Annotated in this window: 52 protein-coding genes and 1 tRNA gene (2 of these 53 cut by a window edge); 34 read left to right on the top strand and 19 right to left on the bottom strand. The window is 63.9% G+C overall.

The window, feature by feature from the left end:
* Positions 1–131: the 5' end (the start) of an ABC transporter substrate-binding protein gene (locus ARADN35_RS0120845; protein ID WP_010465649.1), read on the bottom strand. 1,057 nt of this gene lie to the left of the window's left edge; 131 of the gene's 1,188 nt are visible here — the first part of the coding sequence; the start codon lies at positions 129–131; its stop codon lies beyond the left edge, outside the window.
* Between the two features lie 513 nt (positions 132–644).
* Here ARADN35_RS0120845 and ARADN35_RS26660 point away from each other — a divergent pair.
* From ARADN35_RS26660 to ARADN35_RS0120825, 4 genes are all read left to right on the top strand, one after another.
* Positions 645–1,883 carry an HPP family protein gene (locus ARADN35_RS26660; RefSeq protein ID WP_081474687.1) on the top strand — a complete coding sequence of 413 codons (1,239 nt, stop codon included), beginning with the start codon at positions 645–647 and terminating at the stop codon, positions 1,881–1,883.
* A gap of 228 nt (positions 1,884–2,111) precedes the next feature.
* Positions 2,112–2,363 (top strand): translation initiation factor IF-1, encoded by a 252-nt coding sequence (infA, locus tag ARADN35_RS0120835; RefSeq protein WP_010465645.1) that lies wholly within the window; start codon positions 2,112–2,114, stop codon positions 2,361–2,363.
* 208 nt (positions 2,364–2,571) lie between these two features.
* Positions 2,572–2,648: transfer RNA gene (locus ARADN35_RS0120830), tRNA-Pro, on the top strand.
* A 175-nt stretch (positions 2,649–2,823) separates the two neighbouring features.
* Entirely contained in the window at positions 2,824–3,618 is a 795-nt protein-coding gene (locus tag ARADN35_RS0120825) for a heparan-alpha-glucosaminide N-acetyltransferase (protein WP_050812564.1), read from the top strand.
* A gap of 145 nt (positions 3,619–3,763) precedes the next feature.
* On the opposite strand, the gene ARADN35_RS0120820 is transcribed toward ARADN35_RS0120825, so the two are convergent.
* From ARADN35_RS0120820 to ARADN35_RS26655, 6 genes are all read right to left on the bottom strand, one after another.
* Complete coding sequence (locus ARADN35_RS0120820) at positions 3,764–4,549, bottom strand: peptidylprolyl isomerase (RefSeq protein ID WP_029414250.1); 786 nt, start codon at positions 4,547–4,549, stop codon at positions 3,764–3,766.
* A 67-nt stretch (positions 4,550–4,616) separates the two neighbouring features.
* Positions 4,617–4,877: a BolA family protein gene (locus ARADN35_RS0120815; protein ID WP_010465638.1), complete on the bottom strand. Its 261-nt coding sequence runs from the start codon at positions 4,875–4,877 to the stop codon at positions 4,617–4,619.
* A gap of 13 nt (positions 4,878–4,890) precedes the next feature.
* On the bottom strand, positions 4,891–5,439 hold the full coding sequence (locus ARADN35_RS0120810; protein ID WP_010465636.1) for a septation protein A: 549 nt from the start codon (positions 5,437–5,439) through the stop codon (positions 4,891–4,893).
* A gap of 24 nt (positions 5,440–5,463) precedes the next feature.
* Positions 5,464–5,877 (bottom strand): peptide-methionine (R)-S-oxide reductase MsrB, encoded by a 414-nt coding sequence (msrB, locus tag ARADN35_RS0120805; RefSeq protein WP_010465633.1) that lies wholly within the window; start codon positions 5,875–5,877, stop codon positions 5,464–5,466.
* Positions 5,874–7,358 (bottom strand): protein adenylyltransferase SelO, encoded by a 1,485-nt coding sequence (locus ARADN35_RS0120800; RefSeq protein ID WP_010465631.1) that lies wholly within the window; start codon positions 7,356–7,358, stop codon positions 5,874–5,876. Before ARADN35_RS0120800 ends, msrB begins: the two co-directional genes overlap by 4 nt.
* 62 nt (positions 7,359–7,420) lie before the next feature.
* Positions 7,421–8,470: an AraC family transcriptional regulator gene (locus ARADN35_RS26655; protein ID WP_035198361.1), complete on the bottom strand. Its 1,050-nt coding sequence runs from the start codon at positions 8,468–8,470 to the stop codon at positions 7,421–7,423.
* A gap of 183 nt (positions 8,471–8,653) precedes the next feature.
* Here ARADN35_RS26655 and ARADN35_RS0120790 point away from each other — a divergent pair, with 183 nt between their 5' ends.
* A complete protein-coding gene (locus tag ARADN35_RS0120790; protein ID WP_010465627.1) occupies positions 8,654–10,360 on the top strand; it encodes a carboxylesterase/lipase family protein in 1,707 nt (568 codons plus the stop codon).
* 40 nt (positions 10,361–10,400) lie between these two features.
* On the opposite strand, the gene ARADN35_RS0120785 is transcribed toward ARADN35_RS0120790, so the two are convergent.
* Positions 10,401–11,087, bottom strand: a complete 687-nt coding sequence (locus ARADN35_RS0120785; protein WP_010465625.1) for a Crp/Fnr family transcriptional regulator — start codon at positions 11,085–11,087, stop codon at positions 10,401–10,403.
* Positions 11,088–11,309: 222 nt separating this feature from the next.
* On the opposite strand from ARADN35_RS0120785, the gene ARADN35_RS0120780 reads away from it, so the two are divergent.
* From ARADN35_RS0120780 to ARADN35_RS0120685, 20 genes are all read left to right on the top strand, one after another.
* Positions 11,310–12,953, top strand: coding sequence for a 3-(methylthio)propionyl-CoA ligase (locus ARADN35_RS0120780; RefSeq protein WP_010465623.1), 1,644 nt, complete (start codon positions 11,310–11,312; stop codon positions 12,951–12,953).
* A 267-nt stretch (positions 12,954–13,220) separates the two neighbouring features.
* Complete coding sequence (locus ARADN35_RS0120775) at positions 13,221–14,453, top strand: branched-chain amino acid ABC transporter substrate-binding protein (protein ID WP_010465621.1); 1,233 nt, start codon at positions 13,221–13,223, stop codon at positions 14,451–14,453.
* Between the two features lie 74 nt (positions 14,454–14,527).
* Complete coding sequence (locus ARADN35_RS0120770; RefSeq protein ID WP_010465619.1) at positions 14,528–15,481, top strand: branched-chain amino acid ABC transporter permease; 954 nt, start codon at positions 14,528–14,530, stop codon at positions 15,479–15,481.
* Positions 15,482–15,485: 4 nt separating this feature from the next.
* Positions 15,486–16,814: a branched-chain amino acid ABC transporter permease gene (locus tag ARADN35_RS0120765; RefSeq protein ID WP_010465617.1), complete on the top strand. Its 1,329-nt coding sequence runs from the start codon at positions 15,486–15,488 to the stop codon at positions 16,812–16,814.
* A 2-nt stretch (positions 16,815–16,816) separates the two neighbouring features.
* A complete protein-coding gene (locus ARADN35_RS0120760; RefSeq protein ID WP_010465615.1) occupies positions 16,817–17,608 on the top strand; it encodes an ABC transporter ATP-binding protein in 792 nt (263 codons plus the stop codon).
* 1 nt (position 17,609) lies between these two features.
* Positions 17,610–18,305: an ABC transporter ATP-binding protein gene (locus tag ARADN35_RS0120755; protein ID WP_010465614.1), complete on the top strand. Its 696-nt coding sequence runs from the start codon at positions 17,610–17,612 to the stop codon at positions 18,303–18,305.
* A gap of 444 nt (positions 18,306–18,749) precedes the next feature.
* Positions 18,750–20,849 carry a 3-hydroxyacyl-CoA dehydrogenase NAD-binding domain-containing protein gene (locus tag ARADN35_RS0120750; RefSeq protein WP_010465612.1) on the top strand — a complete coding sequence of 700 codons (2,100 nt, stop codon included), beginning with the start codon at positions 18,750–18,752 and terminating at the stop codon, positions 20,847–20,849.
* Between the two features lie 77 nt (positions 20,850–20,926).
* Positions 20,927–22,102 (top strand): acetyl-CoA C-acyltransferase, encoded by a 1,176-nt coding sequence (locus ARADN35_RS0120745; protein WP_010465610.1) that lies wholly within the window; start codon positions 20,927–20,929, stop codon positions 22,100–22,102.
* Between the two features lie 27 nt (positions 22,103–22,129).
* Entirely contained in the window at positions 22,130–22,597 is a 468-nt protein-coding gene (locus ARADN35_RS0120740; protein ID WP_010465608.1) for a PaaI family thioesterase, read from the top strand.
* 184 nt (positions 22,598–22,781) lie between these two features.
* The gene (locus tag ARADN35_RS0120735; protein ID WP_010465606.1) at positions 22,782–23,264 is read left to right on the top strand and encodes a hypothetical protein; all 483 of its coding nucleotides are present in this window, start codon (positions 22,782–22,784) and stop codon (positions 23,262–23,264) included.
* A 55-nt stretch (positions 23,265–23,319) separates the two neighbouring features.
* On the top strand, positions 23,320–25,185 hold the full coding sequence (locus ARADN35_RS0120730; protein ID WP_010465604.1) for an acyl-CoA dehydrogenase: 1,866 nt from the start codon (positions 23,320–23,322) through the stop codon (positions 25,183–25,185).
* On the top strand, positions 25,185–25,394 hold the full coding sequence (locus tag ARADN35_RS0120725; protein WP_010465603.1) for a hypothetical protein: 210 nt from the start codon (positions 25,185–25,187) through the stop codon (positions 25,392–25,394). The genes ARADN35_RS0120730 and ARADN35_RS0120725 overlap by 1 nt, the downstream gene beginning before the upstream one ends.
* Positions 25,395–25,508: 114 nt before the next feature.
* Positions 25,509–26,300, top strand: a complete 792-nt coding sequence (locus tag ARADN35_RS0120720; protein WP_010465601.1) for an SDR family oxidoreductase — start codon at positions 25,509–25,511, stop codon at positions 26,298–26,300.
* Between the two features lie 153 nt (positions 26,301–26,453).
* Positions 26,454–26,885 (top strand): PaaI family thioesterase, encoded by a 432-nt coding sequence (locus tag ARADN35_RS0120715; protein WP_010465599.1) that lies wholly within the window; start codon positions 26,454–26,456, stop codon positions 26,883–26,885.
* A 95-nt stretch (positions 26,886–26,980) separates the two neighbouring features.
* Entirely contained in the window at positions 26,981–27,997 is a 1,017-nt protein-coding gene (locus tag ARADN35_RS0120710) for an NADP-dependent oxidoreductase (protein ID WP_010465598.1), read from the top strand.
* A gap of 268 nt (positions 27,998–28,265) precedes the next feature.
* Positions 28,266–28,712: a GNAT family N-acetyltransferase gene (locus ARADN35_RS0120705; protein ID WP_010465597.1), complete on the top strand. Its 447-nt coding sequence runs from the start codon at positions 28,266–28,268 to the stop codon at positions 28,710–28,712.
* Positions 28,709–30,400: an isovaleryl-CoA dehydrogenase gene (locus ARADN35_RS0120700; protein WP_010465596.1), complete on the top strand. Its 1,692-nt coding sequence runs from the start codon at positions 28,709–28,711 to the stop codon at positions 30,398–30,400. Before ARADN35_RS0120705 ends, ARADN35_RS0120700 begins: the two co-directional genes overlap by 4 nt.
* Positions 30,401–30,424: 24 nt before the next feature.
* Entirely contained in the window at positions 30,425–31,360 is a 936-nt protein-coding gene (locus ARADN35_RS0120695) for a glutathione S-transferase family protein (RefSeq protein ID WP_010465595.1), read from the top strand.
* Entirely contained in the window at positions 31,361–32,266 is a 906-nt protein-coding gene (locus tag ARADN35_RS0120690) for an SDR family oxidoreductase (RefSeq protein ID WP_010465594.1), read from the top strand.
* 50 nt (positions 32,267–32,316) lie between these two features.
* Complete coding sequence (locus ARADN35_RS0120685) at positions 32,317–32,907, top strand: methylated-DNA--[protein]-cysteine S-methyltransferase (protein ID WP_010465593.1); 591 nt, start codon at positions 32,317–32,319, stop codon at positions 32,905–32,907.
* Positions 32,908–32,912: 5 nt separating this feature from the next.
* Here the strand turns inward: ARADN35_RS0120685 and ARADN35_RS0120680 are convergent, their stop codons facing one another.
* A complete protein-coding gene (locus tag ARADN35_RS0120680) occupies positions 32,913–33,695 on the bottom strand; it encodes an IclR family transcriptional regulator (protein ID WP_010465592.1) in 783 nt (260 codons plus the stop codon).
* A 242-nt stretch (positions 33,696–33,937) separates the two neighbouring features.
* Between ARADN35_RS0120680 and ARADN35_RS0120670 the strand changes: the two genes are divergently transcribed.
* From ARADN35_RS0120670 to ARADN35_RS0120645, 6 genes are all read left to right on the top strand, one after another.
* Complete coding sequence (locus ARADN35_RS0120670) at positions 33,938–34,891, top strand: TRAP transporter substrate-binding protein (protein ID WP_050812563.1); 954 nt, start codon at positions 33,938–33,940, stop codon at positions 34,889–34,891.
* Positions 34,892–34,910: 19 nt separating this feature from the next.
* A complete protein-coding gene (locus ARADN35_RS0120665) occupies positions 34,911–35,360 on the top strand; it encodes a type II 3-dehydroquinate dehydratase (protein ID WP_010465590.1) in 450 nt (149 codons plus the stop codon).
* A 383-nt stretch (positions 35,361–35,743) separates the two neighbouring features.
* Positions 35,744–35,986: a hypothetical protein gene (locus ARADN35_RS0120660; protein WP_010465589.1), complete on the top strand. Its 243-nt coding sequence runs from the start codon at positions 35,744–35,746 to the stop codon at positions 35,984–35,986.
* A gap of 59 nt (positions 35,987–36,045) precedes the next feature.
* A complete protein-coding gene (locus ARADN35_RS0120655; RefSeq protein WP_010465588.1) occupies positions 36,046–44,730 on the top strand; it encodes a glycoside hydrolase family 94 protein in 8,685 nt (2,894 codons plus the stop codon).
* Between the two features lie 165 nt (positions 44,731–44,895).
* On the top strand, positions 44,896–45,570 hold the full coding sequence (locus ARADN35_RS0120650) for a Crp/Fnr family transcriptional regulator (protein WP_010465587.1): 675 nt from the start codon (positions 44,896–44,898) through the stop codon (positions 45,568–45,570).
* 172 nt (positions 45,571–45,742) lie between these two features.
* On the top strand, positions 45,743–46,444 hold the full coding sequence (locus ARADN35_RS0120645; protein WP_010465586.1) for a Crp/Fnr family transcriptional regulator: 702 nt from the start codon (positions 45,743–45,745) through the stop codon (positions 46,442–46,444).
* Positions 46,445–46,497: 53 nt separating this feature from the next.
* Here the strand turns inward: ARADN35_RS0120645 and ARADN35_RS0120640 are convergent, their stop codons facing one another.
* Both ARADN35_RS0120640 and ARADN35_RS0120635 read right to left on the bottom strand, forming a co-directional pair.
* A complete protein-coding gene (locus ARADN35_RS0120640; protein WP_035198365.1) occupies positions 46,498–47,115 on the bottom strand; it encodes a BON domain-containing protein in 618 nt (205 codons plus the stop codon).
* Between the two features lie 132 nt (positions 47,116–47,247).
* Positions 47,248–48,102, bottom strand: a complete 855-nt coding sequence (locus ARADN35_RS0120635; RefSeq protein WP_010465584.1) for a GGDEF domain-containing protein — start codon at positions 48,100–48,102, stop codon at positions 47,248–47,250.
* A 364-nt stretch (positions 48,103–48,466) separates the two neighbouring features.
* On the opposite strand from ARADN35_RS0120635, the gene ARADN35_RS0120630 reads away from it, so the two are divergent.
* Both ARADN35_RS0120630 and ARADN35_RS0120625 read left to right on the top strand, forming a co-directional pair.
* Positions 48,467–49,489 carry a GGDEF domain-containing protein gene (locus ARADN35_RS0120630; RefSeq protein WP_010465583.1) on the top strand — a complete coding sequence of 341 codons (1,023 nt, stop codon included), beginning with the start codon at positions 48,467–48,469 and terminating at the stop codon, positions 49,487–49,489.
* A 111-nt stretch (positions 49,490–49,600) separates the two neighbouring features.
* Positions 49,601–50,803 (top strand): multidrug effflux MFS transporter, encoded by a 1,203-nt coding sequence (locus tag ARADN35_RS0120625; protein ID WP_010465582.1) that lies wholly within the window; start codon positions 49,601–49,603, stop codon positions 50,801–50,803.
* A 67-nt stretch (positions 50,804–50,870) separates the two neighbouring features.
* Here ARADN35_RS0120625 and ARADN35_RS0120620 read toward each other — a convergent pair whose 3' ends face one another.
* From ARADN35_RS0120620 to ARADN35_RS0120600, 6 genes are all read right to left on the bottom strand, one after another.
* The gene (locus tag ARADN35_RS0120620; RefSeq protein ID WP_242421375.1) at positions 50,871–51,254 is read right to left on the bottom strand and encodes a sugar-binding protein; all 384 of its coding nucleotides are present in this window, start codon (positions 51,252–51,254) and stop codon (positions 50,871–50,873) included.
* 183 nt (positions 51,255–51,437) lie between these two features.
* A complete protein-coding gene (locus ARADN35_RS0120615) occupies positions 51,438–51,665 on the bottom strand; it encodes a hypothetical protein (RefSeq protein ID WP_029414247.1) in 228 nt (75 codons plus the stop codon).
* A 10-nt stretch (positions 51,666–51,675) separates the two neighbouring features.
* Positions 51,676–52,584: an RHS repeat domain-containing protein gene (locus tag ARADN35_RS27520; RefSeq protein ID WP_010465580.1), complete on the bottom strand. Its 909-nt coding sequence runs from the start codon at positions 52,582–52,584 to the stop codon at positions 51,676–51,678.
* 266 nt (positions 52,585–52,850) lie between these two features.
* A complete protein-coding gene (locus tag ARADN35_RS28075) occupies positions 52,851–53,267 on the bottom strand; it encodes a hypothetical protein (RefSeq protein ID WP_139019219.1) in 417 nt (138 codons plus the stop codon).
* Positions 53,264–54,157, bottom strand: coding sequence for an RHS repeat-associated core domain-containing protein (locus ARADN35_RS0120605; RefSeq protein ID WP_010465578.1), 894 nt, complete (start codon positions 54,155–54,157; stop codon positions 53,264–53,266). Before ARADN35_RS0120605 ends, ARADN35_RS28075 begins: the two co-directional genes overlap by 4 nt.
* The gene (locus ARADN35_RS0120600; RefSeq protein ID WP_010465577.1) at positions 54,154–54,528 is read right to left on the bottom strand and encodes a hypothetical protein; all 375 of its coding nucleotides are present in this window, start codon (positions 54,526–54,528) and stop codon (positions 54,154–54,156) included. The genes ARADN35_RS0120605 and ARADN35_RS0120600 overlap by 4 nt, the downstream gene beginning before the upstream one ends.
* Before the next feature lie 165 nt (positions 54,529–54,693).
* Here ARADN35_RS0120600 and ARADN35_RS27510 point away from each other — a divergent pair, with 165 nt between their 5' ends.
* On the top strand, positions 54,694–55,323 hold the full coding sequence (locus ARADN35_RS27510) for an RNA 2'-phosphotransferase (protein WP_010465574.1): 630 nt from the start codon (positions 54,694–54,696) through the stop codon (positions 55,321–55,323).
* Here the strand turns inward: ARADN35_RS27510 and ARADN35_RS28310 are convergent.
* Together ARADN35_RS28310 and ARADN35_RS28595 are read right to left on the bottom strand one after the other, a co-directional pair.
* A complete protein-coding gene (locus ARADN35_RS28310; protein WP_010465572.1) occupies positions 55,236–55,637 on the bottom strand; it encodes a hypothetical protein in 402 nt (133 codons plus the stop codon). The genes ARADN35_RS27510 and ARADN35_RS28310 overlap by 88 nt on opposite strands.
* Positions 55,637–56,357 carry the 3' portion of an RHS repeat domain-containing protein gene (locus ARADN35_RS28595; protein ID WP_010465571.1) on the bottom strand. It continues 203 nt past the right edge of the window, so the window shows 721 of its 924 coding nt (coding positions 204–924); its start codon lies beyond the right edge, outside the window; it ends in the stop codon at positions 55,637–55,639. Before ARADN35_RS28595 ends, ARADN35_RS28310 begins: the two co-directional genes overlap by 1 nt.

Genomic DNA, 56,357 nt, shown 5'->3' with positions numbered 1-56,357 from the left:
GTGTAGGGCAGCATGAAGCCCACGCGCACCTTGCCGCTTTGCGCACGCACGATGGAGGGCAGCAACAGCCCCGTGGATGCGGCGCCCACAAGGGCGGCGCTGCGGCTGATGACGAGGCGGCGGGTGGTCATTGGGCTTGTCTCCTTTGTTTAGGCTTAAAGTAATTTACTGCAAGCATTCGGTGGTGAATACCTATGGGTTACCCGTACCGCAAGGAACGGAGCCCCTGCGTTGAGCGCTGGTTCAAGGCTGCAACCGCGACCTCGTGCGCAGGCGGGTCTGCGAAGACCGGCTCAGACGCAACCGGGCGGGTGCGAAGCTTCGGCAGCGGGTTTTGCAAAAGCGTGTGCATGGATGAGTGTTTTATGAATTAAAGTGCATTTTTTTGTATTTTTGTGCAGTATAGGTCATGCATTTTTGGCTGTGGGAGGCTATTTAAGCCTTCGATATAAGTAGTTTCGAGCATAGACCGCACCTTGACGGGACAGCGAATGCCATCCGAGCAGAGGGTTTTATTGGGGGAATAGGAGATGTTGCTCCAGGAAAAATGGTGGCTTGGGTGACACTGGAGGCCTGTGGTGCCCCCGGGGAGTCTGCGTATCGCCCTGTTCCAGAGCTGGCGGGCCGCCATGGCCCGTTGCCTCATGCCTCTTTCATCGTCCTCTTCCTCATCGACTCCGTCGTCTTCCCCGTCCGTGCGCGTGCGCCTAGCCCGATGGTTGCGTCATTTTTGGCCGGCACCACTGGGTATTGATGGTCGCGAAAGGCTGCGTTTCATCGTAGGTGCGGTGACCGGTGTGTTGCTGACCGCATTGCTCAGCCGTTGGTGGGCTGGGGGGAGTGACTCGGGTCCCTGGATGGTGGCATCGCTGGGTGCCAGTGCGGTGCTGGTATTTGGCATGCCGTCCAGTCCACTGGCCCAGCCTTGGCCGGTGCTAGGGGGGAGTACCTTGTCGGCGCTGGTGGGCGCCGTCTGCTCCGCCATCATTCCTGATCCGGCGCTTGCAGGGGCGGTGGCTGTGGGGCTGGCCATTGCGCTGATGGTGCCCTTGCGCTGCCTGCATCCACCGGGAGGGGCAATGGCGCTGTATGTGGTGCTGACGGCGGGCGATGGCTGGCACCTTGCAGCGTTTCCCATCCTGTTCAATGTGGTCGTTCTTTTGGTCGCCGCCATGGTTTACAACGGCCTGACGGGGCGCCGGTACCCCCATCCACAACGTGTGGCCGCCAGAACCGACGTCGTCCAGGGAGCTTTTACCGCCTCGGACGTGGATGCAGCGCTCGCACACTACAACCAGGTGCTGGACGTGAGTCGTGCCGATCTGGAGGGGCTATTGCATCTCGCAGGTCGTGCCGCCTTTCAGAGGACGCTGGGGGACGTGCGCTGTTCGGACATCATGTCCAAGCCGCCGTTTGCGGTGGAGGCCGGGGTTTCTCTCAAAGATGCCTGGGCGCTCATGCGGGCCCAGCAGATCAAGGCACTGCCTGTGGTGGATGCTCAACGCTTGGTGGTGGGCATTGTGACGGTGGCGGATTTCATGCGGCTGGCCAACCTGGATATGCACGAAGGTCTGGGGCAGCGCCTGCGCACACTGGTCATGGGGCGCGCTGGCCAGCCCCAGGCGGTGGGTGAAATCATGTCGCATCCAGTCCAGGTGGCCCGCATGGCGCAGCACGCCATGGATCTCGTGCCGCTGTTTTCTCAAGGTGGACACCACCATATCCCCATCGTGGACGGCGAGGACCGTCTGGTGGGGGTGATCACACAGACAGACCTCGTGCGGACCTTGGCCGCAGCCGTTCAAGGGCGTGACGAGCACGATTCTGCGGGTGCTGCTTTGGTGCAAGGGCGCGCGCCGTCGGTCGCCGCCGCCATCCCATAGGCAAGACCGGGTACATCGCGGTACAATCGACAGGCTTTGCACAGTGCTTATGCCTGTCCATCGTGAAGCCGTCTCCCCCGGCCCTCTGCCTGATCTGCGCCCCGGGTGCAGCGACTCCCACCGCCCGCAATGCACCGTGTGTCGAGCACCGACCGCGCCGTAGCTGCCGTGGTGGATGCACAAGCGTCAGGCGCCGATCACAGAATATTTGTTTTGAAAAGATAGAACATGGCCAAAGAAGAACTCATTGAAATGCAAGGCTCCGTGACGGAAGTCTTGCCTGACTCACGCTTTCGCGTGACGCTGGACAACGGTCACCAACTGATCGCCTACACCGGCGGCAAGATGCGCAAGCATCACATCCGCATTCTGGCGGGTGACAAGGTGTCGCTGGAAATGTCGCCCTATGACTTGTCCAAAGGACGCATCACCTTCCGCCATCTGGCCGGTCGCGGCCCAGGCCCCTCGGGCAACCGCTGATCTTCGGGCCTGAGGGATTTCCGGGCTGGCGCGTGCTTGTTCCGGCTCTTGGGTCCAACTGTTTCTTGTGTTCTGTCATTCGCGCACTGTTTCCCCCTAAGGTGGTGCTTTCCTGGTTCTGGGCTTCGCAAATCGCTTTGTGAAAAAATCATAAAAAGCGTGTGTTGAGCCAAAAACAGGGAAATTGTCGGGTTAGAATACGAGCTGTCGGAGCGTAGCGCAGCCTGGTAGCGCATCTGCTTTGGGAGCAGAGGGTCGCGAGTTCGAATCCCGCCGCTCCGACCAATGTTTGAAGGCCTTGCAGCATATGCTGCAAGGCCTTTTTTCTTGCCTCTTCTTCTTCTTTCCCTCTGTGGGGATTTGAGGTTCGACCTGCGTGGCGAGACGGAGCTGGATTTCCGTACCATCGGGTCTGGATGGCGGGCCAATGCCCGCGCTGACACCTTCCGCTGGTATTGCCATGAACCGTGCGCTTCCCTTGCCGCCTGTACCGTTCGCCTCGCCCGCGCCACTGCCGCGCTATGACAGCGTGGATGCCCTGCGCGGCCTGGCGATGGTGTGGATGACAGTCTTTCACTTCTGCTTCGACCTCAGCCATCTGGGCTTCTGGCCGCAAAATTTCCGTGTGGATCCGTTCTGGACCTCGCAGCGCACGGTCATCGTGAGCCTGTTCCTGTTTTGCGCGGGACTGGGGCAGGCCATTGCACTGCACCAAGGGCAGGGGTGGCCACGGTTTGGTCGGCGGTGGTTGCAGATCGCTGGCTGCGCGTTGCTGGTGTCCGCGGGGTCGTTCGTGATGTTTCCCCACAGCTTTATCCATTTTGGCGTGCTGCATGGCATGGCCGTGATGCTGCTCATCGCCCGGTGTACGGCTGGCTGGGGGCGGTGGTTGTGGCTGGCAGGGCTGGTGGCGGTGGCGCTTCCACCGGTGGCGCACCAGCTTCTGGCGGGCGCCTGGGCGGAGGCTGCGCCCTGGTTCAACGGGCGCGCGCTCAACTGGCTGGGCCTGGTATCGCGCAAGCCTTTTACCGAAGACTACGTGCCCGTGCTGCCCTGGCTGGGCGTGTTGTGGTGGGGGCTGGCTGCCGGCCAATGGGCCATGGCTGCGGGGCGGGAGCGGTGGGTGCAATGGCCGCTTCCGCGCGGCCTGCGGCCTCTGGCTCTGCTGGGGCGATGGAGTCTGAGCTACTACATGCTCCATCAGCCGGTGATGATCGGGGTGCTCACGGCGGTGGCTTGGGTGTCGAAGGGTTAGTCAGATCGTTGTTGGGCCTGCGCCCGCTGATTTCGCTGCCAGGGTCAGCTGTTGTGGCGTGGGGCGCTTTGCTTCCGTCCATAAAAAAACGCGGCCTGGGCCGCGTTTTTTGGGTGCATCGCCGGGGCTGATGCGGGTTCGCTAGTTACTCGACCTTGGCCTTTGCACGCAGGTCTTCCTGGAACTTGGCCAGTTTTTGCTGTTGCAGCTGTTGGGCCACCTGGGGCTTCACTTCTTCCAGCTTGGGCAGTTCTGCCTGGCGCACATCGTCCAGGCGGATGACGTGCCAGCCGAACTGGCTCTTCACCGGAGCGTCAGTCATCTTGCCCTTCTCGAGCTTCACCAGGGCTGTCGTGAACTCGCTCACATAGCTGGAGGGGTTGGCCCAATCGAGATCGCCACCCTTGGCACCAGAACCTGGGTCCTTGGATTGCTTCTTGGCGATGTCTTCAAACTTGGCGCCCTTCTTGATGGAGGCGATGATGGCCTTGGCATCCGCTTCCTTTTCCACCAGGATGTGGCTGGCCTTGTATTCCTTGCCGCCGTTGGCTGCCACGAACTTGTCGTACTCGGCCTTGATCTCGGCGTCAGTCACGGGGTTGTTCTTCTGGTAGTCGGCGAACAGTTCGCGGATCAGGATGGTCTGGCGGGCCAGATCCATTTGCGCCTTGTAGTCTGCCGAGCCTTCCAGGCCGCGCTTTTGCGCTTCCTGCATGAAGATTTCGCGGGTGATGACTTCGTCCTTGATCTGGCCTTCGATGTCAGGCGTCACGGGGCGGCCCGAGCGTTCCACTTGCTGCTTGAGCGCTTCAACGCGCTCTTTTGGCACGGCCTTGCCGTTGACGATGGCAACGTTTTGGGCGGAAACGGGCAGGGCCAACGTGCCCAGCACGGCAGCGGCCACGAGGCCGGACAGGAGCTGTTTCTTCATGCGGAATCCAAAAAATGAGAGGTTGTTTGCCAGCTGAGTTCCGGCAACAAAGGACATGGGGGCCGGTTCAGAGAACTTCAATGGCGAGGGCGTGAACGCCTTGGTCAATAAATTCTTGCAGCGCATCATACACAAGGCGGTGCCGTGCGACGCGGGGCTTGCCTGTAAACAAAGGTGACGAAATGCGGACCCGGAAATGGGTGCCAAAACCGGTGCCGTTGGCCCCGGCATGCCCTGCATGGGCGGCGCTTTCGTCAAGCACTTCCAATGCCGTGGGCGTAAGCCGGTCCGCCAAGGTCTGGTGCATTTGCTGAGCGAGGGTGGTCATGGCAGGTGGTCCTTCAGGCGGCGGGCTCGTCGCCTTCGTCGCCCTTGATGTGGGGCGCCACATAGATGCCCTGGCCGACCAGGAAGACCAGCGGGAAGGCGTAGCCCCAGAGCTTGAAATCCACCCAGGCTTCGGTGCTGAAATTGACGACCACGTAGGCGTTGATGGCCGACATGAAAGCGCAGTACACGATCCAGGCGACGTTCAGGCGGTGCCACACTCCCTCCGGCAGGGTCAGCTGGCTGCCGAGCAGCATCTTGAGGAAGTTCTTCTTCATGCCCCACACCGCCACTGCGAGGGCGATGGACATGGCACCGTACAGCACCGTGGGCTTCCACTTGATGAAGCGATCGTCCTGCAGCACCAGCGTGAGCGTGCCGAACAGCAGGATCAGCACCAGGGTGACCTTGTGCATGGTCTGCAGGCGCCGGTCGATGGCGTAGATCAGCGCCATCTGCGCGACGGTGGCGCCCATGAGCACGGCCGTGCCGACATAGATGCCGTAGAACTTGTAGGCCCCGAAGAACAGCAGGATGGGGAAGAAGTCGATCAGAATTTTCATGGAGTCAAGGGCAGGTCTCGGGGCTCAGTCCTTGCCGGATTCGAAATCCAGCGAGGCCGAGTTCATGCAGTAGCGCAGGCCGGTGGGGGTGGGGCCATCTTCAAAGACGTGGCCCAGGTGGGCCCCGCATTGTGCACACACCGTCTCTGTGCGGACCATGCCATGGCTGCGGTCCACGATCTCGGTGATGGCGCCGGGGATCGCTTCTGCGAAGCTGGGCCAGCCACAGCCGGCGTCGAACTTGGTCACGGAATCGAACAATTTCGCACCACAGCAGATGCAGTGGTAGCTGCCATCGGCCCAGTGGGCTTCGTATTTGCCGGTAAAAGGGCGCTCGGTGGCGGCATGGCGCGTCACCTGCAGGGCGACGGGCTCCGCGCCCTTGTCCTTGAGGATGGCTTGCCATTCGGCATCGGATTTCTGGACGGGGTAGGTCATGATGAACAGCTGATCTCGATGGAAGAGGCCCAGTCGGGCGGGAAGGCTGCGTAGGCGTCGTGCCCGGGGTGCTCGTCGAAGGGGTGCTCCAGCAGCCGCTGCAGGGTTTGGAGTTCACTGAAGTCGCCAAGTTTCGCGGCACGTATGGCCTGCTCGCCCAAGTGGTTGCGCAAAACGAACTTGGGATTGGTTTTTAGCATCAAATTAGCCGCTAGCGCTTTATTATCAAGCGCCAATAGCTCTGAATATGATAGCAACCAGTTGTCAAAGGCGGTACGGTCGGCGAACAGGTCGCGCGCCGGCTCAAAATCGTCCTGTTGCACCGCATGCGACAAGCGGCGCCAGAAGATCGTGTAGTCCACCCCGTTCTGGGCCAGCAGCATCAAGATGCCGTCAATCAGCTCGCCATCGCCTTCGCGGGCGCTCGCAAGACCGAGTTTGGCGCGCATGCGGGCCATGAACGCTTCTGGGAACACGGTCTTGTAGGACTCCAGGGCCCCCTTCGCCAGTTCCTGGTCGCCGATCAGTGGCAGCAGGGCCTGCGCCAGGCAGAACAGGTTCCAGTACGCCACGTTGGGCTGGCGGTTGTAGGCATAGCGGCCCTGATTGTCGCTGTGGTTGCACACGTGGCCGGGCACGAAGGCATCGAGAAACTGGAAAGGGCCGTAGTCGATGGTCAGGCCCAGGATGCTCATGTTGTCGGTGTTCATCACCCCGTGGCAAAACCCCACGGCCTGCCACTGCGCCATCAGCCTGGCCGTGCGCTCGCTCACGGCCTGCAGCAGCGCGGCATACGGATTGCCTCCGAAGTCGTGGTTGTCCCGGCATTCAGGGTAGTAGCGGTCGATGACGTAGTCGGCCAGGGTCTTGAGCTGCGGTTGCAGATCGTTGGCCGCAAAGTGCTCGAAATGGCCAAAACGCACAAAGCTGGGGGCCACCCGCGTCACCACGGATGCTGTCTCGACCTCTTCGCGGCGCACGGGCGCGGGCGAACCGGTGATGCACAGCGCGCGCGAGGTGGGAATGCCCAGGCCATGCATCGCCTCGCTGCACAGGAATTCGCGGATGCTGGAGCGCAGCACGGCCCGCCCGTCACCCATGCGGGAGTAGGGGGTGCGACCGGCACCTTTGAGCTGGATTTCCAAACCCTCTGCCGTCTCTCCCAGCAAGATGGCGCGGCCGTCGCCCAGTTGGCCGGCCCACACGCCGAATTGGTGGCCGCTGTAGACGCTGGCCAGGGGCCGCGAGCCAGCGAGCAGCGTGTTGCCCGTGAAGGCTTGCAGGGCTTCATCGCGCTGCAGCCAGTCTGTGTCCAGGCCGATCAGCTGCGCGACGGCGGTGCTGGTGCCCACCCAGTGGGGGTCGGGCAGCGGGGTGGGGCGCAGTTCGGTGAAAAAGTCTGGCCCCAAGGCTGCGAATCCGTGGTTCCAGGCCAGGCCGAGGTCGGCGGTGGGGGTCTCGCTTTCGGCGGGCAGGTTCATGGGCCGATTGTCTCGCACCAGGGATGCCCCGGCGCTTGCAGGGCCTTGAAGCGTGGCGCGGCCTATGCGGCCTGGGTAGAGCCTTGGCCTTCGGCCTCCGGGTGCAATACCTGCGCGCGGTACTGGCCCGGTGGCAGGCCAAACCAGCGCTTGCAAGCCCGAAACAGATTGCTCTGGTCGGCAAAGCCCAGCAGGTCCGCCACCTCGGCCAGGCTGCGGCGCTCATCGCTGAGGTACTGGCGTGCCAGTTCGCAGCGGGTGTCGTCGAGCAACTGCTGGTAGCTCACGGATTCGGCCTGCAGGCGCCGCTGCAGCGTGCGGTCGGTCAGGTGCAGGCGCGCGGCCACGTCCTCGCGGCGGGGTTCGCCCCGATGCAGGATGCGGGCTACCTCGGTGCGCACACGGGTGCTGATCAGAGACTGGCCCAGTTGGTCCAGCTCGGTCTCTACCAGCCGCTCGTGCAGGGCCCACAGGCTGGGGTTGTGGGTGGGGATATCGGCGAGCAGGTCGGCCTCGGTCAGCAGAAACCGGTTGGCTGCCTGCCCGAAGCGGGGCAACATGCCAAACGCCACGTGGTAGGGCGCCTCGTTGGTGGTGGCGGGCTGCGGCGTGACCAGCTCCACCGCCAGAGGCCGGAGCTCGCGGCGCGTGAGCCAGCAGCACAGCGTGAACAGTGTGAGCAGGGCGTATTCGACACGCTGGCGCGGAATGGGGCGGGTGGCGCCGATATGGGCGATGGAGATCCAGTACCCGCGTGCATCGCGCTCCAGCGTGAAAGTGGTGCAGTCCGAGATCACCGCCATGTGGCGCGTGAGGTGCTGAAAACCGGTCAGCAGATTGGTGCCCGATGCCAGCGCATAGCCCACCACGTCCACATTGCCATAGCGGGCGGTGAGTTTCGGGCACAGCCCCAGCGCCACCTTGCCCGAGCGCGCTACCGCCAGCTCCCACAGCCGGCTTATCTTGTCTACGTCCACGCGGGTTTGCGGCAGCTGGAGCGCCGCCAGATCGATGCCCGCTTCAGCACACAACTCGGCAGCGGGCAAGCCTTCCGCAGCCATCATGTCGGTGATTCCGCGTACCCAGGCGGCAGAGCTTGTGCGGGGGGTCATGGGGTGGCCATTCGATTCAGGGTTTACGCGGGGTGGTGGTCTGAAGTCAGTGTTTTGGCAAGGTTGCGATAGTAGCCAAAGGCCACCCAGTTCACACAATCGCTTTCGAGGTTGAGCCCTGGCGGTAGTGTGACTCCAGACAGAGGTTCGACCCATTCCTGAAAACCCCCAAGGAGACAAGACATGGTCGATTCGCGCTGGCGTTTGCAATGGTTGGGAGCAGTGTTTTCCGTGGCGGCGATGGCGGGCTGCGGCGGTGGCGCGGGTTCGTCGCCCGAAGTGCGCGAGACCGCGTACGGCACCTTGCGCGGCGTGGACGACAGCGCGGTGACCGGCACCTACGCGTGGAAGGGAGTTCCGTTTGCCAAACCGCCTGTGGGGGAGCTGCGCTGGCAGCCGCCCGTGGCCCCTGCCGCCTGGTCCGGCCAGCGCGACGCCACGCGTTTTGGCAGTGCCTGCCTGCAAATGGGGCGCATCTACGGCCCCGGTGCCAACAACCGTTTTGACAACACCATCGGCGAGACCCTGGGCATGCCGGTGGGCAGCGAGGACTGCCTGACCCTCAACATCTGGCGCCCTGCCACAGCACAGGACAACCTTCCGGTACTCCTGTTTCTGCATGGCGGCAGTGCCATCTCGGGCTACACGGCCGACCCGGTCTACGACGGTGCAGCGTTGGCGCGCTCTGCCAACGCGGTGGTGGTGACGGCCAACTACCGGCTCGATGTCCTGGGCTACTTCCAGATGCCACCACTGCACACCGGCACGCAGCCCTACACCGGCAACTACGCGCTGCTCGACAACGTGCAGGCACTTCGCTTCATCCAGAACAACATCGCCAGCTTTGGCGGCAATGTGGGCAATGTCACGCTGATGGGGCAGTCCGCTGGCGCCATCAATGCGCTGGCGCTGCTGGTGGCGCCTCAGGCCGCAGGGCTGTTTCACAAGCTCTTGCCGGTGAGCGGCGGCATTTCGCTGGCGACCAACTTGCCGCCGGGTTCGATTCCCACGCTCAACCCGGCATCGCGGTATGCCACCCAGTCCGGCATGCTGCTGGCGCACCTGGCGCTGGCCGACGGCCTTGCGCCTGCCTTGCCCGCTGCCCAGGCATTGGTGGCGGGCTGGCCTGCCGCGCAGGCGGCCAGCTACCTGCGCGGCAAGGATGCACGGGTGGTTCTGCAGGCGGTGCTCAAAAACGGGCTCACGGGCTCCGGCCCCATCCCCGACGGTGTGGTGGTGCCCGCAGACCCGATTGCAGAAATCGGTGCGGGCCGCTATCACAAGGTACCCGTGCTGTCCGGATATACGGCCGAGGAGGGCAAGCTGTTTGCGCCGTTCCTGGCACTGCTGGGCGGAAAGCCGGGCATGAAAATCTCCGATGCCGAGCGCTTTGTGATGATGCAGAACTTCAACCCCGATGCGCCCACCACCCTCACGGCCGGCGACATTCTGGATGCCTCCTACCTGCCGGTCACGGCGCCCAGCACGGGCTACAACGCGCGCACCCGGTTGCTGGGCAGCGTGTTCATCGACCCGAGCCGCGACAGCCTGCTCAATACCCTGCGCAGCCAGCAATCCACGGTATGGAGCTACCAATTCAACTGGGCCCAGCAACCCGCACCCTGGAACGATGTGTACGGTGCAGCGCATGCGTTTGACCTGCCGTTCGTGTTTGGCAATTTCGGGCCTTCGGTCTTTGCCAAGGCCACCAACAGCACGGCCAATCAGCCCGGCCGCCTGGCGCTGTCGCGCGCCATGATGGACAGCGTGCGGGCCTTTGTGCACACGGGCAACCCGAACAACGCAACGGTCAACCAAAGCTGGACACCGTGGCCCAGCCGGCTTGTATTCGACGCAGACCAGAAGGCCGTGCGCCTGAGCGTGCAGTGAGGCGGGTGTTGGTGAACGTGCCTGTGCAATCTGCAGAGTGTCAGCGTGCCGCCGTGGCGGCGAGGTACGCGTTCAACGCCTCGTCGTCCACGATGGCCACACGCCCGAAGTCCAGCGAAACGATGCCCCTGTCTTCCAGCACGCGCAACACCTTGTTCACCGTCTGGCGCGACAGGCCCACCAATTGGCCCAGCTCGTCCTGCGTGAGATTCAACCGCCGTGTGCTGCGCCAGAACAGGCGGCTCAGGTACAGCGCCACACGGTGCTCGGGGGATTGTGTGCGCCCGGCCTCGATGATCGTCATGGCCTGGCCCAGGCGCATGTTGAGATGTAGCACCAGAAACTGGTTGAACGCCAAGTGCGTCTCGCGCAGCACATCAAACAGCGGCAGCGGCAGGCACAGCAAGGTGGTGGGCCGCAGCGCGACCACGTTGTACTTGCGCGGCTCGGGCTTCATGGCCGAGCCCTCGCCAAACCACTCGCCGTCGGGCACGCCGATGAAGGCCGACGACCGGCCCTTGCTGGCCGGGCTTTGCAGCATCACCAGGCCTGACAGCACGGCATGCCAGCCCTGCACGGGGCTGCCGGCGGGCATCATCACGGCGCCCTTGTCGCCCTGGGTGGAGAGCACCTCCCCCCGCAGCCGCTCCTGCAGGGCCGCGGGCACGCTGGCGAACCAGGGCTGGGCTTCGATGAATCGCTGGGCGGTGGGCGCAAAGCAGAGCATGCGCCGCATTGTCCTTGCTCCGCACGCCATGCAGGGTAATCCCTGTGCGTTTGTCAACGGGACGACAGGTGTTGGCAAGCCCGCGCCTGCGGCGCACACTGCCCTCGCACTGATGGAGCGCACGCCACAGGATGCGGGTTTTCACCACCGGCGTGACACCCCCGAAAGCCTGTGCCGCGCTACGATGATCTTTCCATTCACCACAACATCCAAGGAGCACCCATGCTGGGTCTGATGCAGAGCCAACCGCTCTTGATTTCGTCGCTGATCGAGTTCGCCGAGCGCCACCATGGCGACGCTGAAATCGTGTCGCGTCGGGTCGAGGGCGACATCCACCGCTACACCTACCGCGACCTGGGTACGCGGGCGCGCCGGCTGGCCAATGCACTGGATGAGCTCAAGCTCCAGTTCAGCGACCGCGTGGCCACGCTGGCCTGGAACGGCTACCGCCACATGGAGATGTACTTCGGCGTCTCCGGCTCGGGCCGAGTGCTGCACACCGTCAATCCGCGTCTGCACCCCGACCAGATCGCCTGGATCATGAACCACGCCGAAGACCAGGTGCTGTGTTTTGACCTGACCTTTCTGCCGTTGGTGCAGGCAGTGCATGCAAGGTGCCCCACGGTGAAGAAGTGGGTGGCGCTGTGCGACGCCGACAAGCTGCCTGCGGATTCCGGTATCCCTGGCCTCACCAGCTACGAAGCCTGGATTGGTGCGCAGTCGCCCGACTACGCCTGGCCCGAATTCGACGAGAACTCGGCGTCGAGCATGTGCTACACCAGTGGCACCACGGGCAACCCCAAGGCTGCGCTGTACAGCCACCGCTCCACCACGCTGCATGCCTATGCCGCGGCGCTGCCCGATGTGATGTGCCTGTCGGCGCGCGACTCGGTGCTGCCCGTGGTGCCCATGTTCCACGTCAACGCCTGGGGCATTCCGTACTCGGCGGCACTCACCGGCTGCAAGCTGGTGTTCCCCGGCCCGGCCATGGACGGCAAGTCGATCTACGAACTGATCGAGTCCGAGAATGTGACCTACGCCGCGGGCGTGCCCACCGTGTGGCAGATGATGCTGGGCCATATGAAACCTGCGGGCCTGAAGTTCTCGACACTCAGGCGCACCGTCATCGGCGGTTCGGCCTGCCCACCCGCCATGATCCATGCCTTCAAGGAAGACTACGGCGTCGAGGTGCTGCACGCCTGGGGCATGACCGAGATGAGTCCGCTGGGCACGCTGTGCACCCTGAAGAACAAGCACCTGGCGCTGAGCAAGGACGAGCAAATGAAGGTCCTGCAAAAGCAGGGCCGCGCGATCTACGGCGTGGACATGAAGATCGTGGGCGGCGACGGCGGCGAGCTGCCGTGGGATGGCAAGACCTACGGCGACCTGCTGGTCAAAGGCCCGTGGATCGTGGACAGCTACTTCAAGGGCGAGGGCGGTCACCCGCTCGTCAAGGACGCGCAGGGCCGGGGCTGGTTTCCCACGGGTGACGTGGCGACCATCGACGCCGATGGTTTCATGCAGATCACCGACCGCAGCAAGGACGTGATCAAGTCCGGCGGCGAGTGGATCAGTTCCATCGACATCGAGAACATCGCGATGGCGCACCCGGCGATCGCCATGGCCGCCTGCGTGGGCATGCCGCACCCCAAGTGGGACGAGCGCCCCATCGTGGCGGTGGTCAAGCGGCCCGGCACCGAGGTGACGCGCGAGGAGCTGCTGGCCTTCTACGAGGGTAAGACCGCCAAGTGGCAGATCCCCGATGACGTGGTGTTCGTCGATGCGATTCCGCTGGGGGCGACCGGCAAGATGCTCAAGACCAAACTGCGCGAGCAATTGAAGGATTACAAGCTTCCGGGCCTCTGAAAGCATGACGGCGGTGGCCTCAATGCATAGCCATCGTCGTGGCCGCCGAATCTGGCGCAGACCAGGCCAGTGCACCCGTGGAGTCGGCTTTGCCGGGCCACCGGGTGCGGTCCCCTCCCGCGCAGCGAGAGAGGGGAAGGCGCGCAGCGCCACAGGGGGTGACACCGAGTCCAGTCACGTGTGCGACGCTGGTAGGGGCAATCCCTGAGCATCGCTTTGTTGCAACGCGGTACGCTGCGTTGTGTTGATTTACAAGGAGACAAGACCATGAAATTTGCTATTAAGGCTGTAGCGGCATCGGTAATACTGGCAAGCGCTGGCGGGGCATTCGCTCAAAAGGGTGAGACTGTGAAGATCGCCTGGCTCGACCCGCTCTCCGGCCTGATGGCGGCAGTGGGAACGAACCAGCTCAAGAGCTTCCAGTTCATCTCCGAAGAGTTCAACAAGAAGAATGCGGCCGGCGTCAAATTCGAGATCATCGGCATCGACAACAAGCTGAGCCCGCAAGAGACCACCAGCGCGTTGCGCTCGGCCATGGACCAGGGAGCACGCTATGTGGTGCAGGGCAACGGCTCCGGCCCTGCCTTGGCCATCATGGATGCGCTGGAAAAGCACAACGCGCGCAACCCCGGCAAGGAAGTCCTGTTCCTGAACTACGCTGCCGTGGACCCGGATCTGACCAACAGCAAGTGCAGCTACTGGCACTTTCGTCTGGACGCCGACACCTCCATGAAGATGGAAGCGCTGACCACGTACATGAAGGACCTGCCCGAGGTCAAGAAGGTCTACCTGATCAACCAGAACTATTCGCACGGCCACCAGGTCTCGAAGTTCGCCAAGGAAATGATGCAGCGCAAGCGCCCTGACGTGCAGTTCGTTGGCGACGACCTGCACCCTCTGGCCCAGGTGCGTGATTTCTCGCCCTACATCGCCAAGATCAAGCAGTCGGGTGCCGACAGTGTGATCACCGGCAACTGGGGTTCCGACCTGGCGCTGCTCATCAAGGCGGCCAACGATGCGGGCTTGAACAACGTCAACTTCTACACCTACTACGGCTCGGTCACTGGCAGCCCCACCGCCATGGGCTCTGCGGCTGCAGGCCGTGTGTACATGGTGGCCTATGCGCACATCAACTTGCCGGGCGAAATCAACAAGATCGTGGTGGACTACAAGAAGAAGTTCAACGACGACATGTACACCGGTGCCGTGTACCACGCCTTCACCATGTTGTCCGAGGGTTTCGTCAAGGCCAAGTCCACCGACCCCGTCAAGGTGGCTGCAGTGTTTGAAGGCATGAAGTTCAAGAGCTTCAACGGTGAAGTCGAGATGCGCAAGACCGACCACCAGCTGCAGCAAGGCCTGTTCATCTCCAAGTGGGAAAAGGCGGGCGGCAAGTTCCCTATCGACTCTGAGAACACTGGCTACACCTTTGTGCCAGTGAAGTACTACGAGCCCTATGTGGCGAGCACGCCCACCTCGTGCCAGATGAAGCGCCCGTAAGCGTAAGCCCTGCGCAATCGCTTCGAGGCCCGACCACTCGGGCCTTTTTTTTACCCCTGCAGTGAAAAATTCCAATGAATCCTGAGTTTTTCGTGATCTCGCTGCTGAATGGAGTGAGCTACGGGCTCCTGCTGTTCATGCTGAGCTCTGGCCTCACGCTGATTTTCAGCATGATGGGCGTGCTCAACTTCGCACACACCAGCTTCTACATGCTGGGTGCCTATTTTGCGTTCACCATCTCCGGGGTGGTGGGCTTCTGGCCAGCGCTGGTGCTGGCGCCCCTCGTCGTGTTTGTGCTGGGGGCTGCGTTTGAGCGCTACTGTTTGCGCCGGGTGCACAAATTCGGGCATGTGCCGGAACTGCTGGTGACCTTCGGCCTGTCTTACCTGATCCTTGAACTGGTGCAACTGGTGTGGGGCCGCTCCACGGTGCCTTATGGCCTGCCGGAGCAACTGCAAGGCCCGCTGTTCTCTCTGTATGGAACACAGTTTCCCAAGTCGCGCTCCTTTGTGATGCTGGTGGCGCTGGTCATGCTGGTGTCGGTGTGGTTGCTGCTGACGCGCACCCGCATTGGTCTCGTGATCCAGGCAGCGCTGAAATACCCAGAGATGGTGGAGGCGCTGGGCCATAACGTGCCGCGTGTGTTCATGCTGGTGTTTGGCGGTGGCGCAGCCCTCGCGGGGCTGGCGGGGGTGATCGGCGGTAACACCTACATCACAGAGCCTGCGATGGCCGCCTCTGTGGGCTCCATCATCTTCGTGGTGGTGGTGGTGGGTGGCATGGGCTCGCTGGCAGGGGCCTTCCTGGCATCGCTGCTGATCGGCCTGGTCCAGACCTTTGCCGTGGCACTGGACTATTCGCTGATCCATGTCTTCAAGGCCGTGGGCGTGGCGGTGACCGACCAGACCTTCGGCTACCCCTTGCTCAAACTCACGATTTCCCAGGTGGCTCCCATCCTGCCGTACCTGTTCCTCGTGCTGATCCTGATCTTCCGCCCCAAGGGCTTGCTGGGCACGCGGGAGGACTGATGCCATGAATTCCACAACAACAACCACTGCCATTTCCAGCGCCACGTCGCACCACCGGTTCAAGCCCTGGAACGTGGGGCGGTTCATCATCTGGACCCTGTTCGCGGTCATGCTGGTCGTCGCACCCATGCTGTTTCGCAGCAGCCTGGCGCTGACCATGCTCTCGCAGATCGGCTACCTCATCATCATCTGCCTGTCCTACAACATGCTGCTGGGCCAAGGGGGCATGCTGAGCTTTGGCCATGCGGTGTACACCGGGCTGGGCTCATTCATTGCCATCCATGCGATGAACATGGCGACCAAGGGCACCGTCAACATTCCTCTGGTGCTCATCCCGCTGGTGGGTGGCTTGGCCGGCGCATTTTTTGCCATCCTGCTTGGTTTTGTCACCACCAAGAAGTCGGGTACCACCTTCGCCATGATCACGCTGGGCATTGGCGAACTGGTCGCCTCCATGGCCTTGATGTTCCCTGAGTTCTTTGGCGGAGAGGGCGGCATCACCACCGACCGTGTGTATGGCAAGGCCTTCTTCGGCCTGAACTTCGGCTCGGGCATGCAGGTGTACTACCTGATCGCGGCCTATTGCTTCGTCTGCACTGCCGCCATGTTTGCCTTCACCGGCACGCCACTGGGCCGCATTCTGAACGCGGTGCGCGACAACCCCGAGCGCGTGGAGTTCATCGGCTACAACACGCAGCGGGTGCGCTACTTCGCCTTCATCATTGCGGGCTTCTTCGCGGGCATCGGCGGGGGTCTGGCCACCATCAACTTCGAGATCATCACGGGTGCCGACAGCCTGAGTGTGATCCGATCAGGTGGCTATCTGCTGTTCACCTTCCTGGGTGGAGCCACGTTCTTCTTCGGCCCCATCATTGGTGCGGTGTTGCTGGTGCTGGCGTCGGTGCTGCTGTCCGAGCTGTCCAAGGCCTGGCTGCTGTACCTGGGCCTCGTGTTCCTGTTCATGGTGATGTATGCCCCTGGCGGCATTGCCAGCCTGATCATGATGAACCTCCGGCTGGCCAAGTACGGCAAGCTGCGCCAGCTCTGGAGTTCGTACCTGGCACTGGCCGGTACCGCGCTGGTGGGCGTGATGGGTGCGGCCTGCATGATCGAGATGACCTACCACCTCCAGCTCAACGCAGCCCTGGGGCCAGAGCTGACGTTCCTGGGGGCCACGCTCAACGCCGCAGGCTTCACGAGCTGGTTTGGTGCCATTTTCGTGATGGTCACGGGCTTCGGGCTCTTTGAACTCTGCCGCCGCCAGTTTGTGCGGCAGTGGAGCACGATCCAGGAAGAGATCGAACATGAAATCAAGCGTGGGGAGGCGCTGTAAACATGGCAGCTGACAACCCAACCAATGCCTATGCCCTGGAACTGCGCGACCTGCGCAAGAGCTTTGGCAAGACAGAAATCATCCGTGGCGCGAACCTGGCAGTAGCCCCTGGCGAACGTGTGGCCATCATCGGCCCCAACGGCGCGGGCAAGTCCACGCTCTTCAACCTGATCAGCGGGCGGTTTGCGCCCACCAGTGGGGATGTGATCCTCAACGGCCAGCGCATCAATGGGCTGGCGCCGTACGAGATCAACCGCAAGGGGCTGTCGCGCAGCTTCCAGATCACGAACATCTTTCCCAAGCTCTCGGTGTTCGAAAACCTGCGCTGCGGCGTGCTCTGGAGCATGGGCTACAAGTACACGTTCCTGCGCTTCCTGTCGAACCTGCGCGATGCCAACGAGCGCGCCAAGCAACTGATGGAGATGATCAAACTCGACAAGAAACGCGACACGCTGGCCATGAACCTCACGTATGCCGAGCAGCGTGCGCTGGAGATTGGCATCACCATCGCCGGTGGCGCCAACGTGATCCTGCTCGACGAGCCCACGGCCGGCATGAGCAAGACCGAGACCACGCGCTTCATCCACCTCATCAAGGAGGTGACCGAGGGTCGCACCCTGCTGACGGTGGAGCATGACATGGGCGTGGTGTTTGGTCTGGCCGACAAGATCGCCGTGGTGGTCTATGGCGAGGTGATCGCCTTTGACACACCCGACAAGGTGCGCGCCAACCAGCGTGTGCAGGAGGCCTATCTGGGCTCGGTGGTTGCGGACGAGCAGGGGGCGGGACACTGATATGCTGAAAATCGAAAACCTCCACGCTTACTACGGCAAGAGCCATGTGCTGCATGGCGTGACCTTTGACGTGCAACCCGGCGAGATCGTGGCACTGCTGGGGCGCAACGGCTCGGGCCGCTCCACCACCGCCAAGGCCATCATGGGCCTGGTGGACTGGGAGGGCACACTCAACTTCAAGGGGCAGGACCTTAACGGCAAGAAGGCCTATGAGATTGCCCACCTCGGTCTGGGCTATGTGCCTGAAAGCCGCGATGTGTTTCCCAATCTCACCGTGCACCAGAACCTGCTGCTGGGCCAGAAGGGCAACGGCAAGGGCAGCCGCTGGTCGTTCGATGACATGTACGAGATGTTCCCGCGCCTCAAGGAACGCCAGCACACCGAGGCGGGCGTGATGTCGGGCGGTGAGCAGCAGATGCTGACGCTGTGCCGCACGTTGATGGGCGATCCGGACCTCATCATCATTGACGAGCCCACCGAGGGCCTCGCGCCCAAGATCGTCGAACTGGTGGGCCAGTACCTGCAGACCATCAAGGCGCGCGGTATCTCGGTGCTGCTGATCGAGCAGAAGCTGACCATCGCCATGAAAATCTCGGACCGCGCGCTGGTGATGGGCCATGGCTCCATCGTCTTCCAGGGCACGCCCGACAGCCTGCGGGCGGACAACTACATCCGTAAAGAGTGGCTTGAAGTCTAGAAGGGCGATCCCCCTGAGGCGCTGCGCGCCTCGGTGCAGCCGCCAGAGGCGGCAGCCCTTTGTGCCGTCCAAGCCTGCGCAGGCAGGCTTGGAGCCGCGGCACTCAGCCCCTTCTCTCAAATCGCTGCGCGATTCGGGAAGGGAGACGCAGCCAGCGCGGCGGAGCGGCCCTTGCGCAGCTGCCCTGGCCTTGGGGCGCGCCAGTTTCAAAGATTCAGGGCAGGGCGGATGCGTTGGAAGGCATGCCACTCGCCTTGATCCACAGAGGTGCCCGGTCTTCGGTGGCGCCTCTTTTTTTGCCAGCCGGAATGTGCTCCTCAGGGGATGTCAGAAACCCCCTTGTCCCGCCCGGGACAAATTGACACGCCAAACGGGTTTGAAATCTCTACAATAAAAACGCACGACCGTTCTTTTTCACTTTCCCAGCACGCAAGGAACACCAGCATGACCGCTGAATACAAAGTCCACGGCTCCGTTGCCGTGATCACCATGGCCAACCCTCCTGTCAACGGACTCGGGTTGGCGACCCGGCAAGGCATCGTGGACGGCCTCAGCCGTGCCAATGCCGATCCAGCGGTCACCTCCATCATCATCACCGGGGCTGGCGGCGCCTTCTCTGGCGGTGCGGACATCAAGGAGTTCGGCACGGACAAGTCCCTGCAAGAACCCAACCTGCTGTCGGTGATTGCCGCCATCGAAAACTCGGCCAAGCCCGTCGTGGCCGCCATGCACAGCGTCGCCATGGGTGGCGGGCTGGAGCTGGCGCTGGGTTGCCACTACCGCATTGCGGCGCCTGGCTGCTCGATTGCACTGCCTGAAGTCAAGCTGGGCCTGATTCCTGGCGCGGGTGGTACACAGCGCCTGCCACGCGTGATTGGTGTGGAGGCTGCGCTCAACCTCATCGTGAGCGGCGAGCCCGTCAAGAGCGAAATGATTGCCGGCGTGCCCGGCCAGAAGTTGTTCGACAAGCTGGCCGCATCGGCTGAGTCGCTGGCGGCTGAAGCCCTGGCCTTTGCCCAAAGCGTGGCCGATGCCCGTCCGTTGCCGCTGGTCCGCAATTTCCCTTGCAAGCACCCCGAAGGCGATGCCTACTTCCAGTTCGCGCGCAACATGGTCAAGGGCATGGCCAAGAACTTCCCCGCGCCCGCCAAGTGCGTGGACGCGGTCGAAGCTGCCACCAAGAAGAAGTTTGCCGAAGGCATGCTGGTCGAGCGCGAGATTTTCATCAACCTGATGTGGACGCCAGAATCGCGTGCCTTGCGCCATCTGTTCATGGCCGAGCGTGCCGCCAGCAAGATCCCTGATGTGGCCTCCGACACCCCCAAGCGCGACATCAAGCTGGTGGGCGTGATTGGTGCCGGCACCATGGGCGGTGGCATTTCCATGAATTTCCTGAACGCGGGCATCCCCGTCAAGATCCTGGAAATGAAGCAGGAAGCCCTGGACCGCGGCATCGCCACGATCAAGAAGAACTACGAAGCCCAGGTCAAGAAGGGCAAGCTCAAGCAGGACAAGTACGACCAGCGCATGGCCCTGCTGTCCACCACGCTGAGCTACGACGACTTCAAGGACTGCGATCTCATCATCGAGGCCGTGTTCGAGGAGATGGGCGTCAAGGAAGCCGTGTTCAAGCAGTTGGATGCCGTGGCCAAGCCCGGCGCCATCCTGGCGTCCAACACTTCCACGCTCGACGTGGACAAGATCGCTGCCTTCACCAAGCGTCCGCAGGACGTGGTGGGCATGCACTTCTTCAGCCCTGCCAACGTGATGAAGTTGCTCGAAGTCGTGCGCGGCAAAGAAACCGCCAAGGACGTGCTCGCCACCGTGATGGCGATTGGCAAGAAGATCAAGAAGACCTCGGTGGTCTCCGGCGTGTGCGACGGCTTCATCGGCAACCGCATGATCGAGCAGTACAGCCGCCAGGCAGGATTTCTGCTGGACGAGGGCTGCACGCCCCAGCAGGTGGACAAGGCTGTAGAAAAATTCGGTTTTGCCATGGGCCCGTTCCGCATGGGCGATCTGGCCGGCAACGATATTGGCTGGGCGATCCGCAAGCGCCGTTCCGTTGAACGCGCCGACATGAAGTACAGCCGGACCGCCGACAAGCTGTGTGAGCTGGGCCGCTTTGGCCAGAAGACCGGCGCAGGCTGGTACGACTACCAAGCCGGCAAGCGCGATGCGATCCCTAGCGACCTAGTCAACAAGATGATCGAAGATCACCGCAAGGAACTGGGCATCACGCCCCGCAAGATTTCGGACGAAGAAATCGTGCAGCGCCTGGTGTTCGCCCTGGTCAACGAAGGCGCACACATCCTGGAAGACGGCATTGCCAGCAAGTCCGGCGACATCGACATGGTGTACCTCACGGGTTATGGCTTCCCCATCCACCGTGGCGGCCCCATGCACTACGCCAGCGAAGTGGGCCTTTTCAACGTGGTGCAGGCCATGGACCGTTTTGCCAAGAACCCCAACGACGATGCGACGTTCTGGAAGCCCGCTCCTCTGCTGGCCAAACTTGCAGCCGAAGGCAAGGCGTTCAACTGACATTGATGCGAAGCTGCACCGCGTGCGCAGGCCCCAGGCCGCCACGGGTGCGTTCCACCCCCTGAAAGGATTCCCCCATGACCTCCGCAGTGATTGTTTCCACCGCCCGCACCCCGCTCGCCAAGAGCTGGAAGGGTTCTTTCAACATGACGCATGGCGCCACGCTGGGCGGCCATGCCGTGCAGCAGGCTGTGCTGCGCGCAGGCATTGATGGCGCTGACGTGGACGACGTCATCATGGGCTGCGCCACGCCCGAAGGCGCCACCGGCAGCAACATCGCCCGCCAGATCGCGCTGAAAGCTGGCCTGCCCATCACAGCCTCCGGTGTCACCGTCAACCGTTTCTGCTCATCGGGCCTGCAGACCATTGCATTGGCCGCGCAGCGCATCATCGCCGGCGAAGCCGACGTGTATGTGGCCGGTGGTGTGGAAAGCATCTCCTGCGTCCAGCAGGAGATGAACCTGCACATGATCCAGGACCTGGCGCTGGCCAAGCAAAAGCCCGAGATCTACTGGAGCATGCTGCAGACCGCCGAGCAAGTGGCCAAGCGCTACAACATCGGTCGCGAAGCCATGGACGAATACGGTGCAGCCAGCCAGCAGAAGGCCTGCGCTGCGCAAGCGGCCGGTCTGTTCGACGCCGAAATCGCCCCCATCACCGTCACAGCCGGTGTGGCCGACAAGACGCTGGGCCTGATCACCAAGCAAGTGACCGTAAGCCGTGACGAAGGCACGCGTGAAGGTACGACGGTGGAAGCCATCAGCGGTTTGCGCTCGGCATTGCCTGGCGGTTTGATCTCGGCGGGCAACGCCAGCCAGTTCTCCGACGGCGCGGGCGCCTGCGTGGTGACCAGCGAAGAGTACGCCAGCAAGAAGGGCCTCAAGCCGCTGGGCCGCTTCCTGGGTTTCGCTGTGGCAGGGTGCGAGCCGGATGAAATGGGCATCGGCCCCGTGTTTGCCGTTCCGAAGGTGCTCAAGAAGCTGGGCCTCACGGTCAACGACATCGACCTGTGGGAGTTGAACGAAGCGTTCGCCGTGCAGGTGCTGTATTGCCGCGACAAGCTGGGCATTCCCGCTGATCGCCTGAACGTCAATGGTGGCGCCATCGCCGTGGGTCACCCCTATGGTGTGTCGGGCCAGCGCCTCACGGGCCACGCTCTTATCGAAGGCAAGCGCCGTGGCGCGAAGCGCGTGTGCGTGACCATGTGTATTGGCGGTGGCATGGGCGCTGCAGGCATCTTCGAAGTGCTGTAACCCGTGGCCGCAGACCGTCCCACTGACATGCATTCCAGGACGGCCTCGCCCGAGGCTTTTCTGGCGCTGGGGCGGCAGGTGCTTGCCAACCAGCCCTTCAGTGTGTTGTTGGGCGCGGAACTGGTGGCGCTGGCGCCGGGAAGGTGCGAGCTGTCGCTAGCCATCACCCCGCAGCTGCGCCAGCAGCACGGTTTTGCCCATGGCGGAGTGGTGAGCTACCTGGCAGACAACGCGCTGACCTACGCCGGGGGCACGGCGATGCAGGTGCCGGTGGTCACCTCCGAGTTCAAGATCAACTACCTGCGGCCCGCCGTGGGCGAGCGCCTGCTGGCCCGCGCTGAGGCTGTGCACCATGGCAAGCGCCAGGCGGTATGCCGGTGTGAGGTGCTGGTGATCCAGGACGGACAGGAGAAGCTTTGCGCCGTGGCGCAGGGCACGATTGCCGCGCTGGGTGCTGCTCAGACGGAGAGCGATGCTGCCGATGCGGCAGCCTGATGTGATGGATGGATACGCCAACGGATGCGGGGAGGGGATGCGGGGGCACGCTACAAATTGTTGCTTTGTCGGGGCGTGAAGCACCCGCTGGTGCGGTTGGCACGGGCAGAATCCGCCGCGACCACCGGTTTGCCGGTGGTCTTGAAGCTGTCTCTTTTTCTCCATCCCGAACCCGGTACCTTCCATGCGTTGTCTGCTTCCCTCCTTTCGCCAGTTTTTCGCCCTCTCGGCCTTTGCCGTCGCATGTGGTGCCCACGCCCAGAGCCAGACCTACAAGCTTCAGCTGCCGCTGGAATCTGACCCGGATGTGGTCCTGCAGGACATCGTGGTGGACGCCAAACAGACGCGGGTAACGTTGCTGGTCAAGAACACCTCCGACGAGGCAATTGAGGCCTGTGCACAGCCCACCGGATCGGCCGATGCGTTCACGCTCAAGGACCTGGGCAGCGGCGCCGTGCTGCAGCAACAGTCGATTGGAGGCCTGACGTTCTGCAACGTGAAGATGGACGTGGTCAAGCCCGGCCGCACCAAGCTCGTCAAGATCACATTCCCGCCACTGCCTGCACGCGCCACGCGCCTGCAGCTCGGAGAAGCCAATTGCCAGCCCAAGCCCGATTCGGACATGGAGTTCTGGTGTTTCAAGAACATCGTGCTGCCTGCACGCTGAACCCCATCGGGTGAGGGCACATCGGGCATGCACGCAGCCACAAGGAGACCTTCTGATGACCCTGCGTTCCACGCTCGACTTTCTGCTGTATGAATGGCTCGAGGCCCAGTCCCTCACGGCCCGTGCGCGTTTTACAGACCACTCGCGCGAAACTTTCGATGCGGTGCTCGACACCTGTGAGCGCATCGCCCGTGAGAAGTACGCTCCCTTCAACCGAACGGTGGACATCGAGGAGCCGCATTTCGACGGTGAAAAGGTCATCCTGCCCCAGGCGACCTACGAGGCGCGCAAGGCCTACGCCGAATCCGGCCTTCTGTCCGCAGCGCAGGACTATGAGGTCGGTGGCATGCAGCTGCCCTACACCGTAGAGGCGGCCGCCAACAGCTTCTTTGCAGTGGCGTCCATCAGCATCGGCTCGAATCTGCTCACCTCGGGCAATGCCAACCTGCTCATGGTGCATGGCACCGAGTCGCAAAAGCAGGTGTTCGCACTCAATGAATTCAACGGCCGATGGTCGGGCACCATGTGCCTGTCCGAGCCTCAGGCGGGTTCCTCGCTGTCGGATGTGGCCACGCGCGCCGTGCCCGATGGCGACGGCTTTGAGGCCGACCCGCTGGGCGCGCGGTATCGCCTGACGGGCAACAAGATGTGGATCAGCTCGGGCGACCACGAGCTCACCGAAAACATCGTGCACCTGGTGCTGGCCAAGATCCCGGGGCCGGACGGTAAGCTGGTGCCTGGCACCAAGGGCATCTCGCTGTTCATCGTGCCCAAGAAGCTCGTGGACACCGATGGCAAGCTCACCGGCGTGCGCAACGACGTGGCGCTGGCGGGCCTGAACCACAAGCTGGGCTGGCGTGGCACCACCAACACGCTGCTCAACTTTGGTGAAGGCAAGTTCCCGGTGGATGGGCGTGCAGGGGCCGTGGGTTACCTGGTGGGGCAGCCCGGCAAGGGCCTGCACTGCATGTTCCACATGATGAACGAGGCGCGCATCGGCATCGGCATGGCGGCCACCATGCTGGGGCTGGCGGGCTACTATGCCAGCCTGGACTACGCCAAGAACCGGCCGCAAGGGCGTCCGGTGCAGGGCCCCAAGGACGCTGCAGGCGCGGGTGCGGCTGCCGTGGTCAAGGACGCCGCCCAGCCCCAGGTGCGCATCATTGAACACGCCGACGTCAAGCGCATGCTGCTGGCCCAGAAGTCCTATGGTGAAGGGGCGCTGGCGCTCAATCTCTTCTGCGCCAAGCTCGTGGATGAGCAACATACCGGTGATGCCGTGGCGGCCGACGAAGCCCGCCTGCTGCTGGAAGTGCTCACCCCCATCGCCAAGAGCTGGCCCAGCGAGTGGTGCCTGGAGGCCAACAGCCTGGCCATCCAGATCCATGGCGGCTACGGCTACACGCGCGATTTTCCGGTGGAGCAGTACTGGCGCGACAACCGCCTGAACATGATCCACGAAGGCACGCATGGCATTCAGGCCATGGACTTGCTGGGCCGCAAGGTGCTCATGGAAGGCGGGCGCGGCCTGCAGCTGCTGGCCGGCCGCATCAACGCCACCATCGAGCGCGCGATCCAGGTGCCCACGCTGGCCGCGCATGCCAATGCACTGGGTGCCGCGCTGCAGCAGGTGGGGGCCGCCACCAAGGCGGCCTGGGCCACAGGCCAACCGGCTGACGCGCTGGCCAATGCGGTGCCCTACATGCAGGCCTTTGGCCACATGGTGCTGGCCTGGGTGTGGCTGGACGTGGCCCTGGCCACGCTGGCCCAGGATGCCAATCTGGCCCAGCCCGCGAGCGTGGGGCGCATGGGCGGCATGCGGTTTTTCTTTCACTACGAACTGCCGAAAATCGGCGCCTGGCTGCAGGTGGTCAGCACGCGCGATGCCACCTGCGCGGCCTTCCCTGAAGAGGCGTTTTGATGGCGGCGCAGCAAACCCTGCAACGCCTGCACAAGCTCATCTGGGTGTTGATCTACGGCGGCTTGCTCACGCTGATCCTGGGCATTGCCACGGCACGCACCAACGACGCCCTGGGCTGGAGCTTCATCGTGGTCGGTGGGGCGTTGGCTGCAGCGGGCGTGGCGCTGATTGCGGTGCGGGCCCGGTTGCACGCCGACCCCGGCCCGTAGCTGGACGCCCGACACCACCGCGACACAAAGTGCCCGCATTGCGCCGCACAATCATCGGCGCGTGGGGCCAACACCCATCAATAGATCCATCCAACACCGAAGGAGACTTTCAGCATGACCCGTACCATCCAACAACTGTTCGACCTCACTGGCAAAACCGCGCTGGTCACCGGCGGCTCGCGTGGCCTGGGGCTGCAACTGGCCCATTCGCTGGGCGAGGCGGGCGCCAAGATCCTGCTCAGTTCACGCAAGGCGTCCGACTTGGAAGAGGCCACGGCCGAGCTGCAGACCGCGGGTATCGATGCCCGCTGGATCGCCGCCGATTGCGCCAAGGAAGAAGACATCCGCCGCCTGGCCGATGAAACGCTGGAGCGACTGGGCCACGTGGACATCCTGGTGAACAATGCCGGCGCTGCCTGGGGGGCCCCCGCCGAAGACCACCCCGTGGACGCGTGGGACAAGGTGATGAACCTCAACGTGCGTGGCTACTTCATCCTGTCTCAGCACATCGCCAAGCACAGCATGATCGCGCGCCGCAGCGGCAGCATCATCAACGTGGCGTCCATTGCCGGCCTCGGTGGCAACCCCAAGGGCATGAACACCATTGCCTATAACACTTCCAAGGGCGCGGTGATCAATTTCACCCGTGCGCTGGCGGCAGAATGGGGCCAGTACAACATTCGTGTCAACGCCATCTGCCCCGGTTTCTTCCCGAGCCGGATGACAGTGGGCACCCTGAAGGCCATGGGTGAGGAAGCACTGGCGGCCCACGCGCCCCTGGGCCGCCTGGGCGACGACGAGGACCTGAAGGGCCTGTGCGCGCTGTATGCGTCCGATGCGGGCAAGCACATCACCGGCCAGTGGCTGGCGGTGGATGGCGGCGTGAGCATCGTTACGGGAGGTTAGGCAGGGTACTTCCCCCTGAGCCGCTTCGCGGCTTCCCCCTTCTCTCGGCTTTGCCGGGAAGGGGGACGCAGCCCTCGCTGCGGGGCGGCCCTTGCTAGGCTGCCCTGGCCGGGGCCGCGCCAGTTTTTGAGTTCTGTGTTCTGAGGACATGCCGTGAAAAGTTTTGGTGTCGAAATCCCCTTTGTCAGCCACCTTGGCTTCACGCTGCACCGGATGGAGGGCGGCGAGTCCGAGCTGCATTACGAGGCGAAGCCCGAGCACCTGAACTCCTTCGATGTGACCCATGGCGGCGCATCGATGACGCTGCTGGACGTGACCATGGCCACGGCTGCGCGCAGCGACACGCCCGACATGGGCGTGGTCACCATCGAGATGAAGACCAGCTTCATGCAGCCCGCGCGCGGGCCGCTGGTGGCCAAGGGGCGGCTCATTCATCGCACGGCCACCATGGCTTTTACCGAAGGCACGGTGGTCGACGCGCAGGGCAAGGTGTGTTGCCATGCCACCGGCACATTCAAGTACGTGCGGCGCCTGCCGTTGGACAGCCGCAGCGCCAACGGGCTCAAGGTGATTTCCACCGATTGAGCAAAATTTTTAGATCAAATTGGCCTCTGGCGCTTTATCCATAAGCGCTAGTAGCTATTGAATTCATAGTGATAGACATTCTGAAGGAGCCTCTCATGCCCCGCAACCAACAAATCGTTCTCGACAACCGTCCCCAGGGCGAAGCCGTGGCCAGCAACTTCAAGCTGGTGGCCACCGACACGCCTGCGCTGCAGGACGGCCAGGTGCTGGTGCGCCACCACTTCCTGAGCCTGGATCCGTACATGCGCGGCCGCATGAACGAGAGCAAGAGCTACGCCGCCTCTCAAGGCCTGGGCGAGGTCATGATCGGTGGCACCGTGGGCGAGGTGGCCGAGAGCAAGCACCCCAAGTACGCCGTGGGCGACAAGGTGGTGGGCATGGGTGGCTGGCAGGAATACAGCGTGGTGGACGGCAATGCCGTGGGCGCGCTGCGCAAGGTGGACACCACGCACGTGCCGCTGTCGCACTACCTGGGCGCCGTGGGCATGCCCGGCGTGACGGCCTGGTACGGCCTGGTCAAGATCATCGCCCCCAAGGAGGGTGACACCGTGGTGGTGAGCGCCGCCACCGGCGCCGTGGGCAGCGCCTTTGCCGCGCTGGCCAAGGCGCGTGGCTGCCGCGCCGTGGGCATTGCCGGTGGTGCCGACAAGTGCAGGTATGCGGTGGAAGAACTGGGCTTTGACGCCTGCATCGACTACAAGGAACACAGCGATGTGAAGGCCATGTCCAAGGCCTTGAAGGAAGCCTGCCCCAACGGTATCGACGGCTACTTCGAGAACGTGGGCGGCTGGATCATGGACGCCGTGATGCTGCGCATGAACGCCTTCAGCCGCATTGCCCTGTGCGGCATGATCGCCGGCTACGATGGCGCGCCGCTGCCCATGGCCAACCCCGCGCTCATGCTCATCAACCGCATGAAGGTCGAAGGCTTCATCGTCAGCGAGCACATGGAAGTCTGGCCCGAGGCGCTTAAGGAGCTGGGCACGCTGGTGGGCACCGGCAAGCTGCGCCCACGCGAGACGGTTGCCCAGGGCATTGCCGCCGCGCCCGAGGCCTTCCTCGGTCTGCTCAAGGGCAAGAACTTCGGCAAGCAACTGGTGAAGCTGATCTAAGAACCTGCTCCCGGCTTTTTCATGGGGTGCGCATGGCAGCAAACAGTCACGATCTAGGCGTCCGCCGCAGCCCATGCTGGCGGCCTGGGCAAGGTGGGCAACGACGAGCGTGGCTGTTTGCTGCCATGCCCTTCGGGTTGCCCCGCAAAGGCAGCGCCTGCGGCGTTGCCCATCCTCGCCGCACATCAGTGCGGCTTGCGGTGGGCGCCTTGCATCCACTGCCTTTGTGGGGCAACGCACCCCATGAAAAAGCCGGGAGCAGGTTCTAGTGCGCTGGATCTGGGCCCGCTTCGACGACTTGGGCGTGCACGCGCTGCACGACACACTCGCTCTGCGCTGCAAGGTCTTCATCCTGGAGCAGGGGCCCTACCAGGACCCCGATGGCGCCGACAAAAAGTCGCACCACCTGCTGGGCTATGACGAGGTCGGTGCGCTCCAGGCCAGCCTGCGCGTGGTGGACCCGGGCGTGAACTACCCCGAGCCTTCCATCGGGCGTGTGGTCACCGCCAAGGAGGCACGTGGCAACGGCACGGGCCGTGCGCTGATGGTGGAGGGCATAACCCGCTGCAGCCAGGCGTGGCCCGGCCGAAGCATCCGCATCAGCGCGCAGGCTCACCTGCAGCGGTTTTACGGCAGCCTGGGCTTTGTGGCCGTGTCCGACGAATACCTGGAAGACGACATTCCCCATATCGAGATGTTGTGGAGTCCCCCATGACCACTGCGACCGCCCCAACTGCCAGCCTGGCACGCACCCACGACGTGTTCAATCAGAGCACGCCCTGGGCCGATGTGAACCTGTTCACCACCAACCAGTCCCTGCAGGACGCGCTGCGCCTGCACGCCCCCAGCCTGCCGCTGGCGGGTCTGACGGCCCTGGGCGCAGAAATGGGGTCGGCGGAGATGTTGACCCACGCGCGCCTTGCCAACACCCACAAGCCGCAGCTGCACACGCACGACCGCTTTGGCCACCGCACCGATGTGGTCGAGTTTCACCCCAGCTACCACGCGCTGATCGGCGCGGCGCTGCGCCACGGCCTGCACGCCACGCCCTGGTCGCGCACCGGCGGTGCTGCGGCGTACGCACACACCGAGCGCGCCGCCGGCTTCATGCTGTTCACCGAGGCCGAGCCCTCGGTGCTGTGTCCCGTGTCGATGAGCTACGCCGTCACGCCGGCATTGCGCGGCAACGCCGCGGTGTGGGCCGACTGGAGCGCGGGCCTGGCCAGCACCCGGTACGACCCGCGCCTGGCCTTGTTCTCGCAAAAATCCGCGCTCACCATGGGCATGGGCATGACCGAGAAGCAGGGCGGGTCGGACGTGCGCGCCAACACCACCCAGGCCGTGCCCGATGGCGAGGATGCCTGGGGCCCGCGCTACCGGCTGACGGGCCACAAGTGGTTCTTCTCGGCCCCCATGTGCGATGCCTTCCTGGTGCTGGCGCAGGCGCCCGGCGGGCTGACCTGTTTCTTCCTGCCGCGCGTGCTGCCGGACGACCACAACGGCGTGCTCAACAGCATCCGCATCCAGCGCCTGAAGGACAAGCTTGGCAACCATGCCAACGCGAGCTCCGAGGTCGAGTTCATCGACGCGACCGCCTGGCGTGTGGGCGAAGAGGGCCGCGGCGTGGCGCAGATCCTGGAGATGGGCACCATGACGCGGCTGGACTGCGCCCTGGGCACCAGCGGCCTCATGCGCCAGGCGCTGACCATCGCGCTGCACCACACGCGACAGCGCTCGGCCTTTGGCAAGAAGCTCATCGAGCAACCCCTCATGCGCAACGTGCTGGCCGACCTGGCGCTGGAGAGCGAGGCCGCCACCGCGCTGTCCATCCGCCTGGCCAGTGCCTTCGACAAAAAGGCCACCAGCGAGCACGAAGCCGTCATGGCCCGCCTGCTCACGCCCGTGGCCAAGTTCTGGGTGTGCAAGCGCGGCAGCGTGTTCGCGCAGGAGGCCATGGAATGCCTGGGCGGCAACGGCTACGTGGAAGAGGGCGGTGAAGGCACCATGGCCCGCATCTACCGCGAGATGCCGCTCAACTCCATCTGGGAAGGCGCCGGCAACATCATGGCGCTGGACCTGCTGCGCGCCGTGCGCCGCGCCGACACCGCTGCAGCCCTGGCCGACGAACTGGCCCCCGCGCGCGGCGCCCACCCGGCGCTCGACCGCCTGGCCAGCGCGCTGCCCCTGCGCGTGGACGCGATGACCACCGAGGCCGAGGCCCGCCGCCTGGCGCAGGACGTGGCCCTGGCCGTGCAGGCCGCGCTGCTGTACCGCAGTGCACCCGGCGCTGTGTTCAGTGCCTTCTGCGATTCGCGCCTTGCCGGCGACTGGGGCTACAGCTTCGGCACGCTGGGTGCAACTGTTGACTTCGACCTGCTGCTGAACCGCGCCTTGCCCGCCTGACCCTCATTTTTTGCGGAGATTCCGATGTCCCACCTCATCCTGCACCACTACCCCTCGTCGCCGTTTTCCGAAAAGATCCGCCTGGTGCTGGGTTTCAAGAAGCTGGCGTGGAAGTCCGTGATCATCCCCAGCATCGCGCCCAAGCCCGATGTGGTGGCGCTCACGGGCGGCTACCGCAAAACGCCGTTCCTGCAGGTCGGTGCCGACATCTACTGCGACTCCGCGTTGATCTGCGACGTGCTGGAGCACGAGCAGCCCGAGCCCGTGCTGTACCCGCCGCACCTGAAGGGCGTGGCACGGGTGTTCGCGCAGTGGGCCGACAGCAGCCTGTTCTGGGCGGCCATGGCTTACAACCTGCAGCCCAAGGGCGCATCGGCCATGTTCGCCAACCTGCCGCCCAACGTGGCCCAGGCCTTCAGCGAAGACCGCCGTGAGATGAGTGCCGGCATGCAGCGCCTGCGCCCGGCAGACGCCACGGCCGCCTACCGCTCGTACCTGCGCCGCATCGCGTACATGGCCGAGGAGCATGACTTCCTGTTTGGCGCCGAGCCCTGCCTGGCCGACTTTTCCACCTACCACCCGCTGTGGTTCACGCGCCAGTGCGTGCCGGTGATGGCCGACATCTTCGCGGCCACCCCCGCCGTGCTCGAATGGATGGACCGCATCGCGGCCCTGGGCCACGGGCGCATGGAGAAGTTCACCGCGCAGGACGCCATTACCGTGGCCGCTGGCGCTGAGCCGCTGCCGCTGATGGATGACGTGTTCCAGGACGAGCACGGCATCCCCCTGGGCACGCAGGTCGCTATTGCCGCCGAAAGCTTTGGCACCGAGCCGACCGAGGGCGAACTGATCGCCGCCACCCGCACCCGCTACACCCTGCGCCGCACCGACCCGCGCGCAGGCACCGTGCAGGTGCATTTCCCCCGCATTGGATACACGTTGCGAAAGGTTGAGAAATAAATGATTGACGACTTCAAAGGCAAGACCGCCGTCCTGACCGGCGCCGGCTCGGGCTTCGGCCTCGAATGCGCGCGCATCGGCGCCCGCCTGGGCATGAACCTGGTGCTGGTGGACGTGCAGCAGGATGCACTCGATGCCGCTGCCGCCGAGATGCAGGCCGCGGGCGTGCAGGTGCTGGCGCGCAAGGTCGACGTGTCGAACGCCGCGCAGATGGAGCAACTGGCCGCCGATGTGCAGCAGCGCTTTGGCGCGCCGCACCTCGTTTTCAATAACGCCGGCGTGGGCGCGGGCGGCCTGGTGTGGGAGAACTCCATCAAGGACTGGGAATGGGTGCTGGGCGTGAACCTCTGGGGTGTGGTGCACGGTGTGCGCCTGTTCACACCGATGATGCTGGCCGCCGCCAAGAAGGACCCCGCCTGGCGCGGCCACATCGTCAACACTGCCAGCATGGCGGGCCTGGTGGACGCTCCCAACATGGGCATCTACAACGTCAGCAAGCACGCCGTGGTGAGCCTGTCGGAAACGCTGTACCAGGACCTGTCGCTGGTGACCGACCAGATCAAGGCCAGCGTGTTGTGTCCGTTCTTCGTGCCCACCGGCATCAGCCAGAGCCACCGCAACCGGCCCGAAGACATGCCGGCCGAGAGGCCCACCAAGAGCCAGCTCATCGGCCAGGCCATGAGCGACAAGGCGGTGGGCAGCGGCAAGGTGACGGCCGCTGAGGTGGCACAGAAGGTGTTTGACGCGGCGGCCCAGGGCCAGTTCTACATCTACAGCCATCCCAAGGCCATCGCCTCGGTGCAGACGCGGATGGAAGACATCATGCTGGGCCGCAACCCCACCGATCCGTTTGCCAGCAAGCCTGAGGTCGGCGAGCAGTTGCGTGCCGCATTGAGGGCTGAATAAGCCCCTGGCGCTTGATATAGAAGCGTGAATAGCTATTAAAAATATAGCAAATGTCTGCTGAGCCACACACCCTCGAAACGGCGCACGCTTTCGCAAGCGGCTATGCGCTGTTTCCAACCGCCATTGGCCACTGCGGCATTGCGTGGCAGGGTGCACGGCTGGTGGGTGTGCAGCTGCCGGAAGATGCTGGCGAGGTGCCAACGCGTGCCCGCATGCAGCGCCGGTTTCCGCAGCTCGCTGAAAGCGGGATGCCACCCGAGGTGGCAGCCTGGGCAGCGCGTGTGGTGGCCTTGCTCGAAGGAGCGCACGACGACCTGTGTGATGTGCCCTTGGCGCTGGACACCGTGGCCCCCTTCAACGCCCGCGTGTATGAACTGGCCCGCCGCATCCCACCCGGAAAAACCATGACCTATGGCGAGATGGCTGCCGCGTTGGGCGAGCCGGGTGCCGCGCGTGCCGTGGGCCAGGCGTTGGGCCACAACCCGTTTGCGCCTGTGGTGCCGTGCCACCGTATCCTGGCGGCGAACGGCAAGACAGGCGGTTTTTCGGCCGGTGGCGGCGCCACCACCAAGATGCGCATGCTGGAGATCGAGGGCGCGTTTGCGCACGAGACCCTGGCGCTGTTTGCACCCAGAGGCTGAACGGATCAACCGCGCTTTTTGAGCAGGGGCGACCCCGCGCTGGCCATGGCCAGCTCGTGCGTGGTGTTCAGCAGGGCAGGGCCCAGGGCCTGCATGCGCTCGGGCGTCAGGCGCACCAGCGGGCCCGCAATGGTCACCACCCCGATCACCGTGCCGTTGCCCCGTCGGATGGGCGCGGCCATGGCCGCCATGGCCGGTGCAAACACCTCGACGATGGTGCTGAAGCCCTGCTGCCGTGCGGTGCGCAGGTAGGCCAGCAGGGCCTTCACGGTGGTGGGGGCGTTGGGGCCGTAGTCCTCGGGCTTGCCAAAGCCCTGGCGTGCTACCAGGGCCAAGGCCTCTTCATCGCTCATCGTGGACAGCCAGGCATGGCCGGCCGAGCTGCACGACAGGTTGACCGACAGGCCCATGTCCGGGTCGTAGCGCAGGCCGCGCACGGCCCCTTGCGCCTTGGCCACAAAGGTCAGCGCATCACCGTCCACCACGGCCAGACGCACCAGCTCGCCAGATTCGGCGGCCAGCCGGTCCAGCAGGGGCTGGGCAATGTCCACCACGCCCGTGGCGCTCAGATAGCCCAGGCCCAGCGACACCAGCTTGATGGTGAGCATGTAGTTGCCCTGGCTCTGGTCCTGCCGCACGTAGCCGCAACGGATCAACTCGGCCAGCAGGCGGTGCGTGGCGCTCAGTGGCATGTCCAGTTCGGAGGCCAGGCTCGACAGGGCCTTGCCTTCCGGGTGCGGTGCAAGGTGCTCCAGGACTTTGAAACTGCGTTCAAGGATGCTGCTCATGGCGGGGCTTTTTGTGATCGTGAACTGGTTTTGTCGGGATACCCAAGCGCTGGTTCTTCCGGCGCAATGTATCAAAAATTGTTAAAGGGTTTCTACTGTGGAAACAGTTTCCACTTTATTCATACGATGCAGTCCCAGATGCACCCCGGGCCTGGGGTGCACAACCCTGGTCTCTTTTTGTTGGAGAAGTCCCTGTGAAAAAAACTGCTTGCCTCCTGGCGGCCGCTGGCCTGTCCTTCTTGATGGCGCTGCCCGCCGCCGCGCAGCAGGAGCGCGTGATCCGCTTCGGGCACCTGAACAATGCCGACCACCCCGTGAGCTTTGGCGTCAAGCGTTTTAGCGAGCTGCTGGCGGCCAAGAGCGGCGGCAAGATGAAGGTGATGGAGTTCCCCGCCTCGCAGCTGGGCAACGAGATGCAGCAGCAGTCGGCGCTGCAGGGCGGTGTGCAGCAGATGTCGGCCCCGGCCACCACCTCGCTGGCCGGCATCGTCAAGGAATTCGGGTTGGTGGACTTCCCCTTCTCGGTGGCCAACTTTGCGCAGGCCGATGCGCTGCTCGACGGCCCGCTGGGCCAGGCGCTGATCGCCCGATTGCCCGAGAAGGGCCTGGTGGCCCTGGGCTACTGGGACCTCGGTTTTCGCAACGTGACCAACAGCAGGCGCCCCATCACCAAGGCCGATGATTTTGATGGACTCAAGCTGCGCGTGATCCCCAACCCGGTGTTCCTGGAGACCTTCAAGGCCTTCAAGGCCAACCCTGTGCCCATGCCGTTTGCCGAGCTGTACGGCGCGCTGGAAGCCAAGGCCGTGGACGGACAGGAGAACCCCTATGCGGTGATCCTGTCGAACAAGATGTTCGAGGTGCAGAAGTACGTGAGCGCCACCAACCACGTGTACGCCGCCAACATCGTGCTGGTGAGCAAGAAGTTCTGGGACCAGCTCACCCCCGCCGAGCAGAAGATGATGCACGACGCGGCCAGCGAGTCGCGTGGCTACCAGCGCCAGGTGAGCCGCGCCGCAGCGCAGCGTTCGGTGGGTGACCTGCAGGCCAAAGGCATGGCCTACAACGAGATCACGCCCGCCGAGCTGGCGCGCATGCAGCAGATCGCCAAGCCCGTGATCGAGAAGTTCGCGGCCACCTATGACCCGGCGATCGTCAAGCTCTACAACGACGAACTCGCCCGCATCCGCAAGTAAGCCACCTGGTCCGAAACCTATGAAAATTCTCATCCTCCACGGCCCCAACCTCAACCTGTTCGGGCGCCGCGAACCCCATATCTATGGCACCACCACGCTGGCCCAGATCAACGAGCGTTTGCTCAAGCTCGCTACAGAGCTGGGTGTGGAGCTCGACATCGTGCAGTCCAACCATGAGGGCGCGCTCATCGACTTCCTGCACGCGAACATCGATGCAGCGCAGGGCGCACTCGTGAATCCTGCGGGCCTGACACAGCACGGCGTGCCGCTGCACGACGCCATCAAGGCCATGCCTTTCCCGGTGATCGAAGTGCACATGTCCAATATCGCCGCGCGCGAAGCCTGGCGCGCGCACTCCATCATCTCGCCCGCCGTCAAGGCCACGGTGCAGGGCTTCGGGCCCCACTCCTACCTGGCCGGGCTGCGGGCGTTGGTGGACAGCCTGCGCGAGGCCGCCCAGGTTGCCTGAGCGGTGTGGGATGTACGGTGATGTGCGTTCAACATCTCCTCTGAAAAGCCACAGGCCCCCGATGGACCGGCTCTGCCCTCTGCCGTGCTGCTACTGAGCGGTGGTTGATTCGATATTTTTGGGTCAAATCGGCCGTTGGCGCTTTGTTAGATTGCGCAATGTGCTATAAAAATAGTAGCATTTGAGGCGGTGTCAACGCAGCCCGCGTCGCCAAAAGCTGTGCCGGCAAGGCCAGGCATCAGGTGGTGAGGTGCCTGGGCAAAAAACAGGCCCGCGGTGGTCTGTTCGACAGCGCACAGACGCGCAGTATCTGCCCCTTGTACAAGAGGATCGGAGCGTACCCGCCACGCGGTTGCGCCATTCACTTGTACCAGGAGCCGCCCATGTCCCATCCATCCACCCTTGCCTCTGCGTGGGACACGTCTTCCGTGGGGCAGCCGGCAGACATCTCGCTGCTGGAACTCTCCCACCTGGGTGAACATCTGGTGCACTGCGGCGCGTTGCGGGGGCCGTTGGACCAGTTTCTCGCTGGCGCTGCATGGCTGCAGGCCTTGGTTGCAGAACATGTGGTGACTGTTGCACTCCTGGTCACGTTGCTGGTGGGGGCCGTATCGCTGGTGCGATAGGGGGCAAGCGCATGGGCTTACGCACACCATGGCCCTGGGTTTCTTCCGCGATGGATCGCATGCTCGATGCCCGGGCAGGCCCGGTGCTGGAGCCCCTGCGGGCCGAAGTGTTTGGCGCAGCCCGCTTCGAAGAGCATGGCCGGCACCTCGGTTCCTCCCACGACGCGGGCAAGGCACCCTTTGGCCGCACCACGTTTTACCCGCGTCTGCAGAGCAACATCCGCGCGTTGCGGGCTGCGCACCGCTACCTGTTCGACGCGCCCCACGACGAGCATGCCATCAGCCCCGCCGCTGAATGGCTGTTTGACAACTTCCATCTGATCGAAAGCCAGCTCAAGGAGATCCGGGCCGGGCTGCCGCCGCGTTACTACCGCTCGCTGCCGGTGCTCAAAGGCGCCCCGTTGGTGGGCCTGCCGCGTGTGTACGGTGTGGCCTGGTCGTTTGTGGCCCACACCGACAGCGCGTTCGATGAATCGCTGTTGGTGCACTACCTGAACGCTTACCAGGAGACCCGCGAGCTGAGCCTGGGGGAGCTGTGGGCGTTGCCCACCACGCTGCGCGTGGTGTTCATCGAAAACCTGCGCCGCCTGGCCGAGCGCCTGGCCAGCCACAAGGCTGCGCAGGAGCTGGCCAGCCTGTGCGCCACCCACTGCGAGGAGCTGACTACCCAGACCCTGGACGCTGCGTGCGCTGCCATGGAGCAGCGCGGTGTGGCCCCCGTGTTCCTGGCCCATCTGGCGCAATCCATGGCGGGGCGCAGAACGCCGGGAGGGCATACACCGGCGCAGCCCTTGTTGCCGGTGCAGCAGTGGTTGTTGACCGCTGTGCCTGACCTGGTGGCGCTGCAGGCCCAGCAGCAGATCAACCAGGCCGCGGACCAGCTGAGCATGGGCAATGCCGTCACGGCGCTGCGGCGGGTGGGCGCGGCCGACTGGTCCGACATCATCAGCCAGACCAGCCTGGTGCTGCGCGCCATGCTGCAGTCGCCCGTGTTCGCGGCCGAGGACGAGTCCACGCGCAACACCACCTTGCACGGCATTGAAAACCTGTCGGCCCGCAGCGGGCAGGGTGAGGCCGCCGTGGCACAGGCGCTGCTGGTGCTGATGTCGGGCGGCCAGGGCGAGCCTCTGGATGAGCCTGAAGGCGCGCAGGCGTTGGCAGGCTATTGGCTGCAAGGCGCCGGGCGCAGCCAGCTGGAGCACACCCTCGGTACAGGCCGCCATGCCACCGATGCGGTGGCCCTGTGGCGTTCTGCGGTGGGTCTGTCGCGTGTGCCGCTGTACCTGGGCGCCTTGCTGCTGGGCTCGCTCGGCCTGCTGGCCTGGCTGATGGCGCCCCTGTGGGGCATGCCACCAGGGCCCTCGGCCAGTGCAGCCCATCTTGCGGGCCTGGCGCTGGTGGCCGCCTTGTTGCTGCTGCCCGTGTCCGAGATCGTGGTGGCCGTGGTGAACCGGCTCATTGGCGAATCCGTCCGGCCCACGTACATGCCCCGCTACCTGCTGCCAGCGGGCATTCCGGCATCGGCACGTGTGCTGGTGGCGATCCCGGCCCTGCTCAGCAGCACCGGCACCATCGACCGGCTGGTGCACCGCCTGCACCTGCATTGCCTGGCCAACCCCGAGCCCTGTGCGCAGTTTGCGCTGCTGACAGACGGTGTGGATGCCGACGTGCAAGACCTGCCCGAAGACGGCCCGCTGCTGGCCCATGCCCAGAGCCAGATGCAGGCCCTGAACCAGCAGCATCCCGTCACTCCAGGCAGTGCCCCGCGTTTTGTGCTGCTGCACCGCGCGCGCACCTACAGCCCCACGCAGCAGCAGTGGATCGGCTGGGAGCGAAAGCGCGGAAAGCTCGAACAGCTGGTGGCCGCACTCGCCACGGGGGGGCAGGGCGCCTTCCTGGACCTGGACGAACTCTCGCACCTGGCACCGCAGACCCGCTATGTGCTCACGCTGGACAGCGATACGCAGCTGCCCCCGGGCCGTCTGCGCAGCCTGGTGGGCGTGGCCGAACACCCCGAGAACCAACCCCGGCTGGATGCCACAGGCCAGCGCGTGGTGCAGGGCTACGGCATCCTGCAGCCCCGGGTGCTCGCGCCACTGCCCACGTCTGCCACCACCTCGTTGTGGCAGTGGCTGTTTGCGGGCCAGCAGGGACTGGACCCGTACAGCGCCATGACCTCCGACGTGTACCAGGATTTTTTTGCCGAAGGCAGTTTCACTGGCAAGGGCCTGCTGCATGTGGCCACCGTGCACGCCGTGCTGGGCGGGCGCCTGCCCGCCGACCAGGTGCTGAGCCACGACCTGCTTGAAGGCGCGCTGGCACGCTGCGCCGTTGTCAGCGATGTGACGCTGGTGGAGTCCGAGCCCGAGCACAGCGACACCGCCACCGCCCGCCTGCACCGCTGGACGCGGGGCGACTGGCAGCTGTGGCCCTTTCTGGCCCAAGCCCATCGCTGGGGCCTCTCACCCACCAACCGCTGGAAGCTGCTGGACAACTTGCGCCGTTCGCTCGTGGCACCCGCATCGCTGGTGCTGGTGGTGTTGGCCATGGTGGGGCTGGGCCTGCCTTTGGCCAGTACGCTCGCGCTGGTGGTGGCGGCCTATGTGGCTGCGCCGCTGATGGGTGCACTGGCGGGCTGGGTGCCCAGCCGTTTTGGGCTGGTCGGCATGCGTTTTGTGCACGAAGCCTCAGGCGACCTGCTGCGTGCCCTGGCCAGCGGCGTGTGGCACCTGGCCCTGCTGCCGCAGCAGGCTCTGTTGCTGGGCGATGCCGTGGTGCGCACCGTGCACCGGCAGGCCGTGAGCCGTTGGCACCTGCTTGAGTGGACCACGGCCGAGGCCGCACAGAACACCTTGACCACAAGCCTTCACGCCACGCTGCGCAGGCACAAGGCGGCGCCTTTGCTGGCGCTGGGCTGCGGCGTGGCGCTCTGGGCCGGGGGCTCCCTGGACCCCTCGGCGCCCTGGGCCTTGGTGGGGGCGCTGCTGGCGCTGTGGGCGCTGTCGCCGCTGCTGGTGTGGCTGGCGAACAGGGTCCCGTCTGGCGGTGGCAGCCCAACGCTGTCGTCACAAGACCAGGACCTGCTGCACGGCGTGGCGCGCGACACCTGGCGTTTGTTCGAGCGCTGTGTGGATGCACACAACCACCACCTGCCGCCCGACAACCTGCAGACCGCCCCGTATGAAATGGTGGCGCACCGCACCTCGCCCACCAACATCGGGCTGTACCTGCTGAGTGCCAGTTGTGCACGCCAGTTCGGCTGGATCGGCACGCTGGAGCTGCTCGACCGGCTCGAAGCCACACTGGCGACCCTGCAAGCGATGGAGCGGCACCGAGGCCACTTCCTGAACTGGTACGACACCGAAACCCTGCAGCCCCTGCACCCGCGTTATGTGTCCACGGTGGACAGCGGCAACCTCTGCGCCCACCTGGTGGCCGTGGCGCAGGCCTGCAGCGCGCTGGCGGCGCAGCCGCTGTCGCCGCAGGCGGGTGAGCAGGCCATTCGCGCATCGCTGGCGCGGCTGCAGCCCCGGCTGGGCATCCACCACCTGGGTATGCGCGGGTTGCAGCACCCCTCCGCGCTGAGCCGCCTGCTGGGCCTGCGCCCGCCCGACCCCGCGCACCTGCCTGAGGCCACGGCGTTTCGCGCGCTGCTGGCGCAGGCGCAGGACGAGCTCCGCAGCATGGCCCAGCCACGCCACCCGGCCATCGTGCACAGCCCGCCCACGGCGCAGGACGAACTGCTGTGGCTGCTGGCCGACCACCTGGCCACGCTGCAGTCGGTGGACCGTGACCAGCAGGCCGCGCACAGTGGCGGCGCGCCTGATGCCACGCGGCGCCTGATGGCCTTGGCCGAGGCGCTGGATGCACTGGCCTGGCAGGCTGACTTCCGGTTTCTGTACCACCCGCGGCGGCACCTGCTGCACATTGGCTACCGGGTGGACGAGCAGCAGCTGGACACCTCGTTCTACGATCTGCTCGCGTCCGAATCGCGCACCACCAGCCTGCTGGCTGTGGCCAAGGGCGACCTGCCCGTGCGGCACTGGGCGGCCCTGGGACGGCCGCTTTTTGCCAACGGCCACCATGCGGTGCTGCGTTCGTGGTCGGGCTCGATGTTCGAGTACCTCATGCCCACACTGGTCATGGATGAGCCGTATCACAGCGCCCTGGGTGAGGCAGGGCGGTCGGCCCTGCGTGAGCACGTGGCGCTGGTGCAGGGCCTGGGCAAGGACATGCCCTGGGGCATTTCCGAATGTGCCTATTCCGGACGCGACCACACCCTGGCGTACCAATACGCCCCGCAGGGCGTGCCCCGCCTGGCCTTGCGCCGCGCGCCTGTGGGCGAGCTGGTGATTGCACCCTATGCCACGGCGCTGGCTACGCAGGTGGATGCCCGCGCGGCCTGCGCGAACTTCCGCACCCTGGCTGCACTGTCGGCGCGTGGGCGCTACGGCTTTTACGAGGCACTGGACTTCACGCCCGAACGCCAGACCCATGGCGAGCGGCTCACGCTGGTCAGCACCTACATGGCCCACCACCAGGGCATGACCATCGTGGCGCTGGCCAATGTGCTGCTGCGTGGAGTGGCCCAGCGCTGGGGCACGGCGCATGCACGCATCGAGGCCGTGCTGCCGCTGCTGCAGGAGCGCGCCCCGCGCGAGCTGCCCACCTTGCAAGCGACGCCGCCGCGCCTGCCGCCGCATGCGCGCCAGCAAAAAACGCCCGACCATGTGCGCTCTGTCACCCCGGGTGCCCACGCGCTGGAGCCGACACACCTGCTGGGCAACGGGCGCTACAGCGTCACCCTGCGCGCCAATGGGGCGGGCTGGAGCCGCTGGCACCAGACGGGCATCACCCGCTGGCGCGACGATGCGCTGCGGGATGCGCACGGCAGTTTTCTGTATGTGCGGCAGATGGGCTCCAGCGTGCCCGCGTCCGTCACCAGCCACCCCGCTCCCGATGCGCGAGCGGTGTACGGCAGCATCTTCCATACCGACCGCGTGTGTTTTGACGCACTGTGGCCGGGGCTGCGCGTGCACGCCACGGTGTGGGTGAGCCCGGAAGACGACATCGAACTGCGCAAGGTGGTGGTGAGCAACCTGGGCGACGAAGTGATCGAGTTGGAGCTGATCTCGGCCCTGGACATCACCCTGGCCACCCATGCGGCCGACGAGGCGCACCCGGCGTTCTCCAACCTTTTCATTGCCGCCGATTGGCTGCCCGAACAGCAGGCGCTGCGGTTCATCAGAACGCCCCGCCTGCAGACCGAGACCACGCTGCAGGCCACGCACTTTGTGGCGGATGCCGAAGGCAACGTGCTGGGCCTGCGCTGCCAGACCGACCGCCAGCTCTGGCTGGGGCGCAACCACACGCCCGGCCAGCCGCTGGCCCTGCTGAGCCGCGTGCCGGAGGCGCCCGCCGCGCTGGACACGGGGCTGGACCCCGTGGCCGCCCTGGGGGTGATGCTCCGCATTGCGCCAGGCGCGCAAGCCTGCGTCACATTTGCCACAGCGGCATCGCCAGACCCGGCAACGCTGCTGGCCATCATCGACAAGTACCGCCAGCCCACCTATGTGGAGCGCGCCTCGGCCATGTCGGCCACGCTGGCCAGCATCCAGTGGGCATCGCACCGCCCGCATCGTGACTACCTGCCCGCACTGCAGGCATTGACCACGGCGCTGGTGTTCACGCTGCCCAAGATCCATGCCGTGCCTGCGGGCCTGTTGGCAGAACCCCAGGGGGCACCCCGTGTGTGCGACCGCCGCGTGTTGTGGCAACTGGGCCTGTCGGGCGACCGGCCCATCGTGCTGGTGATGGCCGGATCGCCCCAGGGCATGGGCCTGCTGCGCACGCTGGCCCAGGCGCTGCGCGAATGGGCGCATGGTGGTGTGGCCTGCGACCTGGTGGTGCTCAGCAGTGAATCCCATTCGTACCATATGCCCCTGCAGCGCGAGCTGACGCTGCTGCGCGAGCACCACGATGCCGATCTCGCCGCACACACCGGTCCGGCCGTGACCAGCCTGCGCGTATTGCGGATCGATGAGCTGTCGGCACCGCAACTGGGCACGTTGGCGAGCCTGGCCCGCATCACCCTGCAGGCCGATGGCCATGCACTGATGCACCAGATGAAGGCCTGGGTGGCGGCCCATGGCGCATCCATGGCCAGCCCCTGGCGCGGCGGTGCCACCGACGAAGTGCCCACGCACCAGGGCAGCACGCGGGTGCCCGCCCCGGTGGGCGGCTTTGCCCCGGTCACCGGCACCTTCGGGTTCGAGGTGTCGGCTGCGTTGCGGCCCGCCAAACCCTGGGTCAATGTGCTGGCCAATGCCCAGCTGGGGGCCATGGTGTCTGAAAGTGGCGCAGGCAACACCTGGGCGCTTAACAGCCGCCTGAACCAGCTCACGGCTTGGTCGAACGACCCGGTGGCCGACCCCCCCGCCGAATGGCTGCTGCTGCAGGACCGCCGCACGCGCGAGGTGTGGAGCCTGACGCCCTCGGCCTGGGGCGCAGCCGATGTGGTGTACGGCGTGGAACATGCCCAGGGCACCACCACCATCCGCCACCGCCGAGGCTCGCTGGATGTAGCGGTGCGCTGGTGTGTGGACCCCATCACTGCCATCAAACAGGTGCATGTGCAGGTGCGCAACCTGGGCAATCGGCGCGAGCATCTGCGCCTGGTGGGCATGGTGGAATGGATGATGGGTGAAAAGCGCGGCGACCGCGCCACGCTGGCCACCGCACCGTGTTTTGCACCGCTGCCCGACGGCCGCTTGCTGGGCTTGTTGTGCACGCAGACCGAGGCGGCCGCAGGCTTTGGGGGGGGCACGGCCTTTTTCTGCGAGGCCTCGGCCGGGCCGGGCACGGACGACCGTGCCAATGACAGCCTGGACTGGACCTGCGACCGCCGCGAGTTTTTCGATGCGCAGGGCGATCTGGTGGTGCCCTTGCAACTGGGGCAGCGCAGCGGGTTCGGGCTGGACCCTTGTGCAGCGCTGTCGCGCATGGTGACCTTGCGGGCCGGGGCGGCGTTCGAGCGCGTGTACCTGATGGGCTACGCGCCCACCGAGGCAGCGGCGCGCACGCTGGGCGCTGAGGCCATGGCCGTGGCGGCCCGTGTGCGGGAGAAAGCGACCCTCGATGGATGGAACCTGCTGCTGGGCGCAACGCAGGTGGCCACGCCCGATCCACTGTTCGATGTGCTGGTCAACCGCTGGCTGCTGTACCAGACGGTGTCCTCGCGCCTGTATGCCAAGGCGGGCTTTTACCAGGCGGGTGGTGCCACGGGCTACCGCGACCAGTTGCAGGACGCGATGGCGCTGGCCTGGGCGCAGCCGGGCACCTTGCGCGCGCAGATCGTGCTGTGCGCGTCGCGCCAGTTTGAGGCGGGCGATGTGCAGCATTGGTGGCACACGCCGGGCGGGGCAGGGGTGCGCACCCATTTCTCGGACGACCTGCTGTGGCTGCCCTTTGCTTGCGCGCATTATCTGGAGCGCACCGCCGACAAAAGTTTGCTGGAGGAGCAGGTGGCGTTCCTTGAAGGCTCCGCCATTCCTGAGGGCGCTGAGGACATCTACGAATCCCCCGGCGCCAGCACCACCACAGCCAGTGTGTATGAGCATGCCGCACGCACCATCGACCGCAGCCTGCGCACCGGCGCACACGGTCTGCCGCTGATGGGCGGTGGCGACTGGAACGACGGCATGAACCGCGTGGGCGACGGCGGGCGCGGCGAATCGGTGTGGCTGGCGTGGTTTTTGTGCGCCATCGTCACCGACTGGATTCCGCTGGCCCGCGATCAGGGCGATCTGGACCGCGTGCAGCGCTGGGACACCGCATTGATCGGCTGGCGGGCTGCATTGGAAAACCAGGCGTGGGACGGCGACTGGTACCAGCGCGCCTTTTTTGACGACGGCACGGCACTGGGCAGCCACACGCGGGACGAGGGTCGCATTGACCTGATCGCCCAGGCCTGGGCGGTGCTTTCGGGCGCCGCAGCGCCTGAGCGGCAGCGCGGCGCGATGGACGCGGTCGAGGCGCATCTGGTCAACCCCGCAGCGGGGTTGATCCAGCTGCTGGCGCCCTCGCTGCGCCATGCCTCACCCAGCGCGGGCTACATCCAGGCCTACCCACCCGGCGTGCGCGAGAACGGCGGGCAGTATGCCCATGGCGGTGTGTGGGCCCTGATGGCCGCCGCAGAACTGGCCGTGCAGAGGCTTGATGAGCACCCCGGTGCGTTCGATGTGCCCTACCGCTACTTCACCTATCTGAGCCCGGCGCACCGGGCCCAGCACCCCGTGTGGGGGCCGGTGTATGCCGTGGAGCCCTATGTGATGGCGGCCGACATCTACAGCCAGCCGCCCTATGTGGGGCGGGGCGGCTGGAGCTGGTACACCGGCGCGGCGGGCTGGCTGCACCGGGCGGCGGTGGAGTCCATCGTGGGGCTGCAGATGCGGGCACAGGAGCTGTTTTTCACGCCTTGCCTGCCGTCGCACTGGCCGGGTGCCGAACTGACCCTGGTGCGCGGTGGGCGCACGCTGCGGTTCATTCTGGTGCGGATGGCCCCGGGGGCTGGGCCACCCAGCCTGCCCGTGAATGCCCCGGCTGGTGCGTGCTGGCTTCAGGTGGGTGAACGGTTGCGATGGGTCGATCTGTCTTCGGACCTGTGTTGTGTGATTCCCCTTCCGGTGCATGCGGACACGGTTTCTGGCGCTGTGCAGTACCCACGGATGGGCGCCATTTGGTAAATGTGTGTATGTGCGATACCGTACAGACCAGAAGGGTTCAGCCCCGCAAACTGGCTGCTTGCCCAGCGTGGCAGGCCCAACCGCGACGGCCGTGCGCCTCGCGTTACCAAAGGTGCCACCATCAAAAGATCCAATTCGCCCCTTCAGAATCAGCTGCTGGCCGCCTTGCCGGAGCTGGAGCTGCAGCGCTGGCTGCCGCAACTGGAGTCGGTGGAGCTGCCGTTGGGGCAGGTGTTGTATGAATCCGGTGCGGCCATGCCGTATGTGTATTTCCCTACCAACGCCATCGTGTCCCTGCTTTATGTGCTGGAGGACGGGGCCTCGGCCGAGATTGCGGTGGTCGGTTTTGAAGGACTGGTGGGCGTCTCCATCTTCATGGGTGGTGGCTCCACACCCAGCCGGGCGGTGGTGCAAAGCGCGGGTTCGGGTTACCGCATGCGCGCCGATGCCATGAAGCAGGAGTTTGCCCGCTCGGGGCCCGTCATGCACCTGCTGCTGCGCTACACGCAGGCACTCATCACCCAGATGGCGCAGACCGCCGTGTGCAACCGCCACCATTCGCTGGACCAGCAGCTGTGCCGCTGGCTGCTGCTGAGCCTGGACCGCCTGAAAAGCAACCAGCTGGTGATGACGCAGGAACTGATCGCCAACATGCTGGGCGTGCGGCGCGAGGGGGTGACCGAAGCGGCCCTCAAGCTGCAGCGGGCCGGGCTGATCAGCTACGCCCGGGGGCACATCAATGTGCTGGATCGCCCGGGCCTGGAGGGCCGCACCTGCGAGTGCTACGAAGTCGTCAAAAAGGAATACGACCGGTTGCTGCCCAAGGGTGTTGCCAGTTAGCACGCCTTCCCACTGATGGGAGGGCCGGGCGGGGCGTGCTGTGTGCGCTGGCAGACAGTCAGGGTGCCAAGGGGCGCCCACACTGGCCGAAGACCTGCGCGGGGAAAGCCTCCGCGCGGTTGTCATGATGCCGCTTCTTTGAGCGGCGCTGGCCGACCCGTGAGACACCTGGATGCACCGCCCCGAAAACGCCCTTCTTCACCGGCTGCCCCCGGCTGCGCGCCAGCAACTGCTGGACCATTGCGAGCCGTTCGAACTCGTGCTTTCCGCAGAATTGAGCGTGCGGGGCAAGCCGCTCGAATATGCCCACTTCCCCATCGAAGGTTTTTTGTCCCTGGTGATCGATGTGGACAGCCACCCCCCGCTGGAAGTCGGCATGGTGGGGGCCGAGGCCATGCTCGGGTCAGAGCTGATCTTGGGATTGGCCGCCACACCCTGGCGTGCCTTGGTGCAGGGGGCTGGGTCCAGCTGGCGCATTGGCGCCCACGAACTCCGGGCACAGATCACAGAGATTCCGGCACTGGAAACCCTGCTCCAGGCCTGTCTGCTGGCGCGCCTGCACCAGCAGACGCTGGCGGCGGCGTGCCAGCGCTATCACCTGATTGCGCCGCGCCTGGCGCGCTGGCTGCTGATGAGCCAGGACCGGTCGCAGTCAGAGCACTTTCATGTCACCCAGGAATTCATGGCGCTGATGCTCGGCGTGCGAAGGGTGGGGGTGACCGAGGCGGCGAGCCACTTTCAGGACGATGGGCTCATTACCTACCACCGGGGCGAACTCACCGTGCTCGACCGCCCGGCGCTGGAGGCCGAGGCCTGCAGTTGCTATGCCGCCGACAAGCAGATCTACCACCGGTTGATGAAGGCCAAGCACTGAGGTGCGCTGCGTCCGTTGTCAGCAAGGGGCCTGTGATGGTGGCTAGGTGGGGCTTACTGTTTGACCAACAGTTCGTCCTGAATGCTGCGAATGCCCAGTACGCTGTGGGCCAGGCTCACCCAGCGGCTCTGCTTGGGGGTATTGTCTGCGGACTGACCGGTTTCCAGCGCCAGGGGATGGCTCAATGGCACCACGGCGGGGGTCGGGACCGAAGGCGGCTCCTCAGGATGGGTGGCTTCAGGGTGAGGGGCATGGCCTAGAAGGCGCTGGGTGCGCAAGGCTGCCGGGCTGGGGGTGTAGTTCTTGCCGATGGCCAGAGCGGGGGGTATGCCCGTGGAAAACATGAAGCTGTCCACCGAGCTCACGCCGGGCACGGTTTGCGCCACAAACACCGCCAGATCAATCTGTGTGGGGTCTGCCGCCATGCCGCTGAGCAGCACCACGCCCCGGTGCGATTCGACACCGATGTGAAAGCTGTTCACCACCGGCGAGAGGATGAGTGCGGCCCGAACCCGGGAGGTCAGCACACTGTCTTCCAGGTACGCGGTGGGGGAGGGGCTGGCAGGTGCCCAGTCGGTGACCATGTCGATGCGCTTGCAGCCCTGCAGCGACATGACAGCAAGCGCCCCCAGAAGGGCGCCAGAAAATTGGCGGGGTGTGGGATGGCGCATGAAACAGTCCTTTGGAAAGGCGGCCACCATGGTGGTGGCTGTTGTTTGCACTGTCCCATGGTGCGCAGCGGCCGTCTGTTCGTAACCGTACCCACGGGGGTGTATTACTTTGTGCGAAAAGTGCTCACTGGATCAGCCCGCTTCACCATAAAACGCGAATCCACGCCGGTCTCGCTTGGCCGCGTACATCGCCGCGTCGGCGCATGCCAGCAGGTCTTCGGCCGCCGTGCCGTGCTGCGGGCAGATGGCAACGCCAATGCTTGGGCACACCCGCAATTGCAGGCTGGCGACTTTCATGGGGCGGGACACGGCGTCCAGCAACTTGCTGCACAGCTGGCGCAACGGCCCCGTGTCGGCAATACCTTGCAGCAGGCAGGCAAATTCGTCACCACCCAGGCGCACCACGAGGTCGCCATGGCGTACCGCCGCACTCAGGCGGGCGGCCGCTATGCGCAGCACCTCGTCACCTACGCCATGCCCATGGGTGTCGTTGACGGCCTTGAAGTGGTCGAGGTCGATGTAGATCACCGTGGGCCCTGGGTGGCCGGGGCGGCGCTGCGCCAGGGCATGGCCCAGCTGCTGCAGCAGGTGCCGGCGGTTGGGCAGCGCCGTCAGTTCGTCATGCAGTGCCTGGTGGCGCGCCCGCCGTTCACCGCTGCGCACGCAGGCCAGGTCGGCCTCGGCTTGAATGAGCGCTAGGTGGGTGCCTTGGTAGGTGCGCTCCAGTTCCTGCCGCTGCGCAGTCTCTCGTTCGAGTGCCTGGTGCATCTCCTCCAGGGCAGCAACACACTCGCGCAGATTGAAGTCCGGCCCTGGTTTGGCGGTGGGTGTGGGCGCCAGTCCATTCGGGATGGTATCGCCAGAGGGATTGAGAAGGCGCGCGCGCAGCGTCCCCAGCACCTGGGTCCAGTGTTGAATCTGTATTGCGCTGGGCCACGATGTGGTGAGCGTCTTGCCGAACAGGAATTGTCGTTGGTGGATACCCATGCGCCGCTCCTTTTTGGAGACGCTGCCTTGGCCTGAGAAAGATCTGGGCAGCGCGGAACTGGGACCAAACCACCGCCATCAGAACAACGTCCTTACTCGTGACACAGTCTGACGGCTTGAAAGGGCGTTCACTGTCTGCCAGCGCACATAGGCTGAACGCGGGGTCGGGGTGCTGGGGGACAGTGTCTTGCGCGGTACGGGCTGGATCGGCGTGGCCGAGTTCGGCTGGCAGGCTGGATGTTGCGCGCAGCCACCACAGCCTTTACAGAAGGGCGTTGAGTGCTACATTCATCAGAGCGCCCGGCCGCAGTTTGCGCTGCGGGCTGCGCGCACCACCCCACCGCTGCTCCAGAGGAACCCGCCCATGTCACCGGAACGCCAGCGACTGATCCGCCTGTTGTTCGATGAGTACATCGAGATGTATGCCGCGCGGGATGCACGTCTGGTCACGCGCTTTAGCGATAACTTCAGCGGCTTTGCGGGCAGCAGCGACCAGCTGATCAAGAGTCGCAGCGAGTGGGTCGAGGTCACGCTGCAGGACTTTGCCCAGGTGCCAGGCCGCATCGGCATTGACGTGGTGGACCTTTTCCCCCAGGAGCTGAGTGATGACGTGGTGGCCGTCACCGCGTTTTTTCATATCCAGCTGCCCATCCCCGACGCATTGTTTGCACGCGAGACCGCGCGGCTGGTGCTGGTGTTTCGCCACGAGGGCGATGACTGGAAGGTTGCGCACAGCAGCATCTCCATCCCGTTCGGTGTGGCCCGTGCGGGCGAGGTGTACCCGGTGGACCGGCTGCAGGAGCACAACCGCGAGTTGCAGGCTCTGGTCGACGAGCGCACCCAGGCCCTGGCCCAGGCCAACCAGCAGCTGCAGCTGATCAGCAACACCGACGGGCTCACCGGCATCGCCAACCGGCGCCACTTTGACCAGGCCCTGGCGCACGAATGGGCGCGTGCCCAGCGCGCCCAGGCCCCCCTGTCGCTGATCATGCTGGACGTGGACGTGTTCAAGCATTTCAACGACCACTACGGCCATCTGGCGGGCGATGCCTGCCTGCAGGCGCTGGCCCTGACCCTGGCGCAAACCGGCGGGCGCCGCGAGGGGGACCTGGCAGCACGCTTTGGCGGCGAGGAATTCGTGGTGCTGTTGCCCGCGTCGGATGCCCAGGCCGCCATGGACGTGGCCCACCAGATCCAGCACGCCATCCAGGCGCTGGCCCTGCCGCATGAGGGCGCACCCTCTGGCATCGTGACCGTGAGTTTTGGCGTGGCCACCGTGGTGCCCCAGCGCGACCAGGCCCCCGAAGAACTGGTGCGCCGCGCCGACCGCGCCATGTACCGCGCAAAGCAGGGCGGGCGCAATCGCATCGAGCAGGCTCCAGACTGAGGGGTTGGGCTTTGGTGCGACCACTGCCCGCAGTGGCATGGCCGCACTCTTATGCCGTCCATGCAGGGTTTACCCGAAATGCATGCACCGAAATGGTGACAATGGGCGGCTATGCATTTCTCCCGCTTCTACAAAATGGCCCTCATCCTGGGCCTGCTCTCGGCCATTGGGCCGTTTGCCATCGATATGTACCTGCCCGCGCTGCCAGACATTGGCGCCAGCCTGGGGGCGTCGGTGGGTGCCGTGCAGTGGAGCCTGACGGCTTTTTTCCTGGCGCTGGGGGCGGGCCAGCTGTTCTATGGCCCCGTCTCCGACATGGTGGGGCGCAAGCCACCGCTGTACTTGGGCCTGGGCCTTTTCACGCTGACCAGCGTGGGCTGCGCGCTGGCGACGGACATCGAAACCCTGGTGGCCCTGCGTTTCCTGCAGGGCCTGGGCGCGGCGGCGGGCATGGCCATACCGCGTGCCGTGGTGCGTGACCTGCACACGGGCACCGATGCAGCGCGGCTGATGTCGTTGCTGATCCTGGTGTTCAGCGTGTCGCCCATCCTGGCGCCGCTGGCGGGCAGTGGGGTGATTGCGCTCACGGGCTGGCGTGGTGTGTTTTGGGTGGTGGCCGTGGCCGCCGTGGCGGGGCTGGCGCTGGTGTACGGCGGCCTGCACGAGACACGCCCTGCGTCCGACCGCGTGGAAAGCAGCCTGGGCGGCGCCCTGCGCGCCTATGCGCTGCTGCTGCGCGACTGGCACTACCTGGGCCTGGTGTTCATTGGTGGCTGTGCCATGGCCGGGTTTTTTGTGTACCTGGCGGGCTCGCCTTTTGTGCTCATCAACCACTACGGCCTGTCGCCCACGCAGTACAGCGTGGCGTTCGGGGTCAACGCGGCGGCGTTCATCGGCGCCTCCCAGTTCACCGCCACGCTCGGCGAGCGTTTTGGCATGGCGCGGGTGGTGAAGGTGGCGGCCACGGCGTCGGGCGCGGTGATGGCGTCCTTGCTGCTGTATTACCTGGCCGGGGGTGATGACCTGGCCGTGCTGATCGGCTTGTACTTTGTGGCCAGCGCGCTCATGGGGCTGGTGATCCCCACCACCTCGGTGCTGGCGCTGGAGAAACACGGCGCCATCGCCGGCACGGCGTCGGCCCTTCTGGGCACACTGCAGATGCTGACCGGCGCCCTGGCCATGGGCGTGGTGGGCCTGTTTGCCACCGGCAAGCCCTTGCCCATGGTGATCGGCATGGCCACCGGCGCACTGGTGGGCGTGGCGCTGGCGTGGATCACGCTGGGTGGCAAGCGCGGCGCGCTGGTACATGCCTAGCTGTGCAGCAACTCTTGTAAAAACATGGAAAAAATACTGCTAGCGCTTAATGGGTAAGCGCTAACAGCTATGAATATAGGAGTAATTGGCCGCGATGAGACGGCCACTGTGCGGACTCTTTCTGTGCTACGCGCTCGCCGTTCAGATAGATGTACTGAACCAGCCTGCGGGAGCCAGGGGAGTAATCGGCCAGCAGGTTGCCGTGGGCGCCGTGGAACTCATGCGTTGTGATGCCTCCCTGAATGACCTGGGTGCGCTTCTGGTCACCGTCGTAGACGTATTGCACCCGAGTGGCGGCGGTTGAGCAGTTGATGCACTTGAGATTGGGAACGCTGTCGTACTCGAAAGTCCGAGGGCCGCGCACGATGATGTTTCCCATGGCGTCGTAGGATTGATTGGCTTTCCTGGTCGATAAAAACCGGCCAGTGCCCACCATGGTTTTTTGCGACACCTCTGTAGCTCGAGTTCAAAGCCATTAGATCCAGCCCCGAGTCACAGACGTCATCTGCATCCGAACCTTCGCATGCCAGCCAGTATTGTGGATGGCCTGTTATCTCCGCAATCGGTGGCTAATGACTGGCTGATATGGACACAAGTCCAAAAGGCTACAGCTGACTTGGCCTCTGAGAAAACGTTATTGGCACAAATTTTCAGCAGCGCTTTTGAGATTCGCAATGAACTCTGAAAGAAGAATGCGTTGTCCCAACTTCCCATCATTCTTTGGGAATGCAATGCATACTGAATCGCGCCCTTGCTCGCGATCCAACAGCAGCAAGAACTGTCCCTCATAGCTCACCTCAGCAATAAGATGCTCATATCCAGGTTCACTCAAAACTACCGTCTGCCATTTGACATCTCTCATATGCTGCCTCTTATGGTTCAAGGAACCCTGTGAATTTCCCATCCGGCCCAAACCGAGCGCCACGCCCACCAGGGCTTTCGCGAACGTCAACGCCTCCATGACGGTTTGGTCCGTCAACGCGCTCCGGGGAATTCACAATGCCGTCCAACGTTCGTTGACCTTGAGTATTTTTATCCTCTGGAGTGCCTTTCACCGGATCGAAGGCGCTACCTACTCGATCCCCGTGCTTTTGTTGCGCTCGTCCAGCCTTGGTTAGTCCTCCCCTGTCAGGTTCGCTTCCCGACGCAGGATCCGGCGGGATCGACGCGGCACCTCCCCCCTCATTAAAAACCAACCCAGAAGCCCGATCCAGCAATTCACTCGTGCGCTGCTGAAGCAAAGCCCCAGCCTGTTCCATCCGCGCTCGCTGCTCCGGTGTCAGGTGGTTCGCCGCTCCAACAAGTACTGCTGCAGTCACCAAGACTTTCAGAGCCAAAGTTGCAGACCTCCCATCCGGGTCCACATACCTGTAGGGGTTGTTGTTGGCATACGCATAGCGGTTGAAGCTGTGCGGGTTTTCCGGGACGATTCCCTGGGGATCAATCCCCGTAAAACGCCCTATCAGAGGGATGTAGTAGCGCGCCCCCATGTAGGTAATCCAGTTCGTCTGGTCGTACGGCTTGCCCGCAAACCACAGCTTGTTGTTGGCACCGGCGGCGGGCGCTTGCAGCCGGTGCCCATAGGGCAGATAGTTTTCCTTCCAGACCACGGCGCCATCGGCATCGGTGGCGATGGCGGGGCTGCCCAGAATGTCGTTGTGAAAGAACGTGATGGTGGTCTGGGCGCCAGCGCTGGCTGCAAAGGCGCCGAAGGCCAGCAGCAGAGCAAGGCGTGCCAGAAGGCGTAGCCAGAAGGAGTGGAGCGTGGAGATCGAGATCATTGTGCGGACTCCTTCTGGGCGATGCGCTTGCCGTTCAGGTAGATGTACTGAACCAGCCTGCGGGAGCTGGGGGAGTAGTCGGCCAGCAGGTTGCCGTGGGCACCATGGAACTCATGCGTAGTGATGCCTCCTTGGATAACCTGAGTGCGCTTCTGGTCATCGTCGTAGACGTATTGCGCGCATTGAACAGTTAATTACTAATGCCGCAGCTTTGCCTGAGGGGTGTTCTGCCGGTAGTTTCTATCTGCGCTGTCTGGAATAAGTTGCTAAATCAATAAACTCATGTTTCGTGGATCAATAATGATATGGCCGTGTATTTGGAGTATTTTCTTAATTTTTGATAAAACATCTGCGCCGGAATCTGTGGGGAGGTGTATCCAGGCGAGACATCTTCCTTTTTTGTATTCAAGAAATTTTGCCGAGGATTCCTCGGATTCCGAGGTCTCTGGTAATTTATGAATAACACAAAATTCCATAAATTCATTTTCCTTCAATTCGCCGGAATGAATTAAAAATTTCAAGTTTTCGCAATCAATTTTGTCTGGGATTGCACTTATGCCAAGGAAAACATTTTTAGGCACTCCTTCTCTCCACATTTCCTCTTGGAGAGTGGTTTTGCTGTATTCTGGATGCAATAGCAGGCCTGGAAGTGACCAGGCCTCAAGTTCATGAATATATTTCATTGTGGATAGCGAATTTTTATGTCCCGACTCCCTGAGGGTCGGTGAACGTGTAGTGTGTCCAGGCCCGTTGTAGTCGAGGTATGTATACCTGCAACGCTGCCATCGGGCAAAATTTTCTGACCATTGTCACCTGCAGTTCCCGGCAGCGAATCTAGGTCCTTTTGTGCATCGCCCCCGGGCTTGACATACTGCCCTTTCGTTGGCCGCCCTTTGGCGTCCGTTTCGTTTTTCAATCCTTCTGTCAAGCCATTTACCGCCGTATCTACCTGCCCTTTGGACGTATCTGCCCCCTCATTAAAAACCAACCCAGAAGCCCGATCCAGCAATTCACTCGTGCGCTGCTGAAGCAAAGCCCCAGCCTGTTCCATCCGCGCTCGCTGCTCCGGTGTCAGGTGGTTCGCCGCTCCAACAAGTACTGCTGCAGTCACCAAGACTTTCAGAGCCCAAGTTGCAGACCTCCCATCCGGGTCCACATATTTGTAGGGGTTGTTGTTGGCATACGCATACCGGTTGAAGCTGTGCGGGTTTTCCGGGACGATGCCTTGGGGATCAACGCTGGTAAAACGCCCGATCAGGGGGATGTAGTAGCGCGCCCCCATATAGGTAATCCAGTTCGTCTGGTCGTACGGCTTGCCCGCAAACCACAGCTTGTTGTTGGCACCGGCGGCGGGCGCTTGCAGCCGGTGCCCATAGGGCAGATAGTTTTCCTTCCAGACCACGGCGCCATCGGCATCGGTGGCGATGGCGGGGCTGCCCAGAATGTCGTTGTGAAAGAACGTGATGGTGGTCTGGGCGCCAGCGCTGGCTGCAAAGGCGCCGAAGGCCAGCAGCAGAGCAAGGCGTGCCAGAAGACGCAACCAGAAGGAGTGGAGCGTGGAGATCGAGATCATTGTGCGGACTCCTTCTGGGCGATGCGCTTGCCGTTCAGGTAGATGTACTGAACCAGCCTGCGGGAGCTGGGGGAGTAGTCGGCCAGCAGGTTGCCGTGGGCGCCGTGGAACTCATGCGTTGTGATGCCTCCCTGGATGACCTGGGTGCGCTTTTGGCCACCGTCGTAGGCGTACTGCACCCGGGTGGCGGCGGTGGAGCAGTTGATGCACTTGAGATTGGGAACGCTGTCGTACTCAAATGTTCGGGGGCCGCGCACGATGATGTTGCCCATGGCGTCGTATGAGTGATTTGCGGTGTTGCCTGGCGTTGCCGTCATGCTACTGAGCAGATTGCTGCTGTCGTAGTGGTAGCAGGTTGCCGTGGGCGCCATGGAACTCATGCGTTGTGATGCCCTTTGAGTGGGCGGAAGCGGTTCAGGTATATTGGTTTGCATAGACAATAGCTTCTCGCTGCAACAGATCGATACTGTGGGAAATTTTCCCCAGTCAGCATTAATTCGCATCGCAAATGTCGTCGATGTGCTCGCCAGTGAGGAATGTACGATGCCAAAAGTGACCCAATAAAGATGACCCCCCCCAGCTCTGTACAGCTCAGCAAGTTTCTAAGCCTTGTCCTTAGGCATAAACCTGATGCCATCGGGTTGGCTCTAGACCCCCAGGGCTGGGCTTTAATCGATGAGTTGATCGTCCAGAGCCGCACCGCCGGTACCCAGTTCACACAGGAGGATTTGCTGTGTGTCGTCAAGACCAGTGAGAAGAAAAGATTTTCCCTTTCTAAAGACGGGCAACGCATCCGAGCGGCACAAGGGCATTCGGTGGTCGTAGAACTAGGGTTGTCACCCAAGGAGCCGCCGAGCCTCCTATACCACGGGACCGCAACGCGATTCGCCGAATCGATCCTATCTATCGGGCTAAAGCCGCAGGCTCGACAGCAGGTTCACCTGTCCGCAGACGAAGCAGTTGCCCATCGCATTGGACAGCGTCACGGCAAGCCAATTGTCTTTAAGGTCGAAGCCCTTTGCATGCATGTAAGGGGTTTCGCTTTCTTCTTGGCAGATAACGGCGTATGGCTGACTGATCAGGTGCCGCCCGAATTCTTGGCACACTCGTCATTTAGCACGGCGGATTCCGCGATGACCTCAAAGCAGCCAAAGCTATCGACATAGATCACAAAGTGGCGCATGACCCATCTGTCTCGCCATTCAGGCACTGCATCGTTTCGTAATTCCGCCACCCAATCGGACTCCGTGACCTCGCAGACCGTGTCGTAAGTATCAGTGAGATGCCAAAGGGTGCAATAAATCTCCGCGCGTTTGCGGAAGGCCCGTGGCTTGACGAATAGCACGTCCATCTGGCGCTCGTGTCCATCGTCATCGAAAACCATCGAGAGCAAAAGCCCTCTGTCTTCATCGATAATTTTCGGCTCACGAACCGCCGCAGTAGAAGGGCACGGGAGTGAGAAGATCGGTAGCTTTTCCATCATTGCCCTCCGGAACGACGAACCGTGTCAAATGGGCCGCCAGGGTTGTGCGATAGTTGATCAGTGAGCCTCTTCTCAAATTCTCCGCTGCCAGTTCGATTAACCGTATTCCACTCTGACCTTGCGACCCCTGCCGAATCAAGCGCCTGCGAAGAACGTGTATTCAAGATGATGGTCTTGCTATCTCGAACGATGTAGTCGATCGGAACTTCAGATGGCTTCATGGCACCAGAGCGGAGTGCAGCAGCCACTTCATCAACACTCTTGCCTGCAAAAATACCGTCCTTGCTGAACATCGCGCCATAGGTTTTCTGTGCAAACTGAGCATCGGCGGCTATTCCCTTCGCCGCAACTGATCCGGCAACTACTTTTTCCGCCGCACCGCCTGCCCCGCCTGCAGCCATCGCCGTAAATTTTATCGATTCGACTGCAAGACCCTTTAGGTACCCCATCGGGTCGAAGTTTGGAAACACGTTCACTTCGGCCTGCCGCCCATCCGGGTCCACGTATTTGTAGGGGTTGTTATTGGCGTAGGCGTACCGGTTGAACGAGTGAGTGTTTTCTTCTTTGAAGTCAACCGGATCAACGCCCGTAAAACGCCCTATCAGAGGGATGTAGTAGCGCGCCCCCATGTAGGTAATCCAGTTCGTCTGGTCGTACGGCTTGCCCGCAAACCACAGCTTGTTGTTGGCACCGGCGGCGGGCGCTTGCAGGCGATGC

This window comes from Acidovorax radicis N35 (assembly GCF_000204195.1).
Taxonomy (GTDB): Bacteria; Pseudomonadota; Gammaproteobacteria; order Burkholderiales; family Burkholderiaceae_C; genus Acidovorax; species Acidovorax radicis.
This window is presented reverse-complemented; position numbering and strand designations above follow the sequence as displayed.

What these genes read in the sequence shown, in the direction of transcription:
- ARADN35_RS26660 (WP_081474687.1), top strand. Translation starts at nt 645, where the DNA reads ATGCCTCTTTCATCGTCCTCTTCCTCATCGACTCCGTCGTCTTCCCCG.
- ARADN35_RS0120660 (WP_010465589.1), top strand. Translation starts at nt 35,744, where the DNA reads ATGTCCCATCCATCCACCCTTGCCTCTGCGTGGGACACGTCTTCCGTG.
- ARADN35_RS0120685 (WP_010465593.1), top strand. Translation starts at nt 32,317, where the DNA reads ATGTCTGCTGAGCCACACACCCTCGAAACGGCGCACGCTTTCGCAAGC.
- ARADN35_RS0120630 (WP_010465583.1), top strand. Translation starts at nt 48,467, where the DNA reads ATGTCACCGGAACGCCAGCGACTGATCCGCCTGTTGTTCGATGAGTAC.
- ARADN35_RS0120690 (WP_010465594.1), top strand. Translation starts at nt 31,361, where the DNA reads ATGATTGACGACTTCAAAGGCAAGACCGCCGTCCTGACCGGCGCCGGC.
- ARADN35_RS0120725 (WP_010465603.1), top strand. Translation starts at nt 25,185, where the DNA reads ATGGCGGCGCAGCAAACCCTGCAACGCCTGCACAAGCTCATCTGGGTG.
- ARADN35_RS0120820 (WP_029414250.1), bottom strand. Translation starts at nt 4,549, where the DNA reads ATGAAGAAACAGCTCCTGTCCGGCCTCGTGGCCGCTGCCGTGCTGGGC.
- ARADN35_RS0120730 (WP_010465604.1), top strand. Translation starts at nt 23,320, where the DNA reads ATGACCCTGCGTTCCACGCTCGACTTTCTGCTGTATGAATGGCTCGAG.
- ARADN35_RS0120605 (WP_010465578.1), bottom strand. Translation starts at nt 54,157, where the DNA reads ATGATCTCGATCTCCACGCTCCACTCCTTCTGGTTGCGTCTTCTGGCA.
- ARADN35_RS0120680 (WP_010465592.1), bottom strand. Translation starts at nt 33,695, where the DNA reads ATGAGCAGCATCCTTGAACGCAGTTTCAAAGTCCTGGAGCACCTTGCA.
- ARADN35_RS0120665 (WP_010465590.1), top strand. Translation starts at nt 34,911, where the DNA reads ATGAAAATTCTCATCCTCCACGGCCCCAACCTCAACCTGTTCGGGCGC.
- infA (WP_010465645.1), top strand. Translation starts at nt 2,112, where the DNA reads ATGGCCAAAGAAGAACTCATTGAAATGCAAGGCTCCGTGACGGAAGTC.
- ARADN35_RS0120655 (WP_010465588.1), top strand. Translation starts at nt 36,046, where the DNA reads ATGCTCGATGCCCGGGCAGGCCCGGTGCTGGAGCCCCTGCGGGCCGAA.
- ARADN35_RS0120745 (WP_010465610.1), top strand. Translation starts at nt 20,927, where the DNA reads ATGACCTCCGCAGTGATTGTTTCCACCGCCCGCACCCCGCTCGCCAAG.
- ARADN35_RS0120635 (WP_010465584.1), bottom strand. Translation starts at nt 48,102, where the DNA reads ATGGGTATCCACCAACGACAATTCCTGTTCGGCAAGACGCTCACCACA.
- ARADN35_RS0120815 (WP_010465638.1), bottom strand. Translation starts at nt 4,877, where the DNA reads ATGACCACCCTCGCTCAGCAAATGCACCAGACCTTGGCGGACCGGCTT.
- ARADN35_RS0120760 (WP_010465615.1), top strand. Translation starts at nt 16,817, where the DNA reads ATGGCAGCTGACAACCCAACCAATGCCTATGCCCTGGAACTGCGCGAC.
- ARADN35_RS0120800 (WP_010465631.1), bottom strand. Translation starts at nt 7,358, where the DNA reads ATGAACCTGCCCGCCGAAAGCGAGACCCCCACCGCCGACCTCGGCCTG.
- ARADN35_RS28075 (WP_139019219.1), bottom strand. Translation starts at nt 53,267, where the DNA reads ATGAAATATATTCATGAACTTGAGGCCTGGTCACTTCCAGGCCTGCTA.
- ARADN35_RS0120790 (WP_010465627.1), top strand. Translation starts at nt 8,654, where the DNA reads ATGGTCGATTCGCGCTGGCGTTTGCAATGGTTGGGAGCAGTGTTTTCC.
- ARADN35_RS0120700 (WP_010465596.1), top strand. Translation starts at nt 28,709, where the DNA reads ATGACCACTGCGACCGCCCCAACTGCCAGCCTGGCACGCACCCACGAC.
- ARADN35_RS0120600 (WP_010465577.1), bottom strand. Translation starts at nt 54,528, where the DNA reads ATGGCGCCCACGGCAACCTGCTACCACTACGACAGCAGCAATCTGCTC.
- ARADN35_RS0120695 (WP_010465595.1), top strand. Translation starts at nt 30,425, where the DNA reads ATGTCCCACCTCATCCTGCACCACTACCCCTCGTCGCCGTTTTCCGAA.
- ARADN35_RS0120770 (WP_010465619.1), top strand. Translation starts at nt 14,528, where the DNA reads ATGAATCCTGAGTTTTTCGTGATCTCGCTGCTGAATGGAGTGAGCTAC.
- ARADN35_RS0120735 (WP_010465606.1), top strand. Translation starts at nt 22,782, where the DNA reads ATGCGTTGTCTGCTTCCCTCCTTTCGCCAGTTTTTCGCCCTCTCGGCC.
- ARADN35_RS0120810 (WP_010465636.1), bottom strand. Translation starts at nt 5,439, where the DNA reads ATGAAAATTCTGATCGACTTCTTCCCCATCCTGCTGTTCTTCGGGGCC.
- ARADN35_RS0120775 (WP_010465621.1), top strand. Translation starts at nt 13,221, where the DNA reads ATGAAATTTGCTATTAAGGCTGTAGCGGCATCGGTAATACTGGCAAGC.
- msrB (WP_010465633.1), bottom strand. Translation starts at nt 5,877, where the DNA reads ATGACCTACCCCGTCCAGAAATCCGATGCCGAATGGCAAGCCATCCTC.
- ARADN35_RS28310 (WP_010465572.1), bottom strand. Translation starts at nt 55,637, where the DNA reads ATGGAAAAGCTACCGATCTTCTCACTCCCGTGCCCTTCTACTGCGGCG.
- ARADN35_RS0120750 (WP_010465612.1), top strand. Translation starts at nt 18,750, where the DNA reads ATGACCGCTGAATACAAAGTCCACGGCTCCGTTGCCGTGATCACCATG.
- ARADN35_RS26655 (WP_035198361.1), bottom strand. Translation starts at nt 8,470, where the DNA reads ATGACCCCCCGCACAAGCTCTGCCGCCTGGGTACGCGGAATCACCGAC.
- ARADN35_RS0120780 (WP_010465623.1), top strand. Translation starts at nt 11,310, where the DNA reads ATGCTGGGTCTGATGCAGAGCCAACCGCTCTTGATTTCGTCGCTGATC.
- ARADN35_RS0120670 (WP_050812563.1), top strand. Translation starts at nt 33,938, where the DNA reads ATGGCGCTGCCCGCCGCCGCGCAGCAGGAGCGCGTGATCCGCTTCGGG.
- ARADN35_RS0120645 (WP_010465586.1), top strand. Translation starts at nt 45,743, where the DNA reads ATGCACCGCCCCGAAAACGCCCTTCTTCACCGGCTGCCCCCGGCTGCG.
- ARADN35_RS0120710 (WP_010465598.1), top strand. Translation starts at nt 26,981, where the DNA reads ATGCCCCGCAACCAACAAATCGTTCTCGACAACCGTCCCCAGGGCGAA.
- ARADN35_RS27510 (WP_010465574.1), top strand. Translation starts at nt 54,694, where the DNA reads ATGTACGATGCCAAAAGTGACCCAATAAAGATGACCCCCCCCAGCTCT.
- ARADN35_RS0120785 (WP_010465625.1), bottom strand. Translation starts at nt 11,087, where the DNA reads ATGCTCTGCTTTGCGCCCACCGCCCAGCGATTCATCGAAGCCCAGCCC.
- ARADN35_RS0120825 (WP_050812564.1), top strand. Translation starts at nt 2,824, where the DNA reads ATGAACCGTGCGCTTCCCTTGCCGCCTGTACCGTTCGCCTCGCCCGCG.
- ARADN35_RS0120740 (WP_010465608.1), top strand. Translation starts at nt 22,130, where the DNA reads ATGCATTCCAGGACGGCCTCGCCCGAGGCTTTTCTGGCGCTGGGGCGG.
- ARADN35_RS0120625 (WP_010465582.1), top strand. Translation starts at nt 49,601, where the DNA reads ATGCATTTCTCCCGCTTCTACAAAATGGCCCTCATCCTGGGCCTGCTC.
- ARADN35_RS0120720 (WP_010465601.1), top strand. Translation starts at nt 25,509, where the DNA reads ATGACCCGTACCATCCAACAACTGTTCGACCTCACTGGCAAAACCGCG.
- ARADN35_RS0120765 (WP_010465617.1), top strand. Translation starts at nt 15,486, where the DNA reads ATGAATTCCACAACAACAACCACTGCCATTTCCAGCGCCACGTCGCAC.
- ARADN35_RS0120755 (WP_010465614.1), top strand. Translation starts at nt 17,610, where the DNA reads ATGCTGAAAATCGAAAACCTCCACGCTTACTACGGCAAGAGCCATGTG.
- ARADN35_RS0120615 (WP_029414247.1), bottom strand. Translation starts at nt 51,665, where the DNA reads ATGAGAGATGTCAAATGGCAGACGGTAGTTTTGAGTGAACCTGGATAT.
- ARADN35_RS0120640 (WP_035198365.1), bottom strand. Translation starts at nt 47,115, where the DNA reads ATGCGCCATCCCACACCCCGCCAATTTTCTGGCGCCCTTCTGGGGGCG.
- ARADN35_RS27520 (WP_010465580.1), bottom strand. Translation starts at nt 52,584, where the DNA reads ATGATCTCGATCTCCACGCTCCACTCCTTCTGGCTACGCCTTCTGGCA.